The sequence below is a fragment of the Nocardioides conyzicola genome, from assembly GCF_039543825.1.
Taxonomy (GTDB): Bacteria; Actinomycetota; Actinomycetes; order Propionibacteriales; family Nocardioidaceae; genus Nocardioides; species Nocardioides conyzicola.
On record NZ_BAABKM010000002.1, the window covers coordinates 624,222 to 681,193 of the forward strand.

Genomic DNA, 56,972 nt, shown 5'->3' on the forward strand with positions numbered 1-56,972 from the left:
CTTCGCGAAGGAGGCGGCCGGCACCGGTGTGACGGTCAACTCGGTGATCGCCGGGCCGACGCACACCGGCGGGGTCGAGGACTTCGTCTACCAGCTGGTCGACCGCGACCTCCCGTGGGACGAGGCGCAGCGCGAGTTCATGCGCAAGCACCGGCCGCAGTCGTTGATCCAGCGACTGATCGAGCCCGAGGAGATCGCCCACCTCGTGACCTACCTCAGCTCACCGCTGGCCTCGGCCACGACCGGAGGCGCGGTCCGCGTCGACGGTGGGTACGTCGACAGCATCCTGCCCTGACGAGGACTGATCTCGGCTGGCCCTGGGTACAGACCTTCAGTCGCGGACACTCCGCGTCAAAGGGAGGGAAAACTACCGTGGCATTCATTCTGTGGATCTTGGCCGTCATCCTGGTCGTGAGCGGCATCGTCCAGCTCTTCCGTGGTCAGCTCCTCTTCGGGATCGTGCTGATCATCGTCGGCCTGCTGGTCGGACCGGGCGGCGTCAGCCTCTTCACGAAGTAGCGCAGACAACGAAGGGGGCCGGCCACTGCGTGAGTGACCGGCCCCTTCGCTGTCTGGTGAGTACCCGCCCCGAAACCCGCAAACCCCACCCGAATGGATGGGTTTGAACAAGAACACGTTCTACTTTGCCTCTATGGTGGACCCGTGCGCTTCGCCATCAGCACCGCCTTCCAGCCGGTCGACCACCTGATCCCCCTGGCCCGAGCCGCCGACGAGCTCGGCTACCACTCGATCGCGGTCCCCGACCACGTGGTCGACCTGGAGACCCTGGCGACGCCGTACCCCTACACGCCGGACGGTGAGCGACGCTGGGACCACGACGCCGCCTGGCCCGACCCGTGGGTGCTGATCGGTGCGCTCTCCGCGGTGACGACCAGGCTGCGCTTCCTGACCTCGGTCTACGTGCCCGCGATCCGCAACCCCTTCCAGGTCGCCAAGAGCGTCGGCACCGCCGCCGTGCTGTCGGGCAACCGGGTCAGCCTCGGGGTCGGCATCGGCTGGTGCCGCGAGGAGTTCGAGCTGCTCGAGCAGGACTTCTCCACGCGTGGGAAGCGGACCGACGAGGCACTCGCGCTGCTGGCCGAGCTCTGGAAGCCGGGCTGGACGGAGTTCGAGGGCACCTTCTACCACGCCCCGCGCCTCGTGATGGAGCCGACGCCGACCGAGCCGATCCCGATCATCGTCGGAGGGCTCTCGGACATCGCCTTCCGCCGGGCCGCGCGCCACGACGGCTGGGTCGGCGACCTCTACTCGATCGAGGAGGCGACCTCGATCGCCGGCCGGCTGGCGGCCGCTCGCGCCGAGATCGGCGCGGAGGGCGACTTCTCGGTGATCACCGCCCTCAACGACGCCTTCCTCCCCGAGCACTTCGAACAGGCGCGGGCCGGCGGCGTCACGGACTGCTGGACGATGCCGTGGGCCTACTACCACGGACTCGACGCCACGCTGGAGCAGAAGCTCGACGCGATGCAGCGCTTCGCTGCCGACGTGCTCGTGCCCCTCAACGGGTAGCGGTCGTCAGCCGGCCGCGCGGCGCTCGGCGACGTACGCCAGGCGCCGCAACGCCTCGACGTTGCGCCACGTCAGGGGCGGGGTGCGCAGCACCTTGGGCACCAGCCGCCCGGGGCCGGAGATCGCGTCCTCGACGATGATGACGTCGGTCTCGGCACTGACCGCCTCCAGCCGGATCGTCACCTCGGCCGTGCCCGTCGGCCGGGCGCGGGCGTGCAGCCGCAGCATCGAGCCCGGCACCACGTCGACGACCTCGGTGGTGTCGTCGATGAGCAGCGGCCAGCTGCCCACCGAGTGATGGAGCTTCGCGCCGACCGCCGGCCAGTGGTCGTCCACCTCGCGCATGCGCGAGGCACCCACCACCCACAGGGGGTAGAGCCAGCCGTCGGCGAGCACCTCCCAGACCTGCTCGGGAGTCGCGTGCATCCGTCGGGTGTTGGTCGCCATGAGCCGGAGGTACCCCGCCTCGCGTGCTCGCACGCGGTGTCGACACCGCGGAGCAGAAATTGAAGAACCGCCGGGGTCTCGGGTCCCCGGCGGTTCGTTGATAAATGTATGGGTTCGGAACGCTCTTGTCTGCCTACTTGCAGAAACCTTGCGGAAACTTCTTGAACCCCGGCTCAACGCGTCTGGTTCACTCCCACTCGATGGTGCCCGGGGGCTTCGAGGTGATGTCGACGGTGACCCGGTTGATCTCCCGGACCTCGTTGGTGATCCGCGTGGAGATCCGCTCCATCAGGTCGTAGGGCAGGCGCGCCCAGTCGGCGGTCATCGCGTCCTCGGAGGTGACCGGACGCAGCACGACCGGGTGCCCGTAGGTGCGCCCGTCGCCCTGGACGCCGACGGAGCGGACGTCGGCCAGCAGCACGACCGGCATCTGCCAGATGGTGCGGTCCAGCCCCGAGCGGGTCAGCTCCTCGCGGGCGATCGCGTCGGCCTCGCGCAGGATGTCGAGTCGCTCGCGGGTCACCTCGCCGATGATCCGGATGCCGAGGCCGGGGCCGGGGAAGGGGTGCCGCCAGACGATCTCGCCGGGGAGGCCGAGCTGCTCGCCGACCAGTCGGACCTCGTCCTTGAAGAGCGTGCGCAGCGGCTCGACCAGCTCGAACTCGAGGTCGTCCGGGAGACCGCCGACGTTGTGGTGCGACTTGATGTTGGAGGTGCCCGCTCCCCCGCCCGACTCGACGACGTCGGGGTAGAGCGTGCCCTGCACCAGGAACGCGACGCTGTCGGCGTGCTCCCCGGTGACGGCATCGCCGAGGACCTCGGCCTCGGCGGCCTCAAAGGTGCGGATGAACTCGCGGCCGATGATCTTGCGCTTCTCCTCGGGGTCGGTGACCCCGGCGAGGGCGTCGAGGAACTGCTTCTCCGCGTCGACGACGACCAGCTCGGCGCCGGTCGCGGCGACGAAGTCGCGCTCGATCTGCTCGGTCTCGCCCTTGCGCATCAGCCCGTGGTCGACGTACACGCAGGTCAGCCGGTCGCCGATCGCGCGCTGCACGATCGCGGCCGCGACGGCGGAGTCGACACCACCGGACAGGCCGCAGATCGCCTTGCCGCGCTCGCCGATCTGGGCGCGGATCTTGTCGACCTGCTCGTCGACGATGTTGACCATCGTCCAGGTCTGCCGGCAGTGGGCGATGTCGACCAGGAAGTGCTCGAGCACCTTCTGGCCGTGCTCGGTGTGCAGCACCTCGGGGTGCCACTGGACGCCGGCCAGGCCGCGCTCGACGTCCTCGAAGGCAGCGACCGGGGTGTCGGGGGTCGACGCCAGCACGTCGAAGCCGGCGGGGGCGGCGACGACCGAGTCGCCGTGCGACATCCACACGGTGTGGGCGGCCGGGATGTCGCCGAGCAGGGTGCCGCCGTCGCTGACCGTGACGGCGGTGCGGCCGTACTCGCGAGCACCCGTGGGGGCCACCTCGCCGCCGAGGCCGCGCGCCATCAGCTGGAAGCCGTAGCACATGCCGAAGACGGGGGTGCCGGCCGTGAAGACCGCGGTGTCGATCGCGGGGGCGCCCTCGGCGTACACCGACGAGGGTCCGCCGGACAGGATGATCGCCTTGGGACCGCGCGCGAGCATCTCGGAGACCGGCATCGTGTGCGGCACGATCTCGGAGTAGACCCGGGCCTCGCGCACGCGGCGCGCGATCAGCTGGGCGTACTGCGCCCCGAAGTCGACCACCAGGACCAGGTCATGCTCAGCCGCCGTCATGCGGCCAAGCCTATCGGGACTCCACCCCTGCCCTGGACGTGCATCAGGGCCCGGCCGGGGAGGGAGGGATGGCCGGGCCCTGACCGTCCCTGCAACTGCGGAACAGCGCCTGGACATGGGACCCGACGGTGGGAGGGAGCGTGCTTGCCGGGTCCGCTGGCTCAACGACAGGTCGAGAGGCGGGTCACGGGACGGAACCGAGATATTTGAGGTTTCTGTGAACGACCCGTCGAGCGGTCAGCTGACGCCGACGATCGGCAGGCGGAGCGCGCCGGGTGCGCTGTCCGGGACGACCGGAGCGACCGGGCGAACCGGGGCGATCCGGCGGTACGCCGAGCCCAGGTCGGGTCGCGTGTCCGTCTCCCCCTTGTTGGGCCAGAACGCCATCGCCCGCTCCGCCTGCGCGGTGATCGTCAGCGACGGGTTCACCCCCAGGTTGGCGGTCACCGCGGAGCCGTCCGCGACGTGCAGCCCCGGGTGCCCGTAGAGGCGCTGGTAGGGGTCGACCACGCCGGTCTCGGGGGCGTCGCCGATGGCGCAGCCTCCGATGAAGTGGGCGGTCAGCGGCTTGTTGAAGGCGTCGCCGACGGCGCTGCCGGGGAACCCGTCCATGATGTCCGCCATCATCCGGATCGCCTCGTTGCCGGCCGGGATCCAGGTCGGGTTGGGGACGCCGTGGCCCTGCTTGGAGGTCACGTAGCGCCTGCGCGTGAACGGGATCCGCTTCGTGTACGTCGTGATCGAGTTGTCGAGGCTCTGCATCACCAGCGCGATCACGGTGCGCTCCGACCAGTGCTTCATGTCGTAGAGGTTGGCGACGTCGCGGCGCTGGGCCCACATCTCCCGCAGCCAGGTGCGCCAGCGCGGCTCGTCGCCGTCGCCGTCCGTGAGCACCGACTGCAGCAGCGACATCAGGTTGCTGCCGGGGCCGTAGCGGACCGGCTCGATGTGGGTGTTGGCGTCGGGGTGGAAGCTCGACGTGATCGCGATGCCCTGGCTGTAGTCGACGTCTGCGTCGCGGGGGCCGATGACGCCGCCGATGGACTCCGAGTTGGTGCGGGACAGGTAGCCGATGCGCTCGGAGACCTGCGGGAGGTGACCCTCGTCCTTCATCTGGTGCAGCAGCCGCTGGGTGCCGAGCGCGGAGGCCGCGAAGACGACCTGCTCGGCGGTGAGCACGCGGCGCGACGTACGCCGGTTGATCTTGGCCTTGGTGTAGCGGACGTGGACGTCGTACCCGCCCTCGGTGCGGGGCGCGACCCGGGTGACGGTGGTCAGCGGCAGCACCTTCGCGCCGTTGCCCTCGGCCAGGTGCAGGTAGTTCTTGACCAGGGTGTTCTTGGCGTTGTGCCGGCAGCCCGTCATGCAGGAGCCGCAGCCGATGCAGGTCCGGCGCTCCGGCCCGGCGCCGCCGAAGAACGGGTCGTCGACTGTCTGGCCCATGCCGGCGCCCTCGTCGCCGAAGAAGACGCCGACCGGGGTCGGGTGGAACGTGTCGGCCACCCCCATCTCGGTGGCGACCTTCTCCATGACGTCGTCGGACGGCGTGCGCAGGGGGTTCTCGACGACGCCGAGCATCCGCTTGGCCTGGTCGTAGTACGGCGCGAGCTCCTCGCGCCAGTCGGTGATGTGGCTCCACTGCGCGTCCTCGTAGAACGGCGACATCGGCTCGTACAGCGTGTTGGCGTAGACCAGCGAGCCGCCGCCGACCCCGGCGCCGGAGACGATCAGGCAGTCGCGCAGCGCGTCGATGCGCTGGATGCCGTAGCAGCCGACCTCGGGCCGGAAGAGGTACTTGGAGACCTCGAACGACGTCTCGGGCAGGTCCTCGTCCTCGAACCGGGCACCGGCCTCGATGACGCCGACCCGGTAGCCCTTCTCGGTCAGCCGCAGCGCCGTGACGGAGCCGCCGAAGCCCGAGCCGATGACCAGGACGTCGAAGTCGTACGTCATGCCCGGCCCAGCTTCTTGAGGAGGCGGAGGTTGACGGTCATCACCTTCGCGTAGAGCTCGTCGGACATGCCGAGCTGCGGGCCGAGCGGCATCACCCGCTGGGTCGCGACCGACTGGGTCTCGGTGAACCGCAGCACCCCCTCGGCGCCCTGGCGGCGGCCGGTGCCGGACTCGCGCATGCCGCCCATCGGGGTGTCGAGGCTGGCGAAGGTGGCGCCGAAGGCCTCGTTGATGTTCACCGTGCCGCACTTGATGTAGCGCGCGATGAAGCGCGCCCGGGCGCCGTCCTGGCTGTAGATCGACGCGTTCAGTCCGTAGTCACCGCCGTTGGCGCGGGCGATGGCGTCCGCCTCGTCGTGGAACCGGTAGAGCGACACGACCGGGCCGAAGGTCTCCTTGCCGAAGCAGGTCATGTCGGGCGTGACGCCCTCCAGGATCGTGGGCTCGAAGTAGTAGGGCCCGAGGTCGGGGCGGTGGTTGCCGCCGGTGAGGACCCGGGCTCCCTTGGCCACCGCGTCGTCGACGTGCGCGACGACGGTGTCGAGCTGGGCCTGCGAGATGAGCGTGCCCATGTCGTTGCCCCAGTCGAGGGTCGCGCCCAGGGTCATCGCCTGGGTGCGGGCGACGAAGCGCTCGACGAAGCGGTCGTAGACCTGGTCGGCCACGAACATCCGCTCGATCGAGACGCAGAGCTGGCCCGAGCTGGAGAACGACGCGCGCACGGCGCCCTCGGCCGCCTTCTCGAGGTCGGCGTCGCGCAGGACGAGGAGGGGGTTCTTGCCGCCGAGCTCGAGCGAGCTGCCGATCAGCCGGTCGGCGCACGCGCGGGCGACGAGCCGGCCGGTGGCCGTGGAGCCGGTGAAGCAGACGTAATCGGCCCGGTCGATGATCGCGCCGCCGATCTCCGGGCCGGAGCCCGCGACGACCTGCCAGATGTCCTTCGGGAAGCCGGCCTCCTCGAGCAGCTCGGCGCCGAGGAGCGCGGACAGCATCGTCTGGGCGTCCGGCTTGGTGACGACCGCGTTGCCGGCCACGATCGCGGCGAGGCCGTCGATCAGGGCGAGGTTGAAGGGGTAGTTCCACGGCGAGATGATCCCGACGACGCCCTTGGGCACCCGGTTGATCTCGGCGCGCGTCAGCACCGGGAAGACACCCGGGACGCGGCGGGTGCCGAGGTGCCGGCTCGCCGTACGGCCGTAGTAGCGGGCGGTCAGCGCGACGTGCAGCGGCTCGTCGAACGCGTGCTTGCGGGCCTTGCCGTTCTCCCACACGATCAGGTCGACGATCTCGTCCTGCCGGTCGAGCACGATGTCGTGCAGACGCAGCAGCATCTCGGAGCGCACCGCGACCGGGGTGCGCGCCCATGCCACCTGGGCCTGCCGGGCCCGGCTGAAGGCCTCGGCCACGTCCTGCGGCGTCGACTGCGGGATGTGCGCCAGCGGGGCGTCGTTGAGCGGGGAGCGCACCTCGGCGGTGGTCCCGCTGGTCGCCACCAGGCGGGCGGTGAGCGCGCCGACGTACTCCGGCTCCAGGGCGTACGACGCGCGCGGGTCGTGCTCGGGGTCCGGTGGCCCGACGAGGGCCGGATCGCCAGCAGGGTTGGGGTTCTGGGCGCTCATGGGACCGAGGGTACGCGGGTCGTCCGCCTCAGTCCGGTGGATGGACCGGTCTGAGGCGGACGAACGCGCGTCACGGCTTGTAGATCGACTTCAGCTCGGTGTACTGCGCGAGACCCTCGGGGCCGAACTCGCGGCCGACGCCCGAGTTCTTGAAGCCGCCGAAGGGCGCCGCGAAGTCCATCGTGTAGGTGTTGACGCCGTACGTGCCGGCGCGGACCTGGCGGGCTACGTCGAGACCGGCCTCGACGTCGCCGGTCCAGACGGTGCCGGCGAGGCCGTACTCGGAGTCGTTGGCGATCCGGATCGCGTCGTCCACGTCGTCGAAGGGGATGACCGAGAGGACCGGCCCGAAGATCTCCTCCTGGGCGATCCGCATCCCGTTGTTGACGTCGGCGAAGATCGTCGGCCGCACGTACCAGCCGGACGACAGCCCGTCGGGCATGCCGTTGCCGCCGAGGACGACGCGGGCACCCTCCTCCTGGCCGAGCGCGATGTACTTCTCGACGCGCTCCTGCTGACGCTGCGCGACCATCGGGCCGATCTCGGTCGCGGGGTCGAGCGGGTCGCCGACCTGCATGCCACCGACCCCCGCCGCGAGGGCCTCGACGACGTTCTCGTAGTTGGCGCGCGAGGCGAGGATCCGGGTCTGGGCGACGCAGGCCTGGCCGGAGTTCATCAGGGCGGTGAACTTCAGGCCCTCGACCGTGGCGGCGAGGTCGGCGTCGTCGAGGACGATCGCCGCGGACTTGCCGCCGAGCTCGAGCGAGACCCGCTTGAGCTGCTCGCCGCACACGGCGCCGATCTTGCGGCCGGCGGCGGTGGAGCCGGTGAAGGCGACCTTGTCGATGCCGGGGTGCGCGACCAGGTGCTCGCCGACCTCACGGCCGGCGGCGACGATGTTGACGACACCGGCGGGTACGCCGGCCTCCATGAGGAGATCGGCCATCAGGTAGGTGTCGAGCGGGGTCTCCGGGGCCGGCTTGACCACGATGGTGCAGCCCGCGAGCAGGGCAGGGATCAGCTTGGACATGATCGTGAACTGCGGGACGTTCCACGGCGGGATGGCCGCTACGACGCCCACGGGCTCGTGCCGCACGATGACCTCGCCGAGCGAGCCGGCGCGGCTCTCCTCCCAGGGGAAGGAGCGCGCGATGGTGAGGAACGCCTCGATCTGCATCCACGGGGCCGGCGCCTGCGCGAGGTTGGAGAAGGACAGCGGCGAGCCCATCTCGGTCGAGATGATCTCGGCCATGTCGCCCATCTTGCCGGCGTACAGGTTCGAGAAGTTCTGCACGACGTCGATCCGCTCTGCGGGCGACATCCGCGGCCACGGGCCGGAGTCGAACGCGCGACGGGCGGCGGCGACCGCGGCGTCGATGTCGGCCTTGCTGCCCTCGGGCACGGTCGCGACGACCTGCTCCGAGTGGGGCGAGACGACCTGGATGGTGTCCCCGGTGGCGGGGGCTGCCCACTCGCCGTCGATGAAGAGGGTGCTCTGGTCGAGGCTCACTGCGATCTCCTGTGGTTCGGGCGGTTAGGGGGCGAGGGTGAAGAAGTCGGTGAAGCCGGACGGGTCGTGGCGGCCGATGCAGAAGTGCTCGAACAGGCCCCAGCCCTCCGCCCCGTCCAGGGTGGCGCGGCCGACGTGGTCGACGCAGCCGAACATGAAGCGGCCCTGCACGGCGGGGTCGTCCATGTCGTAGGTGACGCGCTCGGTGAAGCGCTCGCCCTTCCACGCGCCGTGGATCCAGTCCGGGTCGCCGCCGTACCCACCACCGACGTGGAGAGGTACGGCGAGCCGCGACTCGACCTCGAGCACGACCGGCTTGCCCTCGGGCGTCGTCGCCGTGATGGTGGCGCCGGTCGGCGTACGGGTGCCGGAGGCGTAGTGGATGTCGATCAGCGGCCAGCCGAGCTGCTCGACCCGACCGTCCTTCCAGACCCGCGTGCAGTCGTTGAGCGTGCGGAAGCCGTCGGGGCTCTCCTGGATGATGATGACGACGGCGAAGTCCTCGAACTGCACGGGGACGTAGAGCCACCACATGCCCTCGAAGGGCGGGTCCGCTGGCGCTCCTGGGGGTTCCGCCTCCCCCACGGGGCGGATCCCCCAGGAGCGGTCTCGGCTCCCGAGCCAGGTGGCCGGGTCGACCGTGATCTCCTCACCGTCGATCACGATCGCGCCGCTCCACGACCCGAGCTGCGCGAAGCGCTGGGCGTCCAGCGTGACCCGGCTGCCGGAGCGCAGCACGTGCGGCTGCTCCTGGACGACGTCGCAGGTGGCCTCCCAGGTCAGGTCGGCGGACATCCCCTCGGTCTCCTCGAGGACGATCCGGACCTTGTTGAGGGGCTCGGGCACCTCGATGCGGTAGGCGCCGACGTGCGGGTTCATCCGGTCCTGGTCGATCAGGTCGGAGAGGTGCACGGCGGTCTGCTTGCCGTTGCGGGCGACCAGGATGAAGGCGTCCTTGGTGCCGAGGTTGGGGTAGTAGCCCAGGCCGGTGATCACCATGATGTCGCCCGTGCGGTCGTGGGCGTTGAAGTACGACCGGTCGTAGAAGTTGCGGTCGCTGCTGTTGGCCCAGGCGAGCGGCAGTGGCGCCTGGTGCAGCGGGAACTCGTCCAGCGGGCTGATGCCACTCATCGTCAGGCTCCTGCCTCGGCGAGCAGGCGCTCCATCAGCGGCTTGTGGTGGAAGAGGGTCTCGATGTCCTCGGGCCGCTCGATCTCACCGAAGTGGATCTGGCGGGCGCCGGTGCGCATGAAGACGATGCACCACTCGACGGCGTTGTAGACGTGGTACCAGTGCAGGTCGCCGAGCTTCACGCCCGCCATCTCCTCGTACGCCGCGACGACGTCGGCCTCGGCGAGGAAGTGCGGCATGCCGGGCAGCTCGAGCATCCCGGTGATGGTCTCGAAGACCTGGTGCGCGAAGAGGATCCAGCTGACGTCCAGCTCGCGCGGGCCGATCGCCGCCATCTCCCAGTCGAGCACCGCGACCGGCTCGAAGTCCTGGTACATCATGTTGCCGATCCGGGAGTCGCCCCAGACCAGCACGACCTCGTCGGTGGCGGGCAGGTGGGCCTCGAGCCAGTCGAGGCCGCGCTCGACGAGCGGGGAGCGGCCGATGTCCGGGACCGCGAAGTCGTACCAGGCGCGCACGTGGGCGAGGTTCTTCTCCAGCAGGGTGCTGCCGTCGTGGCGCGGCTCGAGGAACGCGAAGGTCGTCGCGGCGTCCGGGATCGCGTGCAGCTTGGCGAGCACCTCGACGCTCGACCGCTGCAGGCGGCCCTGGTCCTGGCGGGACGCGTCGTGCAGCCAGTTGTCGCCGAAGTTGTAGGGCAGCACGTCCTGCGGCACGACCCCGTCGATCCGGTCCATCAGGAAGAACGGCGTGCCGAGGACCTCCCCGGTGGGCTCCATCCAGCGCACGGCCGGCACGGGTACGTCGGTCTGCTCGCCGACGATCCGCATCACGTCGTACTGGTCCTGGAGGGCGTAGTCGGGGAAGACCGGCAGGTCCTCCGCGGCCGGGGCCACGCGCGCGACGTACTCCCCGAATCGCGCCTCGCCATCCTCGGTCCACGCCGCGTCGAGGATCAGCGTCTCCGACGACATGCCGTTGGTGTCGATGCCGCTGTGCAGCGTGACGACCGGGTTGGCCCCCTCGGGCAGCACCGTGGCCAGCCACTCGGCCAGGCGCGTGGGCAGCGTGCTCGGATCGCGGCTCGAACGCTGCATCTTCAGGTCTGCTGGCGGCGGCGCCTGCGTCACGTAACCCTCCCAGGTCTGGCATGTGACCTCGATCTCACACGCTCGGCCCAGCATCGGTGGAACGTGTTCTAGTTGTCAACGGCCGCGGGCGCGGGTTTCACCGGCTGGCCGCCGATCCCCGCACGACACGCCGGCGGTGTCCGGCGTGTTCTGCGGGGTCTGGCTGACAACCCTCGGACCCAAGAAAAGCCACCTACCGCCCACAGGCTGGCGATGGACGCCGCCATCCACAGATGAGCGGGAGGGGTGGGATCAGCGCTGTCCATCCGGCGATCCCTTCCGCATGACCTTGATTCCCTTCAGCAGCATCGATCTGCAACACGACTTCGTCCTGATGACCCACGAACTCCTGGCGGCGGGGTACGACGACCGCGCCATCACCCGCATGGTCGGACGCGGCGATCTGCACCGCCTGCGACATGGCGCCTACACCTTCGGATCGCACTGGCGTGGGCTCGATCCGGTGGAACGCCGCAAGCTGGTCGCTCACGCGACGCTCCGGAGCGCGCGCTCCCCTGCCGCGCTCGCCGGGCCGAGCGCGGCAGACGTCCTCGGTGTGCCGGTGTGGGGGATGGGAGACGAGGTGCACCTGGCACGGCTCGACAGGAAGGCCGGGCGCCGAACGGGCAGCAAGGTGCAGCACCGCGGAGCGATGCTCGTCGAGGACATCACTGTCCGTGGCGGGATACCGATCACGAGCGGCACTCGCACCGCGCTCGACATGATCGCCCTCGCCGACGTGCCTCGCGCTCTGGTAACCGTCAACGGGCTGCTGCACGCTCGCGAGACGACCCCGGAGCTGCTCGAACGGCGAGCAGCCTCGATGCGCTACGACCCGCACACACTCGAGTCCACGATCGTGCTCCGCCTCGCCGACGGGCGCTGCGAGTCGGCCGGCGAGTCCTTGTCCCTGCATCTGGTCTGGCGACAGCACCTGCCCAAGCCGGACCTGCAGGTGCTCATCCGCAACCGTTCCGGACGCGTCGTCGCGCGCGTCGACTTCGTGTGGCCTGCGCACGGGGTCTTCATGGAGTTCGACGGCAAGGAGAAGTACCACCGATATCGCCGACCCGGCGAGACGATCGAACAGGCGGTGCTTCGCGAGAAGCGTCGAGAAGAGCTGATCTGCGGTCTGACCGGATGGCGGTGCATCCGCATCGTGTGGGCTGACCTCCACCACCCGGAGCGGACGGCCGCGCGCATCCTCGCGACTCTCCACGGGGAGCCCTGGGCGGCCTGAGCCACGGGTTGTCAGCCGACCCCCGCACGACTCGCCGCCCGTCCTCTGCGTGTCGTGCGGGTTTCGGCGGCTGGCCGGTGAAACCCGCAAACACGCCGCTCAGACGATGTCGGGGACCTTGACCCGGGCCTCGTCGGCCTCCTGGTCGGTGAGCTTGAGCTGCGACTGCCGCTCGGCCTCGACGCGGCGGAGGTAGTGGTCGATCTCCTCGTCGGTACGGGCGGCGTCCCAGCCCAGCTCGGCGGCCATCAGGCGCGCCGCGGCGGGGGCGGCGGAGACGCCGCGGTCGAAGGTCTCGATGGAGATGCGGGTACGGCGGGTGAGGACGTCGTCGAGGTGGCGGGCGCCCTCGTGGGTGACGGCGTAGACCACCTCCGCGGCGAGGTAGTCCTCCGCACCCTCGAGAGGTACGCCGAGGGTCCGCCGCGACTCCACGAGCGTGAGCAGGTCGTCGACGAGGCCGCCGTACCGGCCCAGCAGGTGGTCGATCCGGGCGACGTGCAGTCCGGACCGCCTCGCCAGCAACACTCTCTGGTTCGCGCGCGTCTCCCAGTCAGCGGCTCCGAGCAACGGCACCCGGTCGGTGATCGAGTCGCGGATCGTGAGGTTGACCGTGGTCTTCAGCGAGTGGGCGGCGGCGTCGACGGCGTCGCGCCCCATCACGCGGTACGTCGTGAGCTTGCCGCCGGCGATCATCACGAGGCCGGGCACGGGGGTGACCACCGTGTGCTCCCGGGAGATGCGCGAGGTCGGCTCGGACTCCCCCGACAGCAGCGGCCGGAGCCCGGCGTACACGCCCTCGACGTCCTCGTGGTCGAGCGGCTCGCGCAGGATGGCGTTGACGTGCTCGAGGATGTAGTCGATGTCGGCCTTCGATGCCGCGGGGTGGGCCTTGTCGAGGCTCCACGGGGTGTCGGTGGTGCCAATGATCCAGTGCCGGCCCCAGGGGATCACGAAGAGCACCGACTTCTCGGTGCGGACGATGAAGCCGGCCTCGGAGCGGATCCGGTCGCGCGGCACCACCAGGTGGATGCCCTTCGACGCCTGCACGTGCAGCGACCCGCGACCGCCGACCATCTCCTGGATCTCGTCGGTCCAGACGCCGGCGGCGTTGACCACTACCCGGGCGCGGATCTCGATCTCGGGGCTGTCCGGACCGGCCTCCAGGTCCCGGGCGCGTACGCCGACCACGCGCTCGCCCTCGCGCAGGAACCCGACCACCTGGACCCGGGTCGCCACGTGCGCGCCGTGGGCGGCGGCGGTGCGGGCGATGGTCAGCGCGAGCCGGGCGTCGTCGACCTGGCAGTCGTAGTACTTGATCGCGCCGGTGATCGTCTCGGTCTTGAAGTCGGGGGCGATCCGGGCGACCTGGCGCCGGAAGAGGTGCCGGTGCCGCGGCACCCCCATCTCGGACTTGCCGATCATCGCCATGCCGTCGTAGAGCGCGAGCCCGGCACCGACGTACGGGCGCTCCCAGCCGCGGTGGGTGAGCGGGTAGAGGAACGGCACCGGGCGCACCAGGTGCGGGGCCAGGCGGGTGAGCAGCAGGCCGCGCTCCTGCAGCGCCTCGCGGACCAGGCCGAAGTCGAGCATCTCGAGGTAGCGCAGCCCGCCGTGGATCAGCTTGCTGCTGCGGCTGCTGGTGCCGCTCGCGATGTCACGCTGCTCGAGGAGGCCGGTGCTCAGCCCCCGGGTGACCGCGTCCAGCGCGGTCCCGACGCCGACGATCCCACCGCCCACGACCAGCACGTCGAGCTCGCCCTGGCCGCCCAGGCCGGACATCGCCGCAAGGGCCTCGTCGCGGGCAGCCGGACCGAGCGTGCTGGAGCGGGTCATGCGAGCAGTCTTGCAAACGTCCATGTCCGGAATGTGTCCCGCGGACCTCGGCGCCGCGCCACACTTGCGCACGTGAAGGACCGGCGCCGCCTGGCGATGGGGGGCGTCGCGGTCCTCGTGGCGCTCCTGTGCGCCGGCTGCTCCGACGCCGCCGGCACCGTCGACGGCGGGAGCCGGGTGGTGGCGCCGTCGAACCCGTCCGGTCCCACCAGCCCGCCCCAGCCGGGACCGCGTACGGCGTCCGTCGTGATGGGCGGCGACCTGCTCTGGCACAACACGGTGTGGTTCAGCGCGGCGGAGGACCACGCCGGCACCGGCGCGGGTGACCGCTACGACTGGGACCCGATGTTCGCGGCCGTGAAGCCGCTCGTGGAGTCGGCCGACGTCGCCCTGTGCCACGAGGAGGTGCCGTTCGCGGCACCCGGTCAGCACACGAGGAGCTACCCGGTGTTCGCCGCGCCGCGGTCGATCGCACCCTGGATCGCGAGCATGGGCTGGGACGCCTGCACCACCGCGTCCAACCACAGCTGGGACCAGGGCTTCGCCGGGGTGACCACCACCGCCGACCTCCTCGAGGCCCACGACATCCCGCACATCGGCACCTTCCGGACCCCCGCCGAGCGCGACGCGCCGGTCATCCTGACGACGGACGCCGGCGTCCGGATCGCCGTCGTCGCCGCGACGTACGGCCTGAACGGCTTCGTCGTGCCGGACGACCAGTGGTGGGCGGTCTCCCAGACCACGGAGGTCCGCGATGATCTGCTCGACCAGGCCGCCCGGGCCCGGGCTGCGGGCGCCGACATCGTGATCGCCCACGTGCACTGGGGCACGGAGTACGACCACCACCCGAACGACGACCAGGTGGCTCTCGCCGACGCCCTCACCGCGTCCCCCGACGTCGACCTGGTGCTCGGCGAGCACGCCCACGTCGTCCAGCCGATCACGCGGATGCACGGCAAGTGGGTGGTCTACGGCCTCGGCAACATGGTGGCGCAGAACCAGGTCGAGCGGCCCGACGCCTACGAGGGCATCACGGTCGACGTCGACTTCACCGAGCAGGCCGACGGCGGCTGGGTGGTCAGCCGCGCGGCGTACGTCCCGACCCAGTGGAACCACTACGCGCCGGGTCACCCGATCCGGATCGTCGACGCCACCGGCGGCCACCTCGCCTCGATCCGCAGCGCCGTCGACGGCGTGGGCGGCAACCGTGGGCTGCACGAGGACCAGCTGTCTGGACCAGGTGCGGACTGATCGCCTCTGCCCTGTCGGTCTCGGCGGCGGCGTGCGTCATCCCTGCGTCAGGATGAGCACGAGGCTCATCCGCGGGCGCCAGGAGGCAGCGATGGAGTACATGTTCCTGATCAACGTCGACGAGACCCAGGGGCCGCCCGGCGACCCGACCGCCGACGGGTTCGAGGAGATGATGGCGGGCTGGTTCGCCTACAACCAGATGCTCACCGACGGCGGTCACTTCGTCGCCGGCGCCAGCCTGCAGCCGTCCGCGACGGCGACGGTGGTCCGCAACGACAGCGGCACGGTGACCGATGGGCCGTACGTCGAGACCAAGGAGCAGATCGGCGGCTTCTACGTCGTCAGCGCCGCCGACCTCGACGAGGCCCTGGCCCTGGCCGCCAAGATGCCGACCCAGGGCGCGATCGAGGTGCGCCCGGTCATGTTCCGTCCGGACGCGTGAGCGTCGAGGACGCACTCACCCGCCTGTCCCGCGAGGAGAGCGGCCGCGTGCTCGCCCTCCTCGCGGGCCGGCTCGGCGACCTCGACCTGGCCGACGAGGCCGTCCAGGACGCCCTGGTCGAGGCCGTGCGCACCTGGCCGACCCAGGGGGTCCCGGACAACCCCGCCGGCTGGCTGATGACGGTGGCGCGCCGCAAGGCACTCGACCGGATCCGGCGTACGACGTCCGCGCGCCGCCGGGTCACCGCGGCGGCGTACGACCTGCTCGAGGCGGTCGAGCCCGCGTCCGACCGCGGCCTGGTCGAGAAGGGAGCCGAGCAGATGGAGATCACCGACGAGCACCTGCGCCTGGTGCTGCTCTGCTGCCACCCCGCCCTCAACCAGGACGCCCAGGTGGCGCTGACGCTCCGGCTCGTCGGCGGGCTCAGCACCGCCGAGATCGCGGCGGCGTACGTCGTCCCGGAGGCCACCATCACCCAGCGGGTCGTGCGCGCCAAACGCAAGATCCGCGACGCCGCCATCCCGCTGAGCATCCCGGCCGCCCTCACCGAGCGGGTCGAGGCGTTGCTGACGGTCCTCTACCTGATCTTCAACGAGGGCTACCTGAGCCGTTCCTCCGCCGACCTGGTCCGGGTCGACCTCGCCGACGAGGCGATCCGGCTGACCCGTCTGGCGCACGACCTGCTCCCCGACTCCGGCGAGGTCGGCGGCCTGCTCGCGCTCGAGCTCTACCAGCGCGCCCGCTTCGCGACCCGCGTCGACGGCGCCGGCGAGCTGGTGCTGCTGGAGCACCAGGACCGGACCCGCTGGGACCGCGACCAGATCGCCGAGGCCAACCGGGTCCTCGCCGCCGCCCTGGCGGACCGCACGCCCGGCACCTTCCGGCTGCAGGCCGTGATCGCCGCGCAGCACGCCAACGCCCGCACGTACGCCGACACCGACTGGCCCGCGATCGCGGCCGCCTACGCCCGACTGGACGAGCACACCGGGTCGGCCATCGTGCGGCTCAACCGGGCGGTCGCGGTCGCCGAGGCCGACGGCCCCCACGCCGGGCTGCGCCTGCTCGACACCGTCGAGGGTCTCGACGACTTCCATCTCCTGCACGCCACCCGCGCGGAGCTGCTCAGCCGCGCGGGCGATCCGGACGCGGCCCGGACGGCGTTCGCCCGGGCCCGCTCGCTGACCGACAACCCCGCGGAGCAGCGCTTCCTCGACGGGCGGATTGCCGCGCAGCCGTAGTGCGGGGCCATGGCTCTGGTTTCGGGCATCGGCCCGCAGGGGTATATCGGGTCCACCAGACGTAGCCGAAGTCACGGGGGACTCAGATGGCTCGCTCGGCGGATCCGGCACGCTTCGACCGGCGCACGCTCCTCGTGGGTGCGGGAGGCCTGGTCCTCACAGCCTGTTCGGGCGGCAGCGCCGGCGGCCCCGACGCCGAGGGCAAGAGCCCCTCACCGAGTCCGACGGCCAGCGGGCCGATCATCCACGAGCAGGACGCCGGCACGGTCATCACCAAGGCCGACATCGACGACCTCGTCAGCCGGCTCGACGCCGCCGTCCAGAAGGCCGACGTCGACGCCCTGAAGGCCGTCGCGCCGTCGATCCGGCGACCCGTCTGGAAGCAGCGCCTCGACAACCTGGCGCGCTACCCGTTGGACGAGGTCGGCTTCGCGTTCGACGAGACCCTCGGGCGCCAGATCAACGCGAGCGGGGGTCGGCTCGAGGTGACGGCGTTCATGGCGCTCACCCACCAGATCACCGGTGTCGACAGCCAGCCGGCGCTCCAGATCTACGGCGCGACGCTGGTCAAGGACGGGCCAGACGCCCCGGTGCAGATCTCCGAGATCGACAACCGGCCGGACGACAGCACGAGTCCCGCTCCGTGGGATCTGGCCAGCGAGTGGGAGGTCATCGAGGGCGACCACGCCATCGTGGTGGCCGTCCCCTCGGATGCCGCTCGGGTCCGCTCCTCCTTGGCCACCATCGACGCCGGGGTCGCGGCGGCGATGGAGGTGATCGCCCCGCCGGCGGGCGTCTCGAAGGCCTACTTCGCCTTCACCTCGCCTGACAGCCCGCTCTACAAGCAGGCGGACAACGACCAGCAGACCAAGGAGCGCGACGGGTTCGCGATGCGGGTCGGCTACATCGACCCGAAGGAGGCCACCAAGAGCGGCAAGGGCGCCACCTCGGCCTCGGCGTACGCCGGCGCCCGCCTGGTCCTCCACGCCGGCGCCTTCTCCTCCACCTCGCGCCTCCGCGAGGTCGCGATGCACGAGACCATCCACGGCCTCGCCTACCAGTGGGGCGACGCTGACACGTGGCCCACCGAGGGGCTCGCCACCTGGGGCGAGCTCGGGGGCGCTGCGGGGATCCGGGCGAACGGCTACTACAGCTCGCTGATCCGCTCGGGCTTCCCGGGCTTCCGCCAGCGGATGAGCGGGAGGGGCTTCTACGACTACGACGTCTTCCACGACCCGGCGAGCGAGGCAGCCAACTACGCGTGCGCCGCCGGCGTCTACGGCTACCTCGAGTCGAGCGGCGGCCGCGCCGAGGCGCTGCGGTTCGCCAAGCTGGCCTACACCCACCCGACCGAGGAAGCCGTCACGCGCATCGGCTACCGGGACCAGAACGACCTCTTCGGGAAGGCGCAGCAGTGGGCCACCACGATCTGACCTGTCGTCGGGCCGCGCTGGCCGCGATCACCGTGCTCGTCCTGGTGGCCGCCCCGGCCTGCAGCGGCGGCGGCGGGGGCAGCGATGACGACGACAAGCCGAAGGCCGACGCGTCCGCGACCCCGACGCTGCCGCCCAACCCCGACCTGCCGGACCCGGTCGACACCAACGGCCCGGTCGAGGAGCCGTTGATGGAGCCGGTCTGGCTGATCCGCAGCACCAAGACCAAGGAGTCCGACGAGTACACCGTCCGGACGCAGGGCCTGTTCGTCGACGGGGACATCGCGGTCTACCAGGCCCAGGACACCATGCTCGGGATCTCCATGACCGACGGCTCCACCGTCTGGAAGTCACCGGTCGACCTGGGTGGCGAGCTGCCGGACCACGCCGGCACGGCGGCGCACGGGGACCACCGGTGGACCTTCGTCTACCCGGAGACCAACGACGACGACCTCGACACGTGGGGCGACCGGCTGGTCACCGTCGACACCCAGACCGGGGACGTCGTGGGCGACATCCTGCTCGGCACCTACGGCACCGCGACGACGATGGAGAGCGTTGGCGACGTGCAGTACCTCGCCACCGAGGACGGCGTCTTCACGGTCGACGACGAGGGCCAGCTCGGCACGGTCATGCCGATCCAGCGGCTGCCGGGGCGCAAGCCGGACATCAGGAAGATCACGCCGATCCAGGGCAGCGACGTCATCGTCCTCTCCCTCGACACCGGCAACGTGATCGGCACCGACTTCATCGTCGGGGTCGACTCGACCTCCGGGGACGTGGTGTGGAAGCACCGCGTCACCGACTTCGCCACGGGCCTCGGGGCCCAGTACGTCGACGTCAGCGACATCGACGGGCGCTACGTCACCCGGCCGGCATGGGACCGGGAGCACACCGAGATGATGCACCTGTGGGTGCTGGACCCCGACTCCGGCGAGGTCCGCGCCCACCAGCTGTCCAAGCCCCACGGACAGGGCGAGCGCTACCACCAGATGCGGATCGGGGTGAACGACCTCGGGTCGGGCAACCCCCACGGCATGGTCGTCGTCGGCGACGACATCCTCTTCGAGGACTCCCAGGGCATCAGCAGGTACAGCCCGCTGACCGGCGAGTACGTCTGGACCCTGCGCCGCGACATCATGGGCCTGCGCAACGGCGACGCCGACTGGGCGTCGTTCGGGGTCGGCGGCCTCAGCCCCGACAACAGCCTGCTCTACGCCTTCATGTCCTCCGGCCAGTCCGGCGACCTGATGGCCGTCGACGTGGAGACCGGCGAGCTGGCCGGCCGGTGGGCACTCGACGACGCCCAGCAGGCCGGCCTGGTCAGCCGGCCGCTGATGGTCGTGGACGGCGAGCAGGTCGTGCTCGCCCGCAACCGCGCCGTCGAGGGCGACCCGGAGCTGCTGGAGGGACCGAGCAAGCCGCTCGGACCGCGCAACGACGTCGGCCTGGTGCGGTTCCCCGACCTCGCCGGCTAGTCCCTGACCCGGGAGCCGAGGCCGTCGCGGTGGTCCGCCAGCATCGTGTGCGTCGCCCGGGTCGCGGCGACGACCTCGGTGTCGATCTCCGCGATCGCCAGCCCCTCCTCGTCGCCGAGCCGGGCCAGCGGCCGGCCCTCCGGGTCGTAGACGGCGGAGCCACCGATGAACTCGGCGTCGCCGCAGCGTCCGGTGAGGCCCGAGAACACGACGTACATGCCGTTCTCCACCGCGCGGGCGGCGTAGTAGAGGTCGCGGCGGTGCGCGCCTCCCGGGAAGTACGCCGACGAGCTCAGGTAGCCGACCGCCCCGTCGCGCGCCGCGGCCTGGGCGTGCTCGGGGAAGCAGCCGTCGTAGCAGATCGAGAGGCCGAGCTCGATGCCGTCGACCGTGATCGAGGCGCCGTGGTCGCCGGCCGTGAAGAGCTGCTTCTCGACGCCGTCGAGGTGCTGCTTGTCGTACGGCGCGGTGGCGGCGCCGTCCGGGCGGACCACGACCTGCGACAGCCGCCGGGCTTCGCCGCGGCGCAGGGCCGTGCCGGCGACCACCGTGACGCCGCCGGCAGCGGCCTCGCGGAGCGGGTCGAGCCACGCTCCGAGGTCGATGGCGTCGGGCAGCGGACCCTCGAACGCCGCGACGTCGTACCCCGTGAGGAACGCCTCGGGCAGCACCAGCAGCCGCACGCCCTGGGTAGCGGCGAGCGCCGCCAGCCGAGCCGCTGTCGCGACGTTGGTCGCGACGTCACCGGAGACGGAAGCCGCCTGGCCCGCGGCGACCAGGAGGCGGGTCATCCGCGCGCCGCCTCGACCGCCTCGGTCAGCCCGCGGGCGGCGAGCCGGTCGGCCCGCTCGTTGCCCTCGTCGCCGGCGTGGCCCTTCACCCAGTGCCACTCGACGTCGTGCCCCTCGCACGCGGCGACCAGCTCCTGCCAGAGGTCGACGTTCTTGACCGGCTGCTTGGCGGAGGTCCGCCAGCCGTTGCGCGACCAGCCCTCGACCCACTTGAGGATGCCGCTGCGGACGTAGGTGCTGTCCGTGTAGATGTGCACCACCGAGCGACGGTTGAGCACCTCGAGCGCCTTGATCGGAGCGGTGAGCTCCATCCGGTTGTTGGTGGTCTCACTGGCCTCGCCCCCGCAGAGCTCGAGCTCGCGCTCGCCGTACCTGAGGAGCGCTCCCCACCCACCCGGCCCGGGGTTGGGGATGCACGCCCCGTCGGTGTGGATCGTGACGACCTCGTCGGGGGTCCCCGTCACCGCAGCCTCACTCGACGACGACCTCGACCCGCTGGAACTCCTTGACCTCGGTGTAGCCGGTGGTGGCCATCGACCGGCGCAGGGCGCCGACGAGGTTCATCGTGCCGTCGGCGACCCGGGACGGGCCGAAGAGGATCTCCTGGAGCGTGCCGACGGTGTCGAACTGCACCCGCTGGCCGCGCGGCAGGTCGTGGTGGTGGGCCTCGGTGCCCCAGTGGAAGCCACGGCCCGGTGCGTCGCTGGCCCGCGCGAACGGCGAGCCGACCATCACGGCGTCGGCGCCGCAGGCGATCGCCTTGGCGACGTCGCCGGACTTGCCGATGGAGCCGTCGGCGATGACGTGGACGTAGCGGCCACCGGACTCGTCGAGGTAGTCGCGGCGCGCGGCCGCGACGTCGGCGACCGCCGAGGCCATGGGTACGGCGACGCCGAGCACGGTGCGCGTGGTGTGCGCCGCGCCCCCGCCGAAGCCGACGAGCACGCCGGCGGCACCGGTGCGCATCAGGTGCAGCGCGGCCTGGTGCGTGGCGCAGCCGCCGACGATGACCGGGACGTCGAGCTCGTAGATGAACTCCTTGAGGTTCAGCGGCTCGGCCTGCGACGAGACGTGCTCGGCCGAGACCGTGGTGCCGCGGATGACGAACATGTCGACGCCGGCGTCGACCACGGCCTTCGCGAACTCCTTGGTGCGCTGCGGCGACAGCGAGCCGGCGACGGTCACGCCGGACTCGCGGATCTCACGCAGCCGCTCGGTGATCAGCTCGGCCCGGATCGGCTCGGTGTAGATCTCCTGCAGCCGACGGGTCGCGTCGACCCCCTGGAGACCCGCGACCTCCTCGAGCAGCGGGTCGGGGTCGTCGTACCGCGTCCACAGGCCCTCGAGGTTGAGCACGCCGAGACCGCCGAAGCCACCGAGCGCGATCGCGGTCGCCGGCGACATCACCGAGTCCATCGGCGCCGCCAGCACCGGGATGTCGAACCGGTAGGCGTCGATCTGCCACGCGGTGCTGACCTCCTCCGGGTCGCGGGTGCGCCGCGAGGGCACGATCGCGATGTCGTCGAAGGAGTAGGCACGGCGCGCGCGCTTGGCCCGGCCGATCTCGATGTCCGTCACGGGGTCACACTATCCAGTCGCCGGGGCAACCTTTCCTTCGTCCCGGATGGTCGGAGCGGGTATGAACGACAGCGTGCGGGCGGCGATGGGCTTCGACGACTTCGTCGCCGCGCGTTCATCGCGTCTCCTGCGTACGGCGTACCTGCTCACCCATGACCACGCACTGGCCGAGGACCTGCTCCAGACCGCGCTGACCAAGGCATGGTTCGCCTGGTCGCGGATCGACGCCGAACCCGAGCCCTACGTCCGCCGGATCCTGGTCAACACCTACGCGACGTGGTGGCGCCGGCGGTGGAACGGCGAGCGCCCGTACGCCGACCTCCCCGAGACCCCCGCGCCGGACGACGCCGCCGAAGAGCAGCAGGATCTCTGGGCCGCGACCGGTCGACTCCCCCGCCGCCAGCGCGCCGTGATCGTGCTCCGCTTCGCCGAGGACCTCAGCGAGGCCGAGACCGCCCGGATCCTCGGCATCTCCGCCGGCACCGTCAAGAGCCAGACCAGCAAGGCGCTCGCGAAGCTGCGGATCGACCCCGCGCTCGCCAACCAGACCACGGAGGAACGCTCATGAGCAGCCTCGACGAGCTTCGGCGCACCCTCGAGCAGCACGCCGACGACCTCCATGACGCCGAGGGCCACACGCGCCCCATCGCCGTGCGCGCTCGGGTCCGGGCGGCCCGGCGGCGACGCGCCGGTGCCGTGGCCGCCATGGCCGCGGTAGCGCTGGTGGTCGCGACCGGCACCACCGCGCTGGTGCGCGGCGCCGATGATCCGCGGCCTGCGGGCCCGTCACTCGACGACGTCCGGGTGCCGCAGCGGATCGAGGTCCACGGCTTCCCCTACGAGCTGACGGAGACCAGGCGCGCCGAGCGCGACGGCAAGATCACGCTCGACCGGCCCATCGACGGCCCCACGGTGGTTGCGCTGGTCAGCACCGGCCTCGGCCAGGGCCGGGCCACCCTCTGGTCGGGCCAGGTCCCCGTGGCCCGGGTGCGCGGCGACGAGCAACGCTCCACTCCGACGGACCAGGCAGTCGGCGACCTGCGCGTCGAGTTCGCGGGAGCGCCCAGCTCGGCCCGAGCTGAGGTGGCGGTCTACACGCCGACGGGTGAGCTTGCGCCCGGAGTGTCATCGGACGGCGCGGTCTTCCGGCAGCAGTGGGGCGACCAGGAACTCGTCGCCGCGGCCTTCGGCACGGCCGGCGGCGACGCCCGCGCCGACGTCCCGGACACCTCCGGCGACCTCGCCGTCTCCGCCTACTGCAGCTCCGCGACCCGTGGCTTGTGGCTCCACCGCGAGGGGACGACGGGGGGCGTCCTATGCGACGACCTCGACGCCGGCCTCGACCCGGGAGCGGCGAACTCCGAGTCCCTGCTCCGTCCCCAGGCCGGCGAGCGCAGCTACGGCGTCTACGTCACGAAGGGCGAGGACGGACGGCGGGCGACCGGCGTCGACGTCACGTTCGGGTTCGGCATCTACCGCCAGGCCGTGGCTCCGACGCGGGTGCTCGACACCGACGCCCTCACCGTGATGGAGGCCGACGCGCGCACCTGGCGGCTCGACGAGGTGCTCGACGCGCACGGCGGGGAGGACTACGAGGTGGACACCTCGCACGGTGGCGCCTTCATCGGGATCGCGTACGCCGGCGTCCGCGAGCTGTCCGTGTCCTGGGCGGGTGCGCCCCAGGGCGGCTGGGGCGGCATCCCGCCCACGGCCGAGCCACAGGGACCGGGCGTGATGTATCCCGGGATCCCGCTGCTCGCCGGCGACCACACCGTCCGGGTGCAGGTCGCCGGGCCGCACGCCCAGGTGCGGCTGCTGGTCTACCGACCGGAGTAGTTCGGCGCCTCGACGGTCATCTGCACGCCGTGCGGGTGGCTCTCCTGGAGCGAGGCCTGGGTGATCCGGACGAACCGGCCCTTCTCCTGCAGCTCCGGGACGGTGGCCGCGCCGACGTAGAACATCGACTGGTTGAGGCCGCCGATCAGCTGGCGGGCGACGGCGGCGAGCGGGCCGCGGTAGGCGACCTGGCCCTCGATGCCCTCGGGGACGAGCTGGTCGTCGCTGGTGACCTCGGCCTGGAAGTAGCGGTCCTTGGAGTAGGACTTCTTGCCGCGGCTCGACAGCGCGCCGAGCGAGCCCATGCCGCGGTAGGACTTGAACTGCTTGCCGTTGACGAAGACCAGGTCGCCGGGCGACTCCTCGCAGCCGGCCAGCAGAGAGCCGATCATCACGGTGTCGGCGCCGGCGACCAGCGCCTTGGCGATCTCACCGGAGTACTTGAGGCCGCCGTCGGCGATCACGGGGACGCCGGCGGGCTTGCAGGCCAGGGACGCCTCGTAGACCGCGGTGACCTGCGGGACGCCGACGCCGGTGACGACGCGGGTCGTGCAGATGGAGCCGGGGCCGACGCCGACCTTGACCGCGTCGGAGCCGGCGTCGACGAACGCTTGCGCACCCTCGCGGGTCGCGACGTTGCCGCCGACGACCTGGACGTGGCGGGTGGCGGGGTCGGTCTTGAGCCGCTGGACCATGTCGAGCAGCAGCCGGACGTTGCCGTGGGCGGTGTCGGCGACGAGCACGTCGACGCCGGCGTCGATGAGGGTGGTCGCGCGCTGCCAGGCGTCGCCGAAGTAGCCGATCGCCGCGCCGACCATCAGCCGCCCCGCCCCGTCGTACGACGCGTTGGGGAACTGCTCGCCCTTGACGAAGTCCTTGACAGTGATCAGGCCGGTGAGGTGGCCGGCCGCGTCGATGAGCGGCAGCCGCTCGCGCTTGTGCTGGCGCAGCAGCACCGTGGCGTCCTCGCGGCTGATGTCGGACGGCCCGGTGATCAGCGGCATCGGCGTCATCACCTCGTCGACCTTGGTGGTCGACCACTCCGCGACCGGCGTGAAGCGCAGGTCGCGGTTGGTGATCATGCCGATCAGCCGGTTGTCGGCGTCCACGACGGGGAAGCCGGAGATGCGGTACTCGCCGGCGAGCTTGTCGAGCTGCTCGAGCGTCGCGTCGGGGGTGATCGTGACCGGGTTGGAGATGATGCCGGTCTGCGTCCGCTTCACGAGATCGACCTGGTAGGCCTGGTCCTCGATCGAGAGGTTGCGGTGCAGCACGCCGAGGCCGCCCTGGCGGGCCATCGCGATCGCCATCCGCGACTCGGTGACGGTGTCCATCGCCGCGCTGACCAGCGGCACCCGCAGCGAGATCTCGCGGGTCAGCCGCGAGGTCATGTCGATGTCGTTGGGTGCGAGGTCGGAGTGACCCGGCAGCAGCAGGACGTCGTCGTAGGTCAGGCCCAGCGGGGCGAACTTCTCCGGCAGCTCCACTCCCCCAGCCTACCGGCGGGGTGGCCCTACCGACGAAGCGGCTTGAGGTCGCGGACGGGCACCCGCACGGTGAGCGTGTCGGCGGCCATCCGGATCCGGCCGCGGAGGCCCGCCGCCATCACCATCGGCAGCACCGCCTGGTTGTCGGAGCGGGTGGTCAGCAGGATCTCGGTGGCCCCGAGCGCGTTGGCCAGGCGGGCCGCGTCCACCAGCAGCCGGGTGCCGATCCCGCGGCGCTGCCAGGCTGGGTCGACCCGCAGCGTGACGGGTCGTACGTCGGGCTCCTCGGCCGCCGGGCGCACCACGGCGAGGCCCACGGCCTGGCCGTCGATCATCGCCGAGACCGAGTCGCCGTCCACGACGTACTCCGGCGTCGCTCCCCCACCGACCCGGCGCCCCATGCTCGGGGTCATCGCGCTCTCGCGGGTGCGCTCGAGGACGTCCGAGACCAGGTCGGCCATCGCCGCCGCACGGGCGTGCTCCGTCGCGGTGAAGGGCGCCGTACGGCGTACCTGCACCTGGATGTCGCCGACGGTCATGTCCATCACGTCGGTGTCGACCGCCCCGTAGGCCGGGTCGGACTCGGCGTCGAAGAGCCGGGCGACGACCTCCGGGAAGGACGCGGGCTGGGCCAGGATCGAGCGGGCCGCCTGCACGTAGCGGGTCGGCTGGTCGGTGAGCGCGGCCTCGGTGCAGGGACCGGCGCTGACCGAGAGCCCGCCGGAGCGGCCGATCAGGTCGGCGAGGTCGGCGGCCGTCCAGTCGTCGGGGGTGCTGAGCACCAGCTCGTCGGTCACCGACTCCACGCCGGGGAAGATCTGGAGCCCCAGGATGTTGACCCCGGCCTCGCCGCAGGTGGCCGCCAGCATCGCCAGGGAGCCGGGGCGATCGGGCAGCGTCGTACGAACCCTCCACAACATGGCCCCAGCGTGCGCGCGCGACGTTGCCGGATCGAGACCTGCGTGTTTCCTGGGTGCTACGTCCGCGTGGTCGGACCTGAGAGGGTGGGGGCGTGCGGAGCGGGGAGAGGGTGCGCGGCTTCGCCGAACGCCACACCGTCGCGCTCGCCGTCGTGCTGGCCGTCGTGGCCCGGCTGCCGGCGCTGACCCGGCCCGTCCGGGCCGACGAGGCCGGCTTCCTGATGGTCGCCCGGGCATGGAGCCCCCAGCCCGACAGCCTGTTCGGTCCCTACTGGGTGGACCGGCCGCCGCCGCTGATCGCGATCTTCGGTGCCGTCGACGCCCTCGGCGGGGTCACCACCCTGCGACTCCTCGGGGCGCTCGTCGCCGGGCTGACCGTGCTGCTCGCCGCCGCGGTCGCGGGCACGGTGAGCGGCCCGCGGGCGACCGTGTGGACCGCCGTCCTGGTCGCCGCGCTGCTCTCGAACCCGATGATCGACGTGGTCGCCGTCAAGGGCGAGCTGCTCGCGCTGCCGCTGGTGCTCGGGAGCATCCTGCTCACCCTCCTGTCCGTACGCCGTCGCGCGTGGCCGCTCGCGTTCGCCGCCGGGGTCGCGGCCGCCCTCGCGCTCGGGCTGAAGCAGAACCTCGCGACCGGCCTGGTCTTCGCCGTCGTGTTCCTCCTCGTCTCCGGGCTGACGCGCGTGCTCCCGAGCCGCTCGGTGCTCGCGCTGACGGTGGCCGGCCTGGCCGGCGCCGCCGTACCCGTGCTCGCCACCGTCGCCTGGGCTCATGCGGCCGGGGTCCGCCTCTCGACGCTGTGGGACACGGTCTACGGCTTCCGCGCCGACGCCGCACGGGTGATCGCCGACGGGACCACCGACGCCCCCGAGCGGCGAGCCCTGATCCTGGTCGCGATCGCGCTCGCCACCGGGCTGCTACTGGTCCTGATCGGCCCGTTCGCGCGGCTGCGCGAGCTCTGGCGCGACGACCCGCCGGTCCTGGCCGCGACCGTCGCGGTGGTGGTCGTCGACGTGGCGTCGCTGGTCGCCGGCGGCAGCTTCTGGCAGGACTACCTGCTCCCCCTCATCCCGTCGGCCGCGCTGTGCGCGGCCCTGCTCGCGGGCCGCGACGACCGCTCCGGTCGCACCATGCGTGGCCTCGTCGTCGCCGCCGTCGCCTCGGCGGTCCTGGCGATGACCTTCTGGCTGGTGTGGAACGCGACCGGGCACCAGGAGTTCAACGAGGTCCGGACCGGCGAGGCGATCGCCGACGCGGCCGAGCCCGGCGACACCCTGGTCGTCTTCGGCGGCCGCGCGGACCTCCAGCGGGTCAGTGGCCTCGACTCGCCGTACCCCTATCTCTGGAGCCTGCCGATGCGCACCCGGGACCCGGAGTACGCCGACCTCACCGCCCTGCTGTCCGGGCCGGATGCACCCACCTGGCTGGTCGAGTGGGTCGACCTCGACGCCTGGGCCGACGCCGGGGTCCCCGAGCTGCGGGCCGCGATCGACGAGCACTACGTCGAGGTCGCCACCAGCTGCAACGACCACCCCGTCTACCTGCTCCGCGGCGTCGACAGACCGGCCGTCACCCCGGATTGTTGATCCCGTGCAACCGATCCCCGGCTCACCTCGTTCTTGGGGCATGGATCGCAGCACGGGGGACGTCGAGTTCTCGGAGTTCGCGGCCGCGGCACACAGCCGGCTGCGCAACACGGCGTACCTGCTCTGCGGCGACTGGGAGCGCGCCGCCGACCACGTCCAGGAGGGGCTGATCCGGGTGTACGTCGCCTGGCCGCGGCTGGTCCGGCGCGGCGGCGAGCTGGCCTACGCCCGCAAGGCCGTGGTCAGCGCGTTCCTCGATGCCAGCCGCCGGCGCTCGAGCACCGAGCGGCCCGCCGAGCCCGACACCGAGCGCCCGTCCACCGAGGACGTCGCGGCCCGCGTGTCGGACCGGGCGGCGCTGATGGCCGCGCTCGCCCGGCTGCCGGAGCGCCAGCGCGCGTGCGTGGTGCTGCGCTACTTCGAGGACCTCGACGTACGGGAGACGGCGCTGGTGCTGCGCTGCAGCGAGGGCACCGTGAAGAGCCAGACCTCGCGGGCGCTCGCGTCCCTGCGCTCCATGTTCGAGAGCGCGTCGCGTGACGAGCTCGCCGTGATCGGAGAGGGGAACCTGCCGTGGTGAACGACCTGAAGCAGCTGCTGCGCGACAACGTGGCCGACGCGCCGACGGACCACCTGGACACGGCGTCGCTCGTCGCCGCCGGGCGCCGCCGGGTCCGCGTACGCCGTACGCGCGCCGCCGGAGGCACCGCCCTGCTGGCCGCCGGAGTGGTCACGGTCGCCCTGCTCGGCGGCGGACCGGCAGGGCGTGAGAAGGCGGAGCCGGCGCACCAGCCGCCGCGGCCCGATGCGCCCACCCTGCGACTGGCCGACGCCCAACAGGCCGTCGAAGAGCGCGACTACGAGGTCCTGACGTCGCACACCAACAAGGACCTCGACGCCGACAACGGGCAGTACCTCGACGGCGTGACCGACGACGGGTTGGTCCTCTTCCGCGACGGGCCGCGCAGCGACCAGCTGTACCCGCGCTTCGCGCTGCTCGACCCCTCCACTGGTGCGAAGGACTGGCTCCCCGACCTCGCCGGGATCGGTCAGGACCAGACCTGGCCCGTCGACCTCGGCACCGACCGCCTGGTCCTGCTCTCGTTGGAGAACGGCCTGCCCGGCGCCATGCGGGCGCACGTGTTCGACCGGGCGAGCCGCCAGTGGACCACCCTGACGTGGTCGGGTCTCCCGGGCGTGGAGTTCCCCCGGGCGGTCGCGGGTCCCGACGACCGGCTCTACGTCTCCGTCCCCGCCACGCAGGGCACGCCCCCTGAGGGCGGCTGGCCGACCGGGCCGGACGGCGAGGCGGACGACGCCGACGCCGAGGGCGACACCTACGACCTCTGGTCGGTCTCGATGACCGACACCTCCGACGTACGCGACGAGCACCTGACGGTCGGGGAGCTCGCCTTCACGGACACGAAGATGGTGTGGAGCGACTCCGGGAACGGAGCCGCTGGGAGGTTCCACGTGCGCGACCTGGCGACCGGCGTCGAGACCTCCTTCGACCCGCACCTGGGCGACAAGTGCAACCTGCTGGGCTTCGGGGCTACGGGCGACCGGATCGTGGCGAGCGAGTACTGCGGTACGTACGACGGCGGGGTGCGCGACGACCGGGTCCAGATCCTCAGCACGGACGGCGAGCAGGTGGTCACCATCCAGGACAGCGGCGCCGAGGGCTACCTGCCGCCCGGCGGCGGCGTGGTCGTCGTGACGGCCTTCCGAGGCGACCAGGACACGCAGAGCGGCGCCTACGTCTACGACCTCGCGACCAACCGCTTCCTGCGGATCAGCGACGCGGTGTCGAACTACGGCACCGGCGGTGCTCCCGGCGACCAGTTCTTCTGGCACACCCCGGTCAACCACCGGCACGGTGCGACCCAGTGGCTGGGCAAGCTGCTGCGCTGACCCGAAATGCCGAGTCGGCGCCAACTGACCCCCGTACAGGGGCAGCTGGCGCCGACTCGGCGTTGAAGCGGTGGATCAGTGGCCGTGGCCGTGCCCGTGGCCGGCGGCCTCGGGCTCTTCCTCGGCCGGCTTCTCGACGATCAGCGTCTCGGTCGTGAGCAGCATGCCCGCGATCGAGGTGGCGTTGATCAGCGCGGAGCGGGTCACCTTGACCGGGTCCAGGACGCCCTGGGCGACCAGGTCGCCGTACTCCTCGGTGGCGGCGTTGTAGCCGTTGCCGAGGCCGAGCTCGCGGACCTTGGAGGTGACGACGTAGCCGTTGACGCCGCCGTTCTCGGCGATCCAGCGCAGCGGCTCGTCGGCCGACTTGCGCACGATGCGCACGCCCGCCGCCTCGTCGCCGGTGAGGCCGAGGTCGTCGGAGAGGACCGACACCGCGTGGATCAGAGCGGAGCCACCGCCGGGGACGATGCCCTCCTCGATCGCGGCGCGCGTCGCGGAGACGGCGTCCTCGATCCGGTGCTTCTTCTCCTTGAGCTCCACCTCGGTGGCGGCGCCGACCTTGATCACGCACACGCCGCCGGCGAGCTTGGCGAGGCGCTCCTGGAGCTTCTCGCGGTCCCAGTCGGAGTCGGTGTTCTCGATCTCGGCCTTGATCTGGTTGACGCGGCCATCGACCTCGGCCTTGTCGCCGGCGCCGTCGACGATCGTGGTGTCGTCCTTGGTGACGACGACGCGCCGGGCCTGGCCGAGCACCTCGAGACCCACCTGGTCGAGCTTGAGCCCGACCTCGGGAGCGACGATCTGACCGCCGGTCAGGGTCGCGATGTCCTGCATCATCGCCTTGCGACGGTCACCGAAGGCCGGAGCCTTCACCGCGACTGCGTTGAACGTGCCGCGGATCTTGTTGACGACCAGCGTCGACAGCGCCTCGCCGTCGACGTCCTCGGCGAGGATGAAGAGCGGCTTGCCGGCGGCGATGACCTTCTCCAGCAGGGGGAGCAGGTCGGCGACCGACGAGATCTTGCCCTGGTGCAGCAGGATGTAGGGGTCGTCGAGGACGGCCTCCATGCGCTCCGGGTCGGAGACGAAGTACTGGCTGATGTAGCCCTTGTCGAACTGCATGCCCTCGGTGAACTCGAGCTCGGTGCCCATCGAGTTGGACTCCTCGACCGTGATGACACCGTCCTTGCCCACCTTGTCGAAGGCCTGCGAGAGCAGGTCGCCGATCACGGCGTCGCGGCTGGAGATCGTGGCGACGGACGCCATGTCCTCCACCGACTCGACCTCGCGGGCGGCTTCCTTGAGCGCGTCGCCGACGGCCTCGGCCGCGGCGTCCATGCCCCGCTTGAGGCCCATCGGGTTCGCACCCGCGGCCACAGCGCGCAGGCCCTCGTGGACCATCGCCTGGGCGAGCACGGTGGCCGTCGTCGTACCGTCGCCGGCGACGTCGTTGGTCTTGGTGGCGACCTCCTTGCACAGCTGTGCGCCGAGGTTCTCGAAGGGATCGTCGAGCTCGATCTCACGGGCGACGGTGACACCGTCGTTCGTGATGGTCGGCGCGCCCCACTTCTTGTCGAGGACGACGTAGCGACCCTTCGGGCCGAGCGTCACCTTGACGGCGTTGGCGAGCTTGTCCACGCCGCGCTCGAGGCTGCGGCGGGCGTTCTCGTCGAACTCCAGGATCTTGGGCATTGCTCTCCTCTAGAACGAGTTCGGGTCGTGAGTCCCAGCGGGCGCGTCAGCGCTCACTGGGACTCACGACCCGGGAAATCAGGAAACGATCGCGAGGACGTCGCGCGCGGAGAGGATGAGGTACTCCTCGCCGGCGTACTTGACCTCGGTGCCGCCGTACTTGCTGTAGATGACCTTGTCGCCGACGCTGACGTCGAGCGGGACGCGGTTGCCGTTGTCGTCGATGCGACCCGGACCGACGCTCAGGACCTCGCCCTCCTGGGGCTTCTCCTTGGCGGTGTCCGGGATGACCAGGCCGGAAGCCGTGGTCTGCTCGGCCTCGAGGGCCTTGACAACGATCCGGTCCTCGAGAGGCTTGATGTTGACCGACACGATGTCGACCTCCACTTTCTGGCACTTCGATGGTGGGTGTTACACGTCTGGCGCCTGCGCTTCAGGTACGCCGTCGCGGGGGTCGGACCGGGACGCAGGCGCTGGCACACTCACGGGGAGAGTGCCAACTCAGAAACTAGCACTCTCCCCGACGGAGTGCCAGAGGACCCCCGGCCTCGACCGAACTGACAGGATCGGGTCGTGGACCTCGACGCCTTCCGCTGGCTGCTCACCGACGCCGGACAACAGCTGCTCGCCGCTGCCGTCGAGGCGGGCGACGACTCCTTGGCCACGCAGACGCGGCTGCGGCGTACGGCGGAACCCGAGCACGTCGCCGCCGCCATCACCCAGGCGACCCTGCGGGTCAAGGCCCGCGAGAAGTTCGCCGACTTCGCGGACCGGATGTACTTCACCCCCGACGGGCTCGAGCAGGCGACCCGACTCCGCGTCGCCGACCACCGGGCCGCGCGGCTCGTCGCGTCGTCCGCGCGCACCATGATCGACCTCGGCTGCGGCATCGGCGGCGACCTGATCGCCGCCTCGCGGGCCGGCCTGACCTGCGCCGGCGTCGACCTGGACCCGGTGCGCGTCGAGGTCGCCCGCGCCAACCTCGCCGCCCTCGACCTGCCGGGGGCGGTCGAGGTCTCCGACGCGACGACGCTGGACCCGTCGCCCTTCGACGTGGCCTTCGCCGACCCGGCCCGCCGCGGCGCCCGGGGCCGCACTTTCGATGTCGACGACTGGACGCCGCCGTGGTCCTTCGTCGAGCGGCTGCTGAGCCGCGACGCCTGCGTGAAGGTCGCCCCCGGCATCCCGCACGACCTGGTCCCGCACGGCGTGGAGGCCGAGTGGGTCAGCGACCACGGCGACGTGAAGGAGGCCGCCCTGTGGTCCGGGCGGCTGGCCACCACCGACCGGCGCGCGACGGTCATCGGGACCACCGGCCTCGCGACGCTGACCGACGAGGACGCTCCGGCCCTTGGGGACGGGGTCGACGTACGCCCCGTGGGTGCCTACCTCTACGAGCCGGACGGCGCGGTGATCCGGGCCGGGCTGGTCACGGCCGTGGCCGCCGGGGTCAACGGCGGCCTGGTGGACGAGCACATCGCCTACGTGACGTCCGACGAGTCGTTCCGTACGCCGTTCGCCCGCGGCTACCGCGTCGTCGCCGAGCTCCCCTACCGCGAGAAGCAGCTCCGCGCCGCCCTGCGCGAGCGGGGCATCGGCCGGCTCACCATCAAGAAGCGCGGCGTCGACATCGTCCCGGAGCAGCTGCGCAAGCGGCTCGACCTGCACGGCGAGGACGAGGCCACCATCGTGCTGACCCGGGTCGCCGGGTCGGGTGTGGTGCTGCTGGTGCAGCCGTTCTGAGGCTGCGGGTTTCACCGGCTAGCCGGTGAAACCCGCACGACACGCCGGTGGGGAACGGCGTGTCGTGCGGGTTTCGGCTGACAACCCTCGGGTCAGACGGGCTGCGGCACCGCCTGCGGAGTACCGGTCGACTCGGACACCTGGACCCGGCGTGCGTGCCAGAGGCCGAGACCGACCAGGACCAGCAGGGCCAGGGCACCGGCGAAGGAGACGTAGGCGGCGATGCCGGCGATGGTGCCGATCGTGGCGAACGCGTAGCCGTAGAGGAGCAGGCCGCGCAGCGTGTTGCCCATGAAGAGCGTCTGACGGAGGCCACCGAGTGCCTGACCCTCGGGCGAGGCCTTCTGCTCGTCGGTCATGCCGACGTACTGACCGCTGACCTCGTTGTAGGTCTGGCCGTCGGAGGCCGCGTTCATGTGCACCAGGATGTAGTGGTTGGCGTAGGCCTTCGCCTCGGGACCGGTGTCCATCGGGCTGCCGGCGTACTCCTTGAGGGCGTTGGCGTCGGCCTTGGGCAGGGCGGCGAGGGCGTCACCCTCGGGCATCGTGATGCCCTGCATGGAGAGCTGGTCGTGGACCTGGTCACCGATGAACGTGTTCGCCCAGGTGAGCAGTCCGCCAGCGATCAGGAGGACGGCAGCCAGGGCCAGACCTGTCACCGAGACCAGCTTGTCGAGTGTTGAACGCATGATGTGACTCCCTCTTCCGGCGGGGAAACCCTTGTGTCGTCCTCGCTCACCACTGACGTTAGGAGCGCGAGGAGCCGACGATCAGGGGCCGAAGGGGGCCATCGGTGGGACCAAGGTCCCGGCTCAGCTGAGGAGCGCCTTCTCCGCCCCGATGGTGGTGTCGTCACCGTGCCCGGTGTGGACGACCGTGTCGTCCGGCAGGGCGAAGAGCCGGGCCCGGATCGACTCCTTGATGAGGTCGCTGTCGGAGTACGACCGCCCGGTCGCGCCCGGTCCGCCGTTGAAGAGGGTGTCCCCGGTGAAGACGCAGCCGAGGTCGGGTGCGTAGAGGCAGACCGCCCCGGGCGCGTGCCCCGGGGTGTGCAGCACCTGCAGCGTCGTACCGCCCACCTCGACGGCGAGGCCGTCGGCCAGGTCGAGGTCCCACAGGTAGTCGGTGTGGGTGAGCTCCCACAGCACCTTGTCGTCGGGGTGCAGCATGATCGGCGCGACGACCTCCTCGCGCAGGGCCGGCGCGACCCGCACGTGGTCGTCGTGCGCGTGCGTGCAGATGATCGCCTTGACCTTGCGGTCCCCCACGACGGCGAGGATGTCGGAGACGCTGTGCGGTGCGTCGATCACCACGCACTCGGTGTCGTCGCCGATCACCCAGATGTTGTTGTCGACGTCGAAGGTCTCGCCGTCGAGGCTGAAGGTGCCGCTCGAGACGGCGTGGTCCACCCGAGCCGTCACAGGATCACGACCGAGCGGAGTACGTCGCCGTGGTGCATCTTGTCGAAGGCGGCCTCAATGTCGTCGATGCCGATCTCCTCGGTGACGAAGGCGTCCAGGTCGAGCCGGCCCTGCTGGTAGAGGTCGACCAGCATCGGGAAGTCGCGGGTCGGCAGGCAGTCGCCGTACCAGCTGGACTTGAGGGCACCGCCGCGGCCGAAGACGTCGATGAGCGGCAGGTCGGGCACCTTCATGTCCGGCGTGGGCACGCCGACCAGGACCACCGTGCCCGCGAGGTCACGGGCGTAGAACGCCTGCTTCCAGGTCTCCGGACGCCCGACGGCCTCGATCACCACGTCGGCGCCTTCGGCCCCGTCGTAGGTCTCGGCGCAGATCCGCTTGATCTCCTCGACCGGATCGACCTGCGAGGAGTCGACGGTGTGGGTCGCGCCCATCGCCTTCGCCTTCTCGAGCTTCTTGGCGTCGATGTCGACGGCGATGACGGGGCTCGCGCCGGCCAGCGCCGACCCGGCGATCGCGGCGACGCCGACGCCGCCGCAGCCGATGACCGCGACGGACTTGCCGCGGGTGACCGCACCGGTGTTGATCGCGGCACCGATGCCGGCCATCACACCGCAGCCGAGCAGGCCGACGGCGGCCGGGCGCGCCGACGGGTCGACCTTGGTGCACTGACCGGCGGCGACGAGGGTCTTCTCGGCGAAGGCGCCGATCCCGAGCGCCGGCGACAGCTCGGTGCCGTCCTCGAGCGTCATCTTCTGGGTCGCGTTGTGCGTGTTGAAGCAGTACTGCAGGTCGCCGCGCTTGCAGGCGCGACACTCGCCGCAGACCGCACGCCAGTTGAGGATCACGAAGTCACCGGGCGCGACGGCGGTGACGTCCGGCCCGACCGCCTCGACGATCCCCGCGGCCTCGTGGCCCAGCAGGAACGGGAAGTCGTCGTTGATGCCGCCCTCGCGGTAGTGCAGGTCGGTGTGGCAGACCCCGCAGGCCTGGACCTGCACGAGCGCCTCGCCCGGGCCGGGGTCGGGCACGTTGATCGTGACCACCTCGACCGGCTGACCCTTGGCGCGAGCTACGACGGCCTTGACCTGCTGCATGGTGCTCCTCTGCTCGGATTGGTCCGGGTTCAGCCAACCGTACGGACCCCTCGTGCGTCGAACCTCCGTGAGAACACTCGGGCTCCTCGTCGCGGCCTTCCTGCTCGCGAGCTGCTCGGACGCCGCCACCCCGACGCCCGCACCCCCTTCGTCGCCGAGCCCGTCGCCCCGACCGACGCTGGCCGGCCTCCCGACCGGAGCACCGCCGCGGATCGGGTACGTCGACCACCAGGCGTACGCCGAGTCCGGTGGCCGCCGTACGCCGTTGCCCCGCCGGCTCGGCGTGAGCGGGATCGTGCCGTACGCCGGCGGCTTCCTCGTCTCGGACACCCTGTTCTTCGAGGGCACGGTGGGACTCGCCGTCGTCCGCGAGGGCAGGGTCGTCGAGACCCACTGCTCGGCCGGCGTGCCGACGCGGTCCGACGGCTGGGTCACCTGGCTGGTCGCCTCCTGCCCGGAGTCGGCCGACTTCATCACGGCGGAGCTCCACCGGGCCCGCCCCGACGGCAGCGAGGAGACGGTGCGGGAGATCCCGCCCCGACGCGTGCCGGACGTCACCGCCAACCCGGAGACGGTGCCGGTGACCGCCCTGCCGCGCCGGTGGTACGTCACCGCCAGTGCTCGCGAGGACGGGCGCCACGTGCTGGCCGTGGTCGTCCAGGGCCGGTGGTCGGCGATCGTCCGCATCGGGCCGCGCGGCGCCCTGGAGAGGGCGACCCCGGTCGAGTGGTTCGACCCAAACCTCCCTGCCTACGCCCTCGGGCCCGGCCGCTGAGCGAGGATTGCAACCTTCCGCCATCCGACCGCGTCTCGGGAGTGTGCTGATGACGGGGACAGGAGTGACGATGACGGACCGGATGCGCGCAGCGGCACCAAGGTAGGCGGCCTCGACGACAGCTCGGTCTCGGTCCAGCGGGTCAGCCCCGACGGGCCAGCGGAGACCGTGCTCGACAGCTTCCACACCGACGACCCGACGCTCGGCGTACCCGTCCAGCTGCCGCTCGGCTGACACCTTTTCGTAGCCGAAAGTCGGGGGCATCCGGACGCCGGACGTCGGTAGAGTCGCGAACCGTGTTCGCCTTCCTTGGTCGTCTCGCGTCCCGTCGTCCGTGGTTCGTCATCCTGGGGTGGGTGGTCTTCGCCGCGCTGGTGATCGCCTTCGCGCCCAAGCTCACCGCGACCCAGGACCAGTCCGACTTCCTGCCCAAGCACTACGAGTCGATCCAGGCTGCCAACCTGCAGGAGGACGCCTTCCCGGACCAGACCCAGGTGAGCGCGATCATCGTGTTCAGCCGCGAGGACGGGAAGGCGCTCACCGACGCGGACAGCGCGGAGATCGAGAAGGTCGTCAACGGCCTCAACGGCCACCTCGCCCCCGCGTTCGTCGGCGCCCAGGCCCAGCCGCCGTCCGACAACAAGCTCGTGCAGATCGCGGGCGTCGGCCTGGCCGAGGACGCCACCGGGTTCGACACGCAGTCGATGGACGCGGTCGAGGACCTGCGCACCGATCTCTCCAAGGCGATGGCCGGATCGGACGTGACGTACGGCGTCACCGGTGGTGCCGCGCAGAGCCTGGACTCGCAGGACGCGTCCAACCAGGCGCTGGAGATCGTCGGGATCGCGACGATCCTGCTCATCGTCGTGCTGCTGTCGATCATCTTCCGCAGCGTCATCATCGCCCTGCTGCCGATCGTGGTCGTCGGCCTGATCTCGCAGGTCGCCACCGGCCTGATCGCGACCGCCAACAAGGTCTTCGACCTCAAGGCCGACAGCTCGATCCAGGTGATCCTGGTCGTGGTGCTGTTCGGCATCGGCACCGACTACATCCTCTTCTTCCTCTTCCGCTACCGCGAGCGGCTGCGCCAGGGCGAGGAGACCCGGCTCGCCGTGGCGCACGCCCTCGAGCGCGCCGGCGAGGCGATCGCCTCGGCCGGCGGGGCGGTCATCGTCGCCTTCATGGCCCTCGTCCTCTCGTCGCTCGGCATCTTCCGCTCGATCGGACCGGCGCTGGCGATCGCCGTGGCGGTCACCCTGGTGGCGGCCCTGACCCTGGTGCCGGCGATCGCCGCGGTCCTCGGCAAGGCGTTGTTCTGGCCCTACAAGGGCTGGCGCAAGGAGCCGAAGTCGGCTCGCTTCGAGGCTCTCGGGGCGTCGCTCGGCCGGCACCCGGTGCGGTACGCCGTCGTGTCGGGCGGCGTGATGCTGGTGCTCGCCGTCTTCGCGCTCGGCTTCAAGCCGACCTTCGACCTGTCCGACACGGGCACCCCCAAGACCGCCGAGTCCGTGGTCGCCCTCAAGACGCTCGAGAAGGGCCTGCCCGCCGGTGCGACCGACCCGACGACCGTGTTCGTGCACTCGACCACCGGCGACAAGCTCGACGAGGCCGCGCTCACGACGTACGGCGCGGCGCTGGGCAAGGCCGACGGCGTCGCACTGGTCGCCCCCGCGGAGCTGTCGAAGGACGGCCTGACGGCGAGCTTCAGCGTCTACCTCAAGAACGACCCCGGATCGGACGAGGCGATCGCCGCCGTGAAGGGCCCGATCCGGAGCGCCGCCCACGCCGCGGCACCTGACGGGACCGAGGCCCTCGTCGGTGGTACGACGTCGGTCTTCGTGGACTTCCAGAAGGCGATGAACCGCGACTACTCCGTCGTCTTCCCGGTCGCGGCCATCCTCATCCTGATCATCCTGGCGTTGCTGCTCCGCAGCCTGGTGGCGCCGCTCTACCTGATGGCGTCCGTGGGGCTGGGCTTCGGCGCGACGCTCGGAGCCGCGGTGCTCGTCTTCCAGCACATCGGCGGGCGCGACGGCCTGATCTTCCTGCTGCCGATCTACATCTACCTGTTCGTGGTCGCGCTCGGCACCGACTACAACATCCTGATGATCGCGCGACTACGCGAGGAGGCCCGCGAGGGCAAGAGCTCGCGCGACGCAGCGGCGCAGGCGGTCAAGCACGCCGGACCCACGATCGCGGCAGCCGGGCTGATCCTCGCCGGCACGTTCGCGTCGCTGATGCTGGGCGGCAACTCGCTGCTGGTCTCGATGGGCTTCGCGATCTCCTTCGGCATCTTCGTCGCAGCCTTCGTGATGTCGATGTTCTTCACCCCGTCCCTGACCGCGCTGATCGGGCACGCCGCCTGGTGGCCGGGGCACGGGGACGAGAAGGCACCACACGCCCACGCGGACGTGCCGGCCGAGGACGCGCCGACGCCTTAGCTCAGACCAGGACGGTCGTGATCGGCTGCGAGGAGTCGGCGGGGAGGTCGAGGGCGGACGGCGTACGCCCGCGGGCGACCATCTCGGCACCCAGGGCGGCCACCATCGCGCCGTTGTCGGTGCACAGGCCGGGGCGTGGGATCCGCACCCGGATGCCCTGGGCGGCGGCGCGCTCCTCGGCCATCGCGCGGAGCCGTGAGTTCGCGGCGACGCCCCCGCCGATGAGGATGTCCTCGATGCCCTCGCTGGTGGCGGCGTCGATCGCCTTGCGGGTGAGGACGTCGCAGACGGCCTCCTGGAAGGAGGCGGCGACGTCGGCGACCGGCACCGGCTCCCCCGACCGCTCGCGGGCCTCGACCCAGCGCGCGACGGCGGTCTTGAGACCGGAGAACGAGTAGTCGAAGCGGTGCCGCTCCAGGTCGCGACGGGCCGTGAGCCCGCGCGGGAAGTCGATGTAGACGCTGTCGCCCTCGCGGGCCACCCGGTCGATGTGCGGGCCGCCCGGGAACGGCAGCCCCAGCAGCCGCGCCACCTTGTCGAAGGCCTCGCCGGCGGCGTCGTCGATCGTGGCGCCCATCGGGTCGACGCCGACGGTCACGTCCTCGACGCGCAGCAGGCTGGAGTGGCCGCCGCTGACGAGCATCGCCAGGCAGGGCTCCGGCAGCGGCCCGTGCTCGAGCTGGTCGACCGCGACGTGGGCGGCGAGGTGGTTGACGCCGTAGATCGGCTTGCCGAGGCCGACGGCGAGCGCCTTGGCGGCAGCGACACCCACCATCAGCGCCCCGGCCAGCCCGGGCCCGCTCGTGACCGCGATCGCGTCGACGTCGGAGAGCCGGATCCCCGCGGTCTCGCAGGCCCGCTCGATGGTCGGCACCATCGCCTCGAGGTGGGCCCGGCTGGCCACCTCCGGCACCACCCCGCCGAAGCGCGCGTGCTCGTCGACGCTGCTGGCGATCGCGTCCGCGAGCAGGGTCTGGCCGCGGACGATCCCGACACCGGTCTCGTCGCACGAGGTCTCGATCCCGAGGATCAGCGGTTCACTGCTCACGGTTCCTCACAGGGGTCATTGTGCCGACCGCGCGTACGCCGTGGGCGTGACCCCCAGCAGACGGCGGAAGTGACGGGTCAGGTGCGCCTGGTCGTGGAACCCCACCTCGACCGCGACGTCGGCCGCCCGCTCCCCCGCCAGCAGCATCCGGCGGGCCCGGTCGAGGCGGCGGCCGGTGAGGTAGCGGTGCGGCGGGATCCCGAACTCGGCACCGAAGGCCCGCACCAGGTGGGTCGGGTGCACCCCGAGCGCACGGGCGGCCACCGGCAGCGAGAGCCCGTCCACCACAGCCGCGTCGAGGAGCTCCCGCAGGCGGTGCGCCACCCGCGGATCGCGTGGTACGGCGTCGGGCGCGCTCGCCCCCGCCAACCGCTGCCGGAGGGAGTCGGCGACCACCTCGAGGCGCACCTCGGCCTCCAGCTGGTCACCCGGGTGCTCGAGCGCGCCGAGCAGCAGGTCGACCTCGCTCCGCAGCCCGGGGTCGACCCAGCCGGGATGGTCGACGGCGGCGCCGATCAGGTCCGCTCCGATGACGTGCTCGTCGAGGTAGACCACGCGCTTGCGGAAGCCGGTGGCCTCGACCGACCGACCGTCGTGCGCGACGTGCGGCGGCAGCAGCGTCACCCGGTCCCCGAGCGCGCCGTGCTGGTGGCGGTCGAGGTCGTAGCGGACCGTGCCGGTGTCGACGAGCAGCAGGGTCCAGGTGCCGTGCGTGTGCGACGGGTAGGCGTGCTCCGGGAAGTGCGCGTGCAGCACCTCGGACACCCCGGCGACCCGTGGGCGCCAGGCCCGGATCGTCGGACTCGGCGGCATGTCAGGAACGTACAAGACCTGTCCGCACGGCGTCGGCCACGCTCGCGCCATGGCGTTCGACACCAAGATCACGGTGCTGCTCCGCGACGACCTCGAGATGTGGCAACGGCTCAACGCGACGGCGTTCCTGGTGAGCGGCGTGACCGCGGCGTACCCCCAGCTGGTGGGTGAGCCGTACGCCGACGCGGACGGCACGGCGTACTTCGCGATGCTCGGGCAGCCGGTGCTGGTCTTCCAGGGAGACGCGGCCACCCTGCGGGCCGCGCACGAGCGGGCGGTACGGCGCGGCGAGACCGTCGGCGTCTTCACGAGCGACCTCTTCCGGACCGGCAACGACGACGACAACCGCGCCGCGGTGGCCGCCGTCGGTCGCGACGACCTCGACCTGGTCGGGCTCGCCGTGCACGCGCCGCGCAACGCCGTCGACAAGATCCTCAAGGGCGCCCGCCTGCACCCGTGACGGTCGTCGCACGGCCCTTCACAACTCCCGGGGAGCGACATAGGTTGACGTGGTCAACCTTCACCTCGACGACCTCGGAGAACACATGCGCATCTCGGGACGCACCGGCCTGCCGGTGCTCGTCGCGACCACCGTCGCGCTCGCCGTCCTCGCCGGAGGCTCCGCCCCCACCTGGGCCGCCCCCGTCGACGACTCGACCCTCACCCCGAAGACCCAGTTCACGATGAGCGTGAACCCGTACGACGGTACCGTCGCCGCGCCCGCGTCGGGCGCGGACATCCCCAACATCGACTCCGTGAAGTCGACGATCCGGACGTACTACAACGCCGCGAAGGACGCCGGCACCGGGCTGTGGGTGTCCAACAAGACCACCTCGCCGTACATCACCGAGCTCGGCGGCATCCAGCAGGGCATCCTGGCCGACCTGCCGGCGACCGCGCCCGCCGACAGCGCCGTCGTCTTCGACGTCGACGCGACGCTGCTCTCGGACTTCGACTTCGAGGAGGCCACCCACTACAACTACGACAGCACGGTCGCGGACCAGTGGGTCGCCGACCACCGCTACCCCGCGGTGGCAGGGATGCCGGCGTTGGTGCGCACGCTCGAGGCGCGCGGGTACGACGTCTACGGCGTCACCGGCCGGCCGTTCGCCCAGGAGGACGACACCGTCGCCAACCTCACCGAGCAGGGCTACACGACCGCCGGCAGCACGCCGATCTTCGACAACGCCAACCTCTTCACCAAGGAGGACCCGGCGGTGGGGACGGTCGACTGCACCACCGACGGCAACCCGGCGTCGTGCTCCACGGTGGAGCGCAAGGCGGCCGCCCGGTCGCACATCGAGAGCGGCGGCGACAACATCGTCCTCAACGTCGGCGACCAGTGGAGCGACCTGATGGGCGGCTTCGCCGTCGACACGGTCAAGCTCCCGAACCCGACGTACTTCCTGGCCAGCCCGGACATCGCCGGCGCACCGTCCGACGACGCGCTGATGAAGCCGCCGACGGCGTACACGATGAAGCCCGACGGCTCCAGCGGCACCACGGTCGCGAGCGGCGACGCCATCCCCAACCTGGATCCCCTCCGCAAGGAGATCCGCGCGTACTACAACGCCCCTGCGGGGCTGGCCAACCGGTCCAGCTCCAGCTACATCACCGAGCTCGCCGGGCTGCAGGACTCGTGGGGAGCCAAGGTCGAGCAGGCCTGTGAGAACGGGACCGCCGCGATCAAGGCCGCCAAGGCCCGGATCGCCGCGACCGAGTCCGACCTGGCCCAGGCGAAGAAGCAGCTCGCCCACGCCAAGACGAAGAAGGCCAAGGCGAAGGCCCGCAAGGAGGTCAAGCGACTCCAGGCCAAGCTGCGGACGCTGAAGGTGCCCGGTAAGCCGGCGGCCGTCTTCGACGCCGACGACACGACGCTGTGGACCTACGACATGGAGGACAAGGCGATGGGCTTCAACTTCGACCCCGCCCTCCAGGACACCTGGGTGCAGGACGAGCGCTTCGCGGCCGTGCCCGGCATGCCGGAGCTCGTCGCCGACGTCGCGGACGCCGGGTGCACGGTCTTCGGCCTGACCGGTCGCAGCAACAGCCAGAAGTACGCCACGCTGGGCAACCTGGCCAAGGTCGGCTACTCCGACTTCCGGGCCAACCGCTACTTCACCAAGTGGAACAGCGGCGCCCAGCCGCCGGCGTACATCGACTGCGGCTCGGACAACACGTGCTCGACGATCGAGTACAAGTCGCAGACCCGCAAGCACATCGAGGCCGGGGGCTACAAGATCGTCGGCAACTTCGGGGACCAGTTCTCGGACCTGATCGGCGGGTACGCCAACCGGGTCTTCAAGCTGCCGAACCCGACGTACTACCTGCCGTGACCGGATGCGCCGCAGCCTCGACCGAGGCTGCGGCGCATCACCACGGCGGTGGTGCCGTCGCGGTAGTAGCCGCGGCGCCGGTGCACCTCGACGAAGTCGCGGGCCGCATAGAACGCGATGGCCCCGGCGTTGTCCTCGCGCACCTCGAGCAGCAGCCGGTCCGCGCCACCCGACCTCGCCGCATCGACGACGGCGTCGAGGAGCTCGGACGCTACGCCCGTACGCCGGTGCGCGGGGTCGACCGCGATCCGCTGGAGCTCGGCGATGTCGGCGACGACGCTCGCGGTGGCGTGCCCGACGACGGTGCCGTCCACCTCGGCGACCAGGTAGCTGATCGTCGGCAGGTTGCCGACGACGCCCTCGCGCACCAGGCCCTCCGACCAGGCGTCGACGCCCAGGTTGTCGGCCTCGAGGTCGGCGATGGCGGACACGTCTGCCGCGGTCGCGGGCCGGACCGTCACGAGACGGGCTTGGCCGCGTGCGCGGCGACCGCGTCGGGACGGCGCAGGTAGAGGGGCTCGGGGTCGCTCAGCTCGGCCCGCTCCTCGGCCACGCAGCGGGCGAGCCACCCGGCGCTGGGGACCTCCTGGCCGACGCGGCGCGGGAAGGCGTCGGGGTAGAGCACGGCACCCTGACCAACGACCGGGAGGTCGGTCGCGAGGACGGCCGGCTTGTCGACGAGCGGGCCGTCGAGACGGGCACCGCCCGCGTCGTACCGCGCGAAGTAGACCTCCTTGCGGCGCGCGTCGGTCGCGACCACGAACTCCTCAGCGACCGCGCCGGTGTCGGCGGCCTCGACCGCGAGGGCGTCGAGCGAGCAGACGCCGTACACGGGGATGTCGAGCACGAAGCCCAGCGTGCGCGCGGTGACGAGGCCGACCCGGAGGCCGGTGAACGGGCCCGGTCCGATGCCGACCGCGATCGCGGTGAGGTCCTGGCGGACGATGCCCGCCGTCGTCATCGCCCGGTCGATCAGGGGCGCGAGCTGCTCGGCGTGCTTCATCGGCCGTTCGGAGACGTGCTCGGCGACCACGCCGTCGCCGTCGGCGTCGTAGAGGGCCACGGAGACGAGGGGCGAGGCGGTGTCGAAGGCGAGCAGCACGCCCTGAATCTAACCCGTTGCCGAACCCTTGCCGTCCTGTGGACGTCGTGTGGCCCGGACGTGGAGATCGCCGCCCTAGTGTTCTGGATGTAGCACCGGTTGGCGCGGAACGTGGGGATCCGCGGGCTCTGGGGGGAGTGCCTCGGCCGGTTCCGGAGGACCCGTTCCGCGCGCTTGGCTTCGGCCCTGAAGGCGGACGGGTCTTCTGCTATTTCCGGGTCCGTGCGCTCACTCGTCGACGACGTCGGTCGTCGCGAAGCCGTGCTCGATCGCCCAGGCCACCGCCCGGGAGCGGGTGGCGACGCCGATCTTGCGGTAGACCGACCGGATCACGGTCTTGACCGTGTTGATGCTGAGGTAGAGCTCGGCGGCGATCTCCTCGTTGGAGCGCCCGCGGACGATCAGGCCGAGGACCTCCAGCTCGCGCGGCGAGAGGTTGACGCCCCGGCCGAGCTGACGGCGCCGGTCGGCCTGGTTGTCGAGGTCCGCCTGGGACCCGTCCTCGAGGTGTCCCGCGGCGAAGGCCTCGATCACCTCGACCAGCTCTTCGGCGTCGATGCCGAGCGACACCGACGCCACCGCCCCGATGCCGAGCGCCCGGGCGGCCAGGCCCGGCTGCAGCTCGCGGGACAGCGCCAGCACCCGGCCGGGGTGCGCCTTCACGGCCGTCTCCAGGCCCTTGACGTCTCCCTGGTGGAGCCCCAGCACGTCGTACAGCACGACCTGCGCGTCGCCGAGGTCGGACTCGGGCCCGATGTCGACGACGGTCACGCGGTCGTCGTACGGCGCCAGCAGGCTGCGGACACCCGCCCGCACGATGGACTGGTCGGAGATCAGCCCCACGCGGATGACGTGGGGCGAGCTGGCCGGGGACGGCATCAGCATCACCTCGCGGGCTCGATCGGGTCGGTCTCCTTGTCGATTTCCCGGCCGACGCGGCGCCGAAACGCGATCTAGCCCACCCCTGGGGGTGAGCCGAACTACTCCACCCGGTTGCCGTCCTCGTCCCAGTGCTCGGCGACCTTCTTGCTCGGCTGCACCCGCGGCGGCTCGCCCGGCATCTTCGGGTAGTCGGGCGGGAAGTTGAGCTCCCCACCCGGGAGCTCCTCCCACAGCGCGAGCAGCGGCTCGAGCGAGTGCGCGGTGTCGTCGATGGTCGCCCAGGGGTCGCCGTCCTGCACGCGGTCGGGCACGGTGAAGAGGTTGTAGACGCGTGGGTCGGTGATCCCCGCCAGCTCGTCCCAGGTCACAGGTGTGGACACCGGCGCGCCGGGCAGCGGCCGGACGGAGTAGGCCGAGGCGATGGTCCGGTCGCGGTTGTTCTGGTTGAAGTCGACGAAGATCCGCTCGCCGCGCTCCTCCTTCCACCACTCGACCGTCACGCCGTCGTCGCGACGGGCCAGCTCGCGGCCGAAGCCGATGGCGGCGTGCCGCAGGTCGGTGAACTCCCACTCCGGCTTGATCCGCACGAAGATGTGGACGCCGCGGTTGCCGGAGGTCTTCGGGTAGCCGGTGATGCCGAGCTCCTCGAGCAGCTCCCGCGCGACGCCGGCCACGCGTACGGCGTCGCCGAACGTGGTGCCCGGCTGCGGGTCGAGATCGATCCGCAGCTCGTCGGGGTGGTCGACATCGGCCCGGCGTACGGGCCAGGGATGGAAGACCAGGGTGCCCATGTGCGCACACCAGACCGGGACCGCGATCTCGGTGGGGCAGATCTCCTCGGCCTTGCGGCCCGAGGGGAAGGTGATCTCGACGGTCTCGAGGTAGTCGGGCGCGCCCTTGGGCACGCGCTTCTGGTAGAACGCGTCGGCGTCCTTGTCCTGCGGGCCGGTCGCCAGCTTCATCCCGGGGCGTACGCCGGACGTCCAGCGCTCCAGGGCCGTCGGCCGGTCGCGCAGTGCCCGCATCAGCCCGTCGTCGACGCTGGCGAAGTACTCCGCCACCATCAACTTGGTGACCTCCGGCGTCGTGTCGGTCGCCTCGAAGATCACCCGGTCCGGGCTCGAGACGCGGACGGCGCGCCCTCCGGCATCGACCTCGGCAGCGGGAGTCTTCGGCATGGACCCACGCTAGCCGGGTCAGAGCAGCGAGTTGGGCTCGAACCTCGGGCGCTTGTCCAGGTCGTCCTTCGCCGGGCGGACGAACTCGAACCCGGCCGTGGTCACCACCTGGGTGGAGCCGTCCACCACGCCGTGCGCGCAGTCGACGTGCATCGGCGGGAGGTGGAAGGCGTTGCGGCCGACCTCCTCCGCCGTGCCGACGAACGCGATCGGGCGGCCCAGCGGACGGGCGCACGCCCCGCAGATCCGGCTGAGCGCGCACTGCGTGACCCACGCGCGGTCCGTGGTCCGGGTGCTCACGTCCGCGATCATGCCGTCTGCTTCCGGTAGTAGGCGCCGGTCTCCGTACGACGCGTCGGCCGCTCGGCGTCGGTACGCCGGCCGCGATCGATCGACGGCGACGGCGGCTCCGGCTTGTCGGAGGACGTCATCGAGTTCGGCAGCGACAGCTTCATGATCGTGCGCAGCGCCTGGCCGTACTGGTTGTGCAGCGGGCCGGTCGTGTACGGGATGTCGTACTTCTCGCACAGCGCCCGCACCTTGACCGCGATCTCCGGGTAGCGGTTGCTCGGGAGGTCCGGGAAGAGGTGGTGCTCGATCTGGAAGCCGAGGCTGCCGGACAGGATGTGCAGCAACCGGCCGCCCTCGAAGTTGGCCGAGCCGAGCATCTGGCGCAGGTACCACTCGGCGCGGGTCTCGTCCTCGAGCTCCTCCTCCGTGAAGTGCAGCGCACCGTCGGGGAAGTGGCCGCAGAAGATGATCATGTAGGACCACAGGTTGCGCGCCAGGTTGGCCGTGGCGTTGGCCTTCAGCGTCGACTTCCACTGCTTGCCGCTGAGCGCCGGGTAGACGAGGTAGTCCTTGATGACCTGGTTGCGGCCCTTGCGCCCGATCTGGCGCAGCTGCCGCTTCATCTCGACCGGGTCCTTCTTGCCCTTGCGGATCGCCTCGAGGTCGAGGTCGTGCAGCGCGACGCCCCACTGGAAGAGCCCGGCGAGCAGCGCGTTGTAGACGGGCTGGCCGAGGTAGTAGGGGTGCCACTTCTGCTCGCGGGCCATCCGGAGCACGCCGTACCCGATGTCGTTGTCGTGCCCGAGCACGTTGGTGAACTGGTGGTGCACGTAGTTGTGCGAGTGCTTCCACTGCTCGGCCGGCTGGGCGGTGTCCCACTCCCAGTTGGAGGAGTGGATCTCGGGGTCGTTCATCCAGTCCCACTGGCCGTGCATGACGTTGTGGCCGATCTCCATGTTCTCGAGGATCTTGGCCACGCCGAGCAGGCTCGCGCCGGCGATCCAGGCGGGGGTGCGGGTCTTCTTCGAGTGCAGGCCGGCGAGCAGCGTGGCCCTGCCGGCGGCGGCGAGGCCGCGCTGCACCCGGATCATCCGGTTGATGTACGCCGCGTCCGCGTCGCACCGTGACTCCTCCACCTCGGCGCGGATGGCGTCGAGCTCGCGACCGAGCTGCTCGACCTCCTCCTCGGTGAGGTGGGTGTACTCCTTGACGTCTGCAATAGCCATGTCAGCTCCTAGATGTCGAGGGTGCAGGCGCCGACCGGGACGGTCACGCAGGTCTGCACCTGTTCGTTGGGCTGGGCGAACTCGTTGCCGTTGCGCAGGTCGCGGACCGTGCCCGAGACCAGCGTCAGCGTGCAGGTGTGGCAGATGCCCATCCGGCAGCCGTAGGGCATGCCGACACCGGCCGCCTCGCCTGCCTCGAGGACGGTGGTGGCGCCGTCGACCTCGGCGGTCTTGCCCGTGGTCTGGAAGGTGATCGTGCCGCCCTCGCCGCCGTCGCCGCCGAGCTCGAGCGAGAACCGCTCGAGGTGCAGCCGCTCGTCGAGGCCGGCCCGCTCCCAGTGGGTCTCGACGGCGTCCAGCATCGGCGCGGGGCCACAGGCCCAGGTCTCCCGCTCCCGCCAGTCGACGCAGAGGCCGTCGAGTCCGCTCAGCGAGAGCATCCCCTCGGTGTCGGTGTGCAGCCGGTGCACGGTCAGCGACTCGTGCCGGCTCTCGAGCTCGGCCAGCTCGTCGCGGAAGATCATCCGCTCCGCCGTCGGCGACGAGTAGTGCAGGACGACGTCGGGCATCGTCTGACGACGGTCCAGCGTGCGGAGCATCGCCATCACCGGCGTGATGCCGCTGCCGCCCACCAGGAAGAGCATCTTCGCCGGAGGAGGGTCCGGGAGCACGAAGTCGCCGCTCGGCGACGCGAGCCGGACGATGGTGCCGGGCTCGAGACCGTTGACCAGGTGCGCGGACAGCTTGCCCTCCGGCATCGCGCGGACGGTGATCGAGATGGTGCGGCCGCGGCGGCGCGGGGGCGAGCTCACGGAGTAGGAACGCCACTGGAACTTGCCGTCGACCTGCACGCCGATCCCGACGTACTGGCCGGCGCGGTGGTCGTAGCGCCAGCCCCAGCCGGGCCGGATCACCAGGGTGGCGGCGTCGTCGGTCTCGGGGATGACCTCCTCGACCCGCCCGCGCAGCTCGCGCTCGCTCCACAGCGGGTTGAGCAGTCGCAGGTAGTCGTCGGGGTGCAGCGGCGTCGTCAGCTTGTTGCCGGCGGTCCGCACGCCTCCCCAGGTCAGGGTTCGTGGGGTCACCCGAGAAAGTGCAACACTCGTTTACACCATGTGTCAACCTTTCTCGTCAGGCTTTGCCGACCGACTAGAATTCAGACATGGCCTACAACGTGGACAAGACCGACGAGGAGTGGCGCGAGGAGCTCTCGCCGGAGGAGTACGCCGTGCTGCGCCAGGCCGGCACGGAGCGCGCGTTCGTCGGTGAGTACACCGACACCGAGACCAAGGGCATCTACTCCTGCAAGGCCTGCCACGCCAAGCTCTTCGAGTCGGACACCAAGTTCCACTCGGGCTGCGGCTGGCCGTCGTTCTACCAGCCGATCACGGACACGCTCGAGTACATCGAGGACGTCTCCCACGGCATGAAGCGGGTTGAGGTCCGCTGCGCCAACTGCGGCTCGCACCTCGGTCACGTCTTCCCCGACGGCTACGGCACCCCCACCGGCGACCGCTACTGCATCAACTCGATCAGCCTGACGCTGGAGCCCGCGCAGCAGTAGGCATCGCGTCGACCGTCCGTCGGCTGGGGTCTGGGTCGGCGTCGCCTCCCGGCTCTCGGTCGCCGCCACCCGACTGTCAGTGGCATGCAGGTCCGCTCGGGTCGGTCGCCGATAGGCAGTTACGCGGGTACGGCGGGCGGGTGGTGGCGGTCGGCGCCCGGTTCACAGGCCGTCGGCTCGGCTGAGGATGAAGCTCTACGATCGTGATCTCTTCGTTATCTGAATCCCTGTGGATAAGCCCTCCTGAGGCCTCTGACTGTCGGTGGCCAGTGCTTGGCTAGACCTATGACAGCGATGACCACACCCCACCACCAGGTGGCGACGGCGACCGCGCGCATGCGCGGTGTTGCCGACGCCGTGGTGGATGCGTCGGTGTGGTCCATGTCCTCTGGCGAAGCAGCGTCGACGCTGGTGGAGCTGACGCGGCTTGAGGCGCAGGTCGTCGAGCTCCGCGCCCGGGTCGCGCGACACGCGGACGAGCTGCAGGTCGGCACCGAGACCGGCGCGACGTCGACCGCGACCTGGCTCTCGCACCAGGCCCGGCTCACCCGGTCCGCCGCGGCGGGGGTGGTGCACCTCGGCTACGACCTGGACACCCACGACGTGGTCCGAGACGCCCTCGCCGCCGGCAACGTGCGCCCGGAGCAGGCGGTCGTGATCGTCCGGGCGGTGAAGGAGCTGCCCGAGGATCTGGACCCGGACCTGGTGATCCGGGCGGAACGTCATCTGGTGGATGCCGCTGCTGAGCATGACGCGAAGACGTTGCGGATCCTCGGCCGCCGGCTCCTCGAGGTGGTGGCACCCGACCTCGCCGACCAGCACGAGGCCGACCTCCTCGAGAAGGAGGAGGCCAAAGCAGCCCAAGCGATGCGGCTCACGATGACCGACGACGGCCACGGCAAGACCCACGCCAGGTTCACCCTCCCGACCGTGCAGGCGGCGATGCTCAAGAAGATGCTGCTCGCGATCGCCGCACCCAAGCACCAAGCCGCCACCCACGGCGCCCGGGTCGAACGCCGCCCAGGCCCGGAGCGGATGGGCCGTGCGTTCGCCGAGCTCATCGAACGCATCTCCGCCACGGACCTGCCCAAGGTCGGCGGCACCGACGCCACCATCGTCATCCACATCGACCTCGACGTGTTGACGGGCAAGCTGCAGAAGGCCGGCGTCCTCGATACCGGCGAACGCATCAGCCCCTCACAGGTCCGACGGCTCGCCTGCACCGCCCGGATCCTCCCCGTCGTCCTCAACGGCAAGAGCGAGGTCCTCGACGTCGGCCGCGCCAGACGGTTCTTCACCCGAGCCCAGCTCACCGCCCTGGGCATCAGGGACGGCGGCTGCGTCGCCGAGGGATGCGACTGGCCACCCTGGATGTGCCACGGACATCACTGGGAGCGATGGGCAGACGACGGCAACACCGACCTGACCAACGGCGGACTCCTCTGCCCCCGACACCACGCGAGAGCCCACGACCCGACCTACGAGACCACCCATCAACCCACCGGGAAGGTCAGCTTCCACCGACGCAACTAGCGTCGCCGGACGGCCGAGGTGCGCGCCGACGTACGGACGAGGGACTCGTAGCCGGCCCTGGTGGCCGTGACGCGCACGCTGATGCGCTTGCCTTGCTGGGCTCGTCGCAACGTCCAGCGCAGCGCCGTTGCGCCCGGGATCCTGTGGTCGGCGGCGTACCACTGCGCATGCAGCTGCGCGCCGGGGATCCCCGCGTCGCGGACGGCCAGGGTCCTGCCCACGATCGGGCGCCCGGCGATCCGCAGGCGACTCCCGTGCAGGTGTCCGCGGGCGACCACCTTCGCGGCCGACTGAACGGTCGAGGACGGGAAGTCCGAGGCGGAGACGGTCACCCGGAAGCTCAAGGACCGGCCGAGCAATGCCGCCGGGACCTGGTACGTCCCACCGGTGGCACCGGTGATGGGCTGACCGTCGGCCAGCCACTGGTAGGCCATCGCCTCCTCACCCGTCCAGAGCCCGGAGTCCGCCTCGACCGTCGCTCCCACTCGGGCGGCACCGGCCACCCGAGGTGCGACGAGGTTGGTCGGCGGCCCGCCGGTGCCGCAGGGTCCAGCACCGCTCTGCTGGCACGCCTGCGGCTGCGGGGCGATCTCCTCGATGTCGTCCGTGGCGCAGCTGCTCGGGTCGAGAGCGCTGAGGTCGACGAACGTGTCGCCCGCTGCGATCGTCGCGGTCTGGCTGAGCGCCTCGTCGACGAGACCGGGCGGCAGCGCTGCGTATCCCAGCACCCGGGAGGTGGACTGACCGGTGCAGACGGCGTACGACAGGAAGTCGACGAGGGTCTGCCTCTTGTGGGTGGTCATGCGCGAGTCGTCCGCGGCGGTCGGCACGATGGCGTACTCGTAGTGGGACAACGGGTAGGCCCGTGGGTCGGTCGAGCGGTAGACGTCGTCGAGAACCGGGGCGTGGTCGTCGTCCAGCCGGGCCTTCGTGAGGGCGACGCCGACGTTGTAGCCGGTCGGCGGCGCGTAGTAGCCGGCCGTGTTCTCGACGGCGGCGACCGGGTAGTCCGTGAAGAGCGGATACATGGTGTCGATGTAGCCGATCGCCCCGTTGCTCCCGGAGCTCTTGATCCGGTTCATCATCCCGTCCGCCCCAGCGATGGCGACGTCGGTGCCCGTCGGCCGGCCGCAGTGCAGCGGGAAGTACGCCGTCGGCTCGGCGAGACCGCCGTTGCAGGCCGCCCAGGTCCCCGGGAAGAGCTGGTTGAGGTAGTCGGTGAGGACCTCGGTCGTCCCCGACGCGTCCGAGCGCACCAGCGGCTGGATGGGCGTGTCCGGCAGGATGCGGCCGTTGTTGTCGGACGCGATCGCGGGGTCCGCCCAGCTGGTGATGGCACCCGTGAAGATGCCGGCGATCGTCTGCCCCGACAGGCGGAGGTTGCGCACCAGGTGTCCGTCGACCTCCAGGTGGTAGGAGAACGCCAGCCCCTCGCCGAGGAGCGGGACATAGGCGTAGTCACGCCCGCGAGAGGTGTCGTCGTCGCCACCCTCGTACGGGAGGTCGCTGACCCCGAAGTCGCTCGAACGGTACGAGAAGTCCTGACGCCCCTGGGTCGACCCGTTGGCGGTGTAGACGACCTGCATCCCCTGCTCGGCGACAGTGGCGACCCACTGGTTGACGATGTTCGCGGCCGAGGCCGAGCCCGACCCCTGGATCAGTGCATGGGTGCTGGCCGAGGCCGGGCTCGGAACCAGGACTCCTGAGAGGCCGACCGCCGTCAGCAGCGCGTACGTCGCCCGCCGTCCAGGTCGCAGCACCGTCGTCGTCCCCCGTCCCTGGTCGGTCGCCCGAGCGGCGCCGGCGGCAGCACCCTAATCGCGCCACCCGCTCTATGTGCACTAAACGACCGAAGAAACTCCATCTAGCCTGTGCCCGGCCCGGGTGTCGTCGGTCCCCTAGGGCAGGCGGTCGACCAGCTCGGCGATCGGGACCAGGGCGCCGGTGTAGAACGGCACCTCCTCGCGCACGTGGCGGCGAGCCTCGGAGCCGCGCAGGTGTCGCATCAGGTCGACGATCCGGTAGAGCTCGTCGGCCTCGAACGCGAGGATCCACTCATAGTCACCGAGCGAGAAGCTGGCGACCGTGTTGGCCCGGACGTCCTTGTAGTCGCGGGCCATCTTGCCGTGGTCGGCGAGCATCCGGCGGCGCTCGGAGTCCTCGAGGAGGTACCACTCGTAGGACCGCACGAACGGGTAGACGCTCACGTGCTTCTTCGCGTCCTCGTCGCTGAGGAAGGCGGGCACGTGGCTCTTGTTGAACTCGGCCGGGCGGTGCAGCGCCATCTGCGACCAGACCGGCGCGAGGCGACGCCCGAACGTCGTACGGCGGAAGCGGTTGTAGGCGTCCTGCAGCTCCTCGGAGGTGGTCGCGTGCCACCAGACCATCAGGTCGGCATCGGCCCGGATGCCGGAGACGTCGTACACGCCACGGATCACGACGTCGGCCTCGGCGAGCTCGGCGAAGAGCTTCTCGACCTCGGCGCCCTCGCTGGCACGGTCGGCGTCGCCGAGGGTGTCGTCGAGGCGGAAGACCGACCACATCGTGTAGCGGATGGTGTCGTTGATCTCGCGGGCCAGCTGTCCCTTGGTGCTCATGTCATCCATTGTGCCAACCGCCGGGACAGGTGCCCATGGCGGTGCCCGGGACGGCCGAACGCCCGGCGACCCTTGCGGGTCCCCGGGCGTCTGACCCCAACGGAGGGCTTACTTGGACTGGGTGTTCACCGTGATCGTGGCGATACCCACCAGCAGCCCAGGCTTGACGGCGTCGGTCTTGAACGTCTGGTTCAGCAGGGGTGCGGCGTCCTCGGAGATCTCGACCTTGGTGCCGGTCAGGATCGCGTTGCCGCCGTCGGTCTTGAGCGGCTCGAGGGTGCGGCCGTCGAGCTGGAAGAGGAACGCGTTCGTGACGGCGACCTTGCCGTTCACCGTCACGTCGCCGTAGACACGGGAGACGCCCGGGTCGACGTTGAAGTTCGTGAGCTCGACCTTGGTGCCGCCGGCGGTCAGCGACAGGCCGGAGCCCTCGTGCTGGATCTGGCCGATGACGTACGGCGAGACCTGGCCCGGCTTGAACACGGTCACGTTGCCGCCGGTGATCGGGAAGATCAGCGAGCCGTCCTCGAGCTTCGCGGTGCCGACGACACCCGGCGTGAGCTTGAGGCTGGTCAGGGCGTCGACGAAGCCCTGGTCGAGCTTGATGGCGGTCGTCTCACCCTGGAGGGAGTCGATCGAGGCCACCGGCTTGGGAGCCGCCTGCGAGGAGCTCGAGCTCGAGTCCGAGCCGGCGCTGTCGGAGCTGCTGCACGCGGCGAGCGGGGTGGCGACCAGCGCGGCGAGGGCGAACGCAGCGAGGGTGCGCTTGGCAGTGAAGTTCTTGGTGGTGCGCATGGGAAGCTTCTTCCGTTGGGAGTCTCGTTCTCTTGACGGAAGTGGTTCGCCACGGCTCCAGCATCGGATTGGACGGAAACCCAATGAATATTGGGCTTTCGGCAATCACCCCACGATGAGCGCACTCGCGGCCGCGTGAGCGGACGCGATCACGGCGGGGATGCCGACCCCGTCGTAGGCGGCGCCGCAGACGGCGAGACCGGGTACGGCGCCGACCGCCGAGCGGATCCGGGCGACCCGGTCGAGGTGCCCGACGGCGTACTGCGGGAGCCCCCCGCCCCAGCGCTGCACGTGGGTGTCGACGGGGGTTGCCGTCACGCCGACGGCGTCGTGCAGGTCGGCCAACGACCACGCGACCAGCTCGTCGTCGGAGGCCTGCAGGGCCGTCGCCTCGCCGTACCGACCGAGCGAGGTGCGGAGCAGGAGCAGGTCTCCCCCATCGGCAGCGCCGGCCGTGCGGACCCAGCCCCACTTGGCGAACGAGAAGGTCGACGCCTTGATCCGGCGGCGGTCGACGGGCGGCACCAGGAAGCCCGAGGAGTCGGTGGCCGCGAGCGCCGGCACCGACGACGCGGCGAGGGCGAGGGTCACGACCGCCATCGAGGCGTACTCGATCGCGCCGAGCTCGGTGGCCGCCGCCGGGGCGACCGAGGCGAGCAGCCGGGCCGACGGCGCCGCCGGGGTCGCGAGCACCACGGCGTCCGCCGCGATGACCTCCGGGGAGGTCGTCGGCCCGACGGTCACCGCGAAGCCGGTCGGCGTCCGGACCAGCTCGCGCACCGTCGCGCCGAGGCGTACGTCGAGCCCGCCGGCGAGCGCTTCCGGGAGCTTGGCCATGCCACCGGGGATGCCGGCGAAGACGGGCACGTCCACGACCGGCGGCGGCAGCACCGCGCCCTCGGCGAGGGCCACCATCTGCGGCACGGTGGCGCGCACGGACAGGCGCCGCGCGTCCCCGGCGTACACGCCACCGAGCAACGGCTCGACGAGACGGTCGGTGACCTCGGGGCCGAAGCGGCGGTCGACCAGGTCCCCGACGGACAGGTCCCCGTCGACCGGCGCGGGGGTCATCGCGCGGAAGCGGTCCAGCCCTTCCGGCGACAGCACCCCGGAGGCCGCGAGCTGGTCGGCGTCGAGCGGGACGCCCATCAGGGAGCGCGGCAGCGGCCGGAGCGCGTCGCGGGTCCAGATCCGCGACGAGGCGGTCGTCGGGTGCTCGATCGGGAGCCCGAGCGAGCGCGTCAGCCCGACCCCCTCGGGGCGGCGGTTGAGCATCGCCTCGGCGCCGACGTCGACGGTCACCCCGGCGACGGTGGCCCGCAGCAGCTTGCCGCCGACGCGGGTGGCCGACTCGAGGACGAGCACGTCGTGCCCGGCGGCGGCGAGGTCACGGGCGGCGGTCAGTCCGGCGACGCCGGCTCCGACCACCACGACCTTGCCCATGGATCAACCATGTCAGACCGCTCAGGCGGAGTCGGCGAGCGTCCCGAACGCGCTGCGGTGGAAGACCAGCGGCTGCGACGTGTCGGCGTGCTCGATGGCGTGCAGCTGCAGCAGCACGATGGTGTGGTCGCCGGCCTCGACCTCGTTGTAGATGGTGCAGTCGAACATCGCGAGGCCGTCGTCGAGCGTCACGGCTCCGTCACCGGTGGTCGTGACCGCGAGGCCGTCGAACCGGTGCTCCAGGGGGCCGGCCAGCTGCCGGCAGACGTCGCCGTGGTGGTCGGCGAGGATCGTCACGCCGAGGTGGGCCGCCTGGCGCAGCGACGGCCACGTCTTGGACGTGTTCGCGACCGAGAAGGACACCAGCGCGGGGTCGAGGCTCACCGACGTGAACGAGCTGGCGGCCAGGCCGACCAGCTGCCCGTCGACCTCCGAGGCCACCGCGACGACGCCGCTCGGGAAGACGCCGAAGGCCTCGCGGAGGCGCTCGGCGTCGAGGTCCTGGTTGGTGGTCAGCGGGATGGAGGTCATGCCGAGGCTCCTGTCCTGCTCCGGAGGAGAGCCGTGATCGTGGGCAGGGACAGCTCGAGCCAGTGCGCGTACGCCGCGGGGTCGTCGTACGCCGAGTCGACGACGTACAGCCCCTTGGTCGCGACGACGCCGCCGATCTCGGTGAGCACCGGCCGCAGCGTGAGCTCGGGTGCCAGCGCGTGTCCAGGCCCGGCCCCGAGCATGAGGGGTACGGCGATGCCGCCGAGCCCGTCGGTCGCGAACCGGTCGAGGAAGAGCTTGAGGAGCCCGGTGTAGGTGCCCTTGTAGGTCGGGGACGCGAAGACCACGAGGTCGGCCGCTCCGACGCCAGCGACCAGCTCGGCCA

Annotated in this window: 54 protein-coding genes (2 of these 54 cut by a window edge); 21 read left to right on the plus strand and 33 right to left on the minus strand. The window is 71.2% G+C overall.

What is annotated here, in order from left to right; translation table 11 throughout:
- From ABEA34_RS06080 to ABEA34_RS06090, 3 genes are all read left to right on the plus strand, one after another.
- A protein-coding gene (locus ABEA34_RS06080) for an SDR family NAD(P)-dependent oxidoreductase (RefSeq protein ID WP_345520279.1) crosses the window boundary here: on the plus strand, positions 1-295 show its final stretch. Its footprint begins 500 nt before the window's first position; only the last 295 of its 795 coding nucleotides appear in the window; the start codon falls outside the window, past its left edge; its stop codon occupies positions 293-295.
- A gap of 77 nt (positions 296-372) precedes the next feature.
- A complete protein-coding gene (locus tag ABEA34_RS06085) occupies positions 373-519 on the plus strand; it encodes a GPGG-motif small membrane protein (protein WP_345520281.1) in 147 nt (48 codons plus the stop codon).
- A 144-nt stretch (positions 520-663) separates the two neighbouring features.
- Positions 664-1,530, plus strand: coding sequence for a TIGR03619 family F420-dependent LLM class oxidoreductase (locus tag ABEA34_RS06090; protein ID WP_345520283.1), 867 nt, complete (start codon positions 664-666; stop codon positions 1,528-1,530).
- 6 nt (positions 1,531-1,536) lie between these two features.
- On the opposite strand, the gene ABEA34_RS06095 is transcribed toward ABEA34_RS06090, so the two are convergent.
- The 7 genes from ABEA34_RS06095 to ABEA34_RS06125 form a co-directional block, all read right to left on the minus strand.
- A complete protein-coding gene (locus ABEA34_RS06095; RefSeq protein WP_345520285.1) occupies positions 1,537-1,977 on the minus strand; it encodes an SRPBCC family protein in 441 nt (146 codons plus the stop codon).
- Between the two features lie 187 nt (positions 1,978-2,164).
- Positions 2,165-3,745: a glutamine-hydrolyzing GMP synthase gene (gene guaA, locus ABEA34_RS06100; RefSeq protein WP_345520287.1), complete on the minus strand. Its 1,581-nt coding sequence runs from the start codon at positions 3,743-3,745 to the stop codon at positions 2,165-2,167.
- Positions 3,746-3,982: 237 nt separating this feature from the next.
- Complete coding sequence (locus ABEA34_RS06105) at positions 3,983-5,698, minus strand: GMC oxidoreductase (protein ID WP_345520289.1); 1,716 nt, start codon at positions 5,696-5,698, stop codon at positions 3,983-3,985.
- Positions 5,695-7,317 (minus strand): succinic semialdehyde dehydrogenase, encoded by a 1,623-nt coding sequence (locus ABEA34_RS06110; RefSeq protein ID WP_345520291.1) that lies wholly within the window; start codon positions 7,315-7,317, stop codon positions 5,695-5,697. Before ABEA34_RS06110 ends, ABEA34_RS06105 begins: the two co-directional genes overlap by 4 nt.
- Before the next feature lie 70 nt (positions 7,318-7,387).
- Complete coding sequence (locus ABEA34_RS06115; protein ID WP_345520293.1) at positions 7,388-8,827, minus strand: aldehyde dehydrogenase; 1,440 nt, start codon at positions 8,825-8,827, stop codon at positions 7,388-7,390.
- Between the two features lie 24 nt (positions 8,828-8,851).
- On the minus strand, positions 8,852-9,958 hold the full coding sequence (locus ABEA34_RS06120) for an Rv3169 family protein (RefSeq protein ID WP_345520295.1): 1,107 nt from the start codon (positions 9,956-9,958) through the stop codon (positions 8,852-8,854).
- A 2-nt stretch (positions 9,959-9,960) separates the two neighbouring features.
- Positions 9,961-11,055 carry a phosphotransferase family protein gene (locus ABEA34_RS06125; RefSeq protein ID WP_345520297.1) on the minus strand — a complete coding sequence of 365 codons (1,095 nt, stop codon included), beginning with the start codon at positions 11,053-11,055 and terminating at the stop codon, positions 9,961-9,963.
- A gap of 316 nt (positions 11,056-11,371) precedes the next feature.
- On the opposite strand from ABEA34_RS06125, the gene ABEA34_RS06130 reads away from it, so the two are divergent.
- Entirely contained in the window at positions 11,372-12,328 is a 957-nt protein-coding gene (locus ABEA34_RS06130; RefSeq protein ID WP_345520299.1) for a type IV toxin-antitoxin system AbiEi family antitoxin domain-containing protein, read from the plus strand.
- Between the two features lie 99 nt (positions 12,329-12,427).
- Here ABEA34_RS06130 and ABEA34_RS06135 read toward each other — a convergent pair whose 3' ends face one another.
- The gene (locus tag ABEA34_RS06135) at positions 12,428-14,164 is read right to left on the minus strand and encodes a glycerol-3-phosphate dehydrogenase/oxidase (protein WP_345520301.1); all 1,737 of its coding nucleotides are present in this window, start codon (positions 14,162-14,164) and stop codon (positions 12,428-12,430) included.
- 72 nt (positions 14,165-14,236) lie between these two features.
- On the opposite strand from ABEA34_RS06135, the gene ABEA34_RS06140 reads away from it, so the two are divergent.
- From ABEA34_RS06140 to ABEA34_RS06160, 5 genes are all read left to right on the plus strand, one after another.
- Entirely contained in the window at positions 14,237-15,415 is a 1,179-nt protein-coding gene (locus tag ABEA34_RS06140; RefSeq protein ID WP_345520303.1) for a CapA family protein, read from the plus strand.
- A gap of 52 nt (positions 15,416-15,467) precedes the next feature.
- Entirely contained in the window at positions 15,468-15,857 is a 390-nt protein-coding gene (locus ABEA34_RS06145) for a YciI family protein (RefSeq protein ID WP_345520305.1), read from the plus strand.
- Positions 15,854-17,095, plus strand: a complete 1,242-nt coding sequence (locus ABEA34_RS06150; protein ID WP_345520307.1) for an RNA polymerase sigma factor — start codon at positions 15,854-15,856, stop codon at positions 17,093-17,095. Before ABEA34_RS06145 ends, ABEA34_RS06150 begins: the two co-directional genes overlap by 4 nt.
- An 86-nt stretch (positions 17,096-17,181) precedes the next feature.
- Entirely contained in the window at positions 17,182-18,528 is a 1,347-nt protein-coding gene (locus ABEA34_RS06155) for a hypothetical protein (RefSeq protein ID WP_345520309.1), read from the plus strand.
- Positions 18,510-20,006: an outer membrane protein assembly factor BamB family protein gene (locus ABEA34_RS06160; RefSeq protein ID WP_345520311.1), complete on the plus strand. Its 1,497-nt coding sequence runs from the start codon at positions 18,510-18,512 to the stop codon at positions 20,004-20,006. The genes ABEA34_RS06155 and ABEA34_RS06160 overlap by 19 nt, the downstream gene beginning before the upstream one ends.
- Here ABEA34_RS06160 and ABEA34_RS06165 read toward each other — a convergent pair.
- The 3 genes from ABEA34_RS06165 to ABEA34_RS06175 are packed head-to-tail and all read right to left on the minus strand — an operon-like array spanning position 20,003 to position 22,375.
- A complete protein-coding gene (locus ABEA34_RS06165) occupies positions 20,003-20,797 on the minus strand; it encodes a carbon-nitrogen hydrolase family protein (protein WP_345520313.1) in 795 nt (264 codons plus the stop codon). The genes ABEA34_RS06160 and ABEA34_RS06165 overlap by 4 nt on opposite strands.
- Positions 20,794-21,261, minus strand: a complete 468-nt coding sequence (gene rnhA, locus ABEA34_RS06170; protein WP_345520315.1) for a ribonuclease HI — start codon at positions 21,259-21,261, stop codon at positions 20,794-20,796. The genes ABEA34_RS06165 and rnhA overlap by 4 nt, the downstream gene beginning before the upstream one ends.
- 7 nt (positions 21,262-21,268) lie before the next feature.
- The gene (locus ABEA34_RS06175) at positions 21,269-22,375 is read right to left on the minus strand and encodes a GuaB3 family IMP dehydrogenase-related protein (RefSeq protein WP_345520318.1); all 1,107 of its coding nucleotides are present in this window, start codon (positions 22,373-22,375) and stop codon (positions 21,269-21,271) included.
- 61 nt (positions 22,376-22,436) lie between these two features.
- Here ABEA34_RS06175 and ABEA34_RS06180 point away from each other — a divergent pair, with 61 nt between their 5' ends.
- Together ABEA34_RS06180 and ABEA34_RS06185 are read left to right on the plus strand one after the other, a co-directional pair.
- The gene (locus ABEA34_RS06180; protein WP_345520320.1) at positions 22,437-22,943 is read left to right on the plus strand and encodes a SigE family RNA polymerase sigma factor; all 507 of its coding nucleotides are present in this window, start codon (positions 22,437-22,439) and stop codon (positions 22,941-22,943) included.
- Positions 22,940-24,211 carry a hypothetical protein gene (locus tag ABEA34_RS06185; protein ID WP_345520322.1) on the plus strand — a complete coding sequence of 424 codons (1,272 nt, stop codon included), beginning with the start codon at positions 22,940-22,942 and terminating at the stop codon, positions 24,209-24,211. The genes ABEA34_RS06180 and ABEA34_RS06185 overlap by 4 nt, the downstream gene beginning before the upstream one ends.
- Here the strand turns inward: ABEA34_RS06185 and guaB are convergent.
- Together guaB and ABEA34_RS06195 are read right to left on the minus strand one after the other, a co-directional pair.
- On the minus strand, positions 24,196-25,698 hold the full coding sequence (guaB, locus tag ABEA34_RS06190; RefSeq protein ID WP_345520324.1) for an IMP dehydrogenase: 1,503 nt from the start codon (positions 25,696-25,698) through the stop codon (positions 24,196-24,198). The two genes, ABEA34_RS06185 and guaB, sit on opposite strands and share 16 nt — an antisense overlap.
- 26 nt (positions 25,699-25,724) lie before the next feature.
- Positions 25,725-26,618: a GNAT family N-acetyltransferase gene (locus ABEA34_RS06195; RefSeq protein WP_345520327.1), complete on the minus strand. Its 894-nt coding sequence runs from the start codon at positions 26,616-26,618 to the stop codon at positions 25,725-25,727.
- Positions 26,619-26,710: 92 nt separating this feature from the next.
- Between ABEA34_RS06195 and ABEA34_RS06200 the strand changes: the two genes are divergently transcribed.
- From ABEA34_RS06200 to ABEA34_RS06210, 3 genes are read left to right on the plus strand one after another with little or no spacing between them, the layout of a single operon-like run.
- Positions 26,711-28,204 (plus strand): hypothetical protein, encoded by a 1,494-nt coding sequence (locus ABEA34_RS06200; RefSeq protein ID WP_345520329.1) that lies wholly within the window; start codon positions 26,711-26,713, stop codon positions 28,202-28,204.
- Positions 28,205-28,244: 40 nt separating this feature from the next.
- Complete coding sequence (locus ABEA34_RS06205; protein ID WP_345520331.1) at positions 28,245-28,784, plus strand: SigE family RNA polymerase sigma factor; 540 nt, start codon at positions 28,245-28,247, stop codon at positions 28,782-28,784.
- Positions 28,778-30,115, plus strand: a complete 1,338-nt coding sequence (locus ABEA34_RS06210; protein ID WP_345520333.1) for a hypothetical protein — start codon at positions 28,778-28,780, stop codon at positions 30,113-30,115. Before ABEA34_RS06205 ends, ABEA34_RS06210 begins: the two co-directional genes overlap by 7 nt.
- A 75-nt stretch (positions 30,116-30,190) precedes the next feature.
- Here the strand turns inward: ABEA34_RS06210 and groL are convergent, their stop codons facing one another.
- Both groL and groES read right to left on the minus strand, forming a co-directional pair.
- Positions 30,191-31,810, minus strand: a complete 1,620-nt coding sequence (groL, locus tag ABEA34_RS06215; protein ID WP_345520335.1) for a chaperonin GroEL — start codon at positions 31,808-31,810, stop codon at positions 30,191-30,193.
- Positions 31,811-31,888: 78 nt separating this feature from the next.
- Positions 31,889-32,182 (minus strand): co-chaperone GroES, encoded by a 294-nt coding sequence (gene groES / locus ABEA34_RS06220; RefSeq protein ID WP_056153156.1) that lies wholly within the window; start codon positions 32,180-32,182, stop codon positions 31,889-31,891.
- 201 nt (positions 32,183-32,383) lie between these two features.
- Here groES and ABEA34_RS06225 point away from each other — a divergent pair, with 201 nt between their 5' ends.
- The gene (locus ABEA34_RS06225) at positions 32,384-33,553 is read left to right on the plus strand and encodes a class I SAM-dependent methyltransferase (RefSeq protein ID WP_345520337.1); all 1,170 of its coding nucleotides are present in this window, start codon (positions 32,384-32,386) and stop codon (positions 33,551-33,553) included.
- Between the two features lie 92 nt (positions 33,554-33,645).
- Here ABEA34_RS06225 and ABEA34_RS06230 read toward each other — a convergent pair whose 3' ends face one another.
- The 3 genes from ABEA34_RS06230 to ABEA34_RS06240 form a co-directional block, all read right to left on the minus strand.
- Entirely contained in the window at positions 33,646-34,242 is a 597-nt protein-coding gene (locus ABEA34_RS06230) for a hypothetical protein (RefSeq protein ID WP_345520339.1), read from the minus strand.
- A 123-nt stretch (positions 34,243-34,365) separates the two neighbouring features.
- Complete coding sequence (locus tag ABEA34_RS06235) at positions 34,366-34,962, minus strand: MBL fold metallo-hydrolase (protein WP_425576860.1); 597 nt, start codon at positions 34,960-34,962, stop codon at positions 34,366-34,368.
- A gap of 8 nt (positions 34,963-34,970) precedes the next feature.
- Positions 34,971-36,071 (minus strand): S-(hydroxymethyl)mycothiol dehydrogenase, encoded by a 1,101-nt coding sequence (locus tag ABEA34_RS06240; RefSeq protein WP_345520343.1) that lies wholly within the window; start codon positions 36,069-36,071, stop codon positions 34,971-34,973.
- Between the two features lie 52 nt (positions 36,072-36,123).
- On the opposite strand from ABEA34_RS06240, the gene ABEA34_RS06245 reads away from it, so the two are divergent.
- The gene (locus ABEA34_RS06245) at positions 36,124-36,846 is read left to right on the plus strand and encodes a hypothetical protein (RefSeq protein WP_345520345.1); all 723 of its coding nucleotides are present in this window, start codon (positions 36,124-36,126) and stop codon (positions 36,844-36,846) included.
- Positions 36,847-37,142: 296 nt separating this feature from the next.
- Positions 37,143-39,287 carry an MMPL family transporter gene (locus ABEA34_RS06250; protein ID WP_345520347.1) on the plus strand — a complete coding sequence of 715 codons (2,145 nt, stop codon included), beginning with the start codon at positions 37,143-37,145 and terminating at the stop codon, positions 39,285-39,287.
- A 1-nt stretch (position 39,288) separates the two neighbouring features.
- On the opposite strand, the gene tsaD is transcribed toward ABEA34_RS06250, so the two are convergent.
- Positions 39,289-40,335 (minus strand): tRNA (adenosine(37)-N6)-threonylcarbamoyltransferase complex transferase subunit TsaD, encoded by a 1,047-nt coding sequence (gene tsaD / locus ABEA34_RS06255; protein ID WP_345520349.1) that lies wholly within the window; start codon positions 40,333-40,335, stop codon positions 39,289-39,291.
- A 15-nt stretch (positions 40,336-40,350) separates the two neighbouring features.
- Complete coding sequence (locus ABEA34_RS06260) at positions 40,351-41,148, minus strand: helix-turn-helix transcriptional regulator (RefSeq protein WP_345520351.1); 798 nt, start codon at positions 41,146-41,148, stop codon at positions 40,351-40,353.
- Between the two features lie 49 nt (positions 41,149-41,197).
- On the opposite strand from ABEA34_RS06260, the gene ABEA34_RS06265 reads away from it, so the two are divergent.
- Together ABEA34_RS06265 and ABEA34_RS06270 are read left to right on the plus strand one after the other, a co-directional pair.
- Positions 41,198-41,608, plus strand: coding sequence for a DUF2000 family protein (locus ABEA34_RS06265; RefSeq protein ID WP_345520352.1), 411 nt, complete (start codon positions 41,198-41,200; stop codon positions 41,606-41,608).
- Between the two features lie 85 nt (positions 41,609-41,693).
- Entirely contained in the window at positions 41,694-43,484 is a 1,791-nt protein-coding gene (locus ABEA34_RS06270; RefSeq protein WP_345520354.1) for an HAD family acid phosphatase, read from the plus strand.
- Here ABEA34_RS06270 and rimI read toward each other — a convergent pair.
- The 7 genes from rimI to ABEA34_RS06305 form a co-directional block, all read right to left on the minus strand.
- Positions 43,472-43,945, minus strand: coding sequence for a ribosomal protein S18-alanine N-acetyltransferase (rimI, locus tag ABEA34_RS06275; RefSeq protein WP_345520356.1), 474 nt, complete (start codon positions 43,943-43,945; stop codon positions 43,472-43,474). The two genes, ABEA34_RS06270 and rimI, sit on opposite strands and share 13 nt — an antisense overlap.
- Positions 43,942-44,586 carry a tRNA (adenosine(37)-N6)-threonylcarbamoyltransferase complex dimerization subunit type 1 TsaB gene (gene tsaB / locus ABEA34_RS06280; protein WP_345520358.1) on the minus strand — a complete coding sequence of 215 codons (645 nt, stop codon included), beginning with the start codon at positions 44,584-44,586 and terminating at the stop codon, positions 43,942-43,944. Before tsaB ends, rimI begins: the two co-directional genes overlap by 4 nt.
- 228 nt (positions 44,587-44,814) lie before the next feature.
- On the minus strand, positions 44,815-45,465 hold the full coding sequence (locus tag ABEA34_RS06285; protein ID WP_345520360.1) for a LuxR C-terminal-related transcriptional regulator: 651 nt from the start codon (positions 45,463-45,465) through the stop codon (positions 44,815-44,817).
- A gap of 101 nt (positions 45,466-45,566) precedes the next feature.
- Positions 45,567-46,646: a DNA polymerase domain-containing protein gene (locus ABEA34_RS06290; RefSeq protein ID WP_345520362.1), complete on the minus strand. Its 1,080-nt coding sequence runs from the start codon at positions 46,644-46,646 to the stop codon at positions 45,567-45,569.
- Positions 46,647-46,664: 18 nt separating this feature from the next.
- Complete coding sequence (locus ABEA34_RS06295; protein ID WP_345520364.1) at positions 46,665-46,946, minus strand: hypothetical protein; 282 nt, start codon at positions 46,944-46,946, stop codon at positions 46,665-46,667.
- Between the two features lie 8 nt (positions 46,947-46,954).
- Positions 46,955-48,163, minus strand: a complete 1,209-nt coding sequence (locus ABEA34_RS06300) for a fatty acid desaturase family protein (protein ID WP_345520366.1) — start codon at positions 48,161-48,163, stop codon at positions 46,955-46,957.
- Between the two features lie 8 nt (positions 48,164-48,171).
- Positions 48,172-49,248, minus strand: a complete 1,077-nt coding sequence (locus ABEA34_RS06305) for a ferredoxin reductase (RefSeq protein WP_345520368.1) — start codon at positions 49,246-49,248, stop codon at positions 48,172-48,174.
- 77 nt (positions 49,249-49,325) lie between these two features.
- Between ABEA34_RS06305 and msrB the strand changes: the two genes are divergently transcribed.
- Positions 49,326-49,727: a peptide-methionine (R)-S-oxide reductase MsrB gene (gene msrB / locus ABEA34_RS06310; protein WP_345520370.1), complete on the plus strand. Its 402-nt coding sequence runs from the start codon at positions 49,326-49,328 to the stop codon at positions 49,725-49,727.
- Positions 49,728-50,012: 285 nt separating this feature from the next.
- A complete protein-coding gene (locus tag ABEA34_RS06315) occupies positions 50,013-51,260 on the plus strand; it encodes an HNH endonuclease signature motif containing protein (protein WP_345520372.1) in 1,248 nt (415 codons plus the stop codon).
- Here ABEA34_RS06315 and ABEA34_RS06320 read toward each other — a convergent pair.
- The 6 genes from ABEA34_RS06320 to ABEA34_RS06345 all read right to left on the minus strand — a co-directional run.
- Positions 51,257-53,020, minus strand: a complete 1,764-nt coding sequence (locus ABEA34_RS06320) for a substrate-binding domain-containing protein (protein WP_345520374.1) — start codon at positions 53,018-53,020, stop codon at positions 51,257-51,259. The genes ABEA34_RS06315 and ABEA34_RS06320 overlap by 4 nt on opposite strands.
- A gap of 138 nt (positions 53,021-53,158) precedes the next feature.
- Positions 53,159-53,866: a hydrogen peroxide-dependent heme synthase gene (hemQ, locus tag ABEA34_RS06325; protein ID WP_345520376.1), complete on the minus strand. Its 708-nt coding sequence runs from the start codon at positions 53,864-53,866 to the stop codon at positions 53,159-53,161.
- Between the two features lie 99 nt (positions 53,867-53,965).
- A complete protein-coding gene (locus ABEA34_RS06330) occupies positions 53,966-54,652 on the minus strand; it encodes a hypothetical protein (RefSeq protein ID WP_345520378.1) in 687 nt (228 codons plus the stop codon).
- 105 nt (positions 54,653-54,757) lie between these two features.
- Positions 54,758-56,095: a protoporphyrinogen/coproporphyrinogen oxidase gene (locus ABEA34_RS06335; RefSeq protein ID WP_345520380.1), complete on the minus strand. Its 1,338-nt coding sequence runs from the start codon at positions 56,093-56,095 to the stop codon at positions 54,758-54,760.
- Between the two features lie 21 nt (positions 56,096-56,116).
- On the minus strand, positions 56,117-56,626 hold the full coding sequence (locus ABEA34_RS06340; protein ID WP_345520382.1) for a flavin reductase family protein: 510 nt from the start codon (positions 56,624-56,626) through the stop codon (positions 56,117-56,119).
- Positions 56,623-56,972, minus strand: partial view of an NADPH-dependent FMN reductase gene (locus ABEA34_RS06345; protein WP_345520384.1) — the 3' portion only. The gene runs 166 nt beyond the window's last position; 350 of the gene's 516 nt are visible here — the last part of the coding sequence; the start codon falls outside the window, past its right edge; it ends in the stop codon at positions 56,623-56,625. Before ABEA34_RS06345 ends, ABEA34_RS06340 begins: the two co-directional genes overlap by 4 nt.

Bases quoted from the DNA above. Each gene is read 5' to 3' on its own strand.
- ABEA34_RS06095 (WP_345520285.1), bottom strand. From the start codon at position 1,977: ATGGCGACCAACACCCGACGGATGCACGCGACTCCCGAGCAGGTCTGG.
- guaA (WP_345520287.1), bottom strand. From the start codon at position 3,745: ATGACGGCGGCTGAGCATGACCTGGTCCTGGTGGTCGACTTCGGGGCG.
- ABEA34_RS06105 (WP_345520289.1), bottom strand. From the start codon at position 5,698: ATGACGTACGACTTCGACGTCCTGGTCATCGGCTCGGGCTTCGGCGGC.
- ABEA34_RS06110 (WP_345520291.1), bottom strand. From the start codon at position 7,317: ATGAGCGCCCAGAACCCCAACCCTGCTGGCGATCCGGCCCTCGTCGGG.
- ABEA34_RS06120 (WP_345520295.1), bottom strand. From the start codon at position 9,958: ATGAGTGGCATCAGCCCGCTGGACGAGTTCCCGCTGCACCAGGCGCCA.
- ABEA34_RS06125 (WP_345520297.1), bottom strand. From the start codon at position 11,055: ATGCAGCGTTCGAGCCGCGATCCGAGCACGCTGCCCACGCGCCTGGCC.
- ABEA34_RS06130 (WP_345520299.1), top strand. From the start codon at position 11,372: ATGACCTTGATTCCCTTCAGCAGCATCGATCTGCAACACGACTTCGTC.
- ABEA34_RS06135 (WP_345520301.1), bottom strand. From the start codon at position 14,164: ATGACCCGCTCCAGCACGCTCGGTCCGGCTGCCCGCGACGAGGCCCTT.
- ABEA34_RS06145 (WP_345520305.1), top strand. From the start codon at position 15,468: ATGAGCACGAGGCTCATCCGCGGGCGCCAGGAGGCAGCGATGGAGTAC.
- ABEA34_RS06155 (WP_345520309.1), top strand. From the start codon at position 17,182: ATGGCTCGCTCGGCGGATCCGGCACGCTTCGACCGGCGCACGCTCCTC.
- ABEA34_RS06165 (WP_345520313.1), bottom strand. From the start codon at position 20,797: ATGACCCGCCTCCTGGTCGCCGCGGGCCAGGCGGCTTCCGTCTCCGGT.
- ABEA34_RS06180 (WP_345520320.1), top strand. From the start codon at position 22,437: ATGAACGACAGCGTGCGGGCGGCGATGGGCTTCGACGACTTCGTCGCC.
- ABEA34_RS06185 (WP_345520322.1), top strand. From the start codon at position 22,940: ATGAGCAGCCTCGACGAGCTTCGGCGCACCCTCGAGCAGCACGCCGAC.
- ABEA34_RS06195 (WP_345520327.1), bottom strand. From the start codon at position 26,618: ATGTTGTGGAGGGTTCGTACGACGCTGCCCGATCGCCCCGGCTCCCTG.
- ABEA34_RS06205 (WP_345520331.1), top strand. From the start codon at position 28,245: ATGGATCGCAGCACGGGGGACGTCGAGTTCTCGGAGTTCGCGGCCGCG.
- groL (WP_345520335.1), bottom strand. From the start codon at position 31,810: ATGCCCAAGATCCTGGAGTTCGACGAGAACGCCCGCCGCAGCCTCGAG.
- ABEA34_RS06230 (WP_345520339.1), bottom strand. From the start codon at position 34,242: ATGCGTTCAACACTCGACAAGCTGGTCTCGGTGACAGGTCTGGCCCTG.
- ABEA34_RS06240 (WP_345520343.1), bottom strand. From the start codon at position 36,071: ATGCAGCAGGTCAAGGCCGTCGTAGCTCGCGCCAAGGGTCAGCCGGTC.
- ABEA34_RS06260 (WP_345520351.1), bottom strand. From the start codon at position 41,148: ATGCCGCCGAGTCCGACGATCCGGGCCTGGCGCCCACGGGTCGCCGGG.
- ABEA34_RS06265 (WP_345520352.1), top strand. From the start codon at position 41,198: ATGGCGTTCGACACCAAGATCACGGTGCTGCTCCGCGACGACCTCGAG.
- ABEA34_RS06270 (WP_345520354.1), top strand. From the start codon at position 41,694: ATGCGCATCTCGGGACGCACCGGCCTGCCGGTGCTCGTCGCGACCACC.
- ABEA34_RS06285 (WP_345520360.1), bottom strand. From the start codon at position 45,465: ATGCCGTCCCCGGCCAGCTCGCCCCACGTCATCCGCGTGGGGCTGATC.
- ABEA34_RS06290 (WP_345520362.1), bottom strand. From the start codon at position 46,646: ATGCCGAAGACTCCCGCTGCCGAGGTCGATGCCGGAGGGCGCGCCGTC.
- ABEA34_RS06300 (WP_345520366.1), bottom strand. From the start codon at position 48,163: ATGGCTATTGCAGACGTCAAGGAGTACACCCACCTCACCGAGGAGGAG.
- msrB (WP_345520370.1), top strand. From the start codon at position 49,326: ATGGCCTACAACGTGGACAAGACCGACGAGGAGTGGCGCGAGGAGCTC.
- ABEA34_RS06315 (WP_345520372.1), top strand. From the start codon at position 50,013: ATGACAGCGATGACCACACCCCACCACCAGGTGGCGACGGCGACCGCG.
- hemQ (WP_345520376.1), bottom strand. From the start codon at position 53,866: ATGGATGACATGAGCACCAAGGGACAGCTGGCCCGCGAGATCAACGAC.
- ABEA34_RS06330 (WP_345520378.1), bottom strand. From the start codon at position 54,652: ATGCGCACCACCAAGAACTTCACTGCCAAGCGCACCCTCGCTGCGTTC.
- ABEA34_RS06335 (WP_345520380.1), bottom strand. From the start codon at position 56,095: ATGGGCAAGGTCGTGGTGGTCGGAGCCGGCGTCGCCGGACTGACCGCC.
- ABEA34_RS06340 (WP_345520382.1), bottom strand. From the start codon at position 56,626: ATGACCTCCATCCCGCTGACCACCAACCAGGACCTCGACGCCGAGCGC.